This window comes from Collimonas fungivorans Ter331 (genome assembly GCF_000221045.1).
Taxonomy (GTDB): domain Bacteria; phylum Pseudomonadota; class Gammaproteobacteria; order Burkholderiales; family Burkholderiaceae_D; genus Collimonas; species Collimonas fungivorans_A.
The window spans coordinates 4,813,384-4,870,498 of the sequence record NC_015856.1; the positions used below are offsets into that span (position 1 = coordinate 4,813,384).

The 57,115-nt window shown below is 59.5% G+C and carries 54 protein-coding genes (2 of these 54 running past the window's edge); 19 read left to right on the top strand and 35 right to left on the bottom strand.

Annotated elements, in window-relative coordinates:
- From phnE to CFU_RS21440, 9 genes are all read right to left on the bottom strand, one after another.
- A protein-coding gene (phnE, locus tag CFU_RS21395) for a phosphonate ABC transporter, permease protein PhnE (RefSeq protein ID WP_148264909.1) crosses the window boundary here: on the bottom strand, positions 1-77 show its 5' end (the start). It extends 703 nt beyond the left edge of the window; the window shows 77 of its 780 coding nt (coding positions 1-77); its start codon is at positions 75-77; its stop codon lies beyond the left edge, outside the window.
- Positions 78-116: 39 nt separating this feature from the next.
- Positions 117-1,091: a phosphonate ABC transporter substrate-binding protein gene (phnD, locus tag CFU_RS21400; protein ID WP_041742635.1), complete on the bottom strand. Its 975-nt coding sequence runs from the start codon at positions 1,089-1,091 to the stop codon at positions 117-119.
- A gap of 76 nt (positions 1,092-1,167) precedes the next feature.
- Complete coding sequence (gene phnC / locus CFU_RS21405) at positions 1,168-2,013, bottom strand: phosphonate ABC transporter ATP-binding protein (protein ID WP_050808773.1); 846 nt, start codon at positions 2,011-2,013, stop codon at positions 1,168-1,170.
- Positions 2,014-2,208: 195 nt separating this feature from the next.
- Positions 2,209-3,282, bottom strand: a complete 1,074-nt coding sequence (locus CFU_RS21410) for a septal ring lytic transglycosylase RlpA family protein (protein ID WP_014008089.1) — start codon at positions 3,280-3,282, stop codon at positions 2,209-2,211.
- Between the two features lie 82 nt (positions 3,283-3,364).
- Positions 3,365-4,477 (bottom strand): rod shape-determining protein RodA, encoded by a 1,113-nt coding sequence (rodA, locus tag CFU_RS21415; protein ID WP_014008090.1) that lies wholly within the window; start codon positions 4,475-4,477, stop codon positions 3,365-3,367.
- A gap of 8 nt (positions 4,478-4,485) precedes the next feature.
- On the bottom strand, positions 4,486-6,495 hold the full coding sequence (gene mrdA / locus CFU_RS21420) for a penicillin-binding protein 2 (RefSeq protein ID WP_014008091.1): 2,010 nt from the start codon (positions 6,493-6,495) through the stop codon (positions 4,486-4,488).
- Positions 6,496-6,503: 8 nt separating this feature from the next.
- On the bottom strand, positions 6,504-7,016 hold the full coding sequence (gene mreD, locus CFU_RS21425) for a rod shape-determining protein MreD (protein ID WP_014008092.1): 513 nt from the start codon (positions 7,014-7,016) through the stop codon (positions 6,504-6,506).
- Entirely contained in the window at positions 7,013-8,023 is a 1,011-nt protein-coding gene (mreC, locus tag CFU_RS21430) for a rod shape-determining protein MreC (RefSeq protein WP_014008093.1), read from the bottom strand. Before mreC ends, mreD begins: the two co-directional genes overlap by 4 nt.
- 191 nt (positions 8,024-8,214) lie before the next feature.
- Positions 8,215-9,258, bottom strand: coding sequence for a rod shape-determining protein (locus CFU_RS21440; RefSeq protein WP_041742639.1), 1,044 nt, complete (start codon positions 9,256-9,258; stop codon positions 8,215-8,217).
- A 246-nt stretch (positions 9,259-9,504) separates the two neighbouring features.
- Between CFU_RS21440 and gatC the strand changes: the two genes are divergently transcribed.
- The 4 genes from gatC (at position 9,505) to gatB (ending at position 13,368) form a co-directional block, all read left to right on the top strand.
- Complete coding sequence (gatC, locus tag CFU_RS21445; RefSeq protein ID WP_014008095.1) at positions 9,505-9,807, top strand: Asp-tRNA(Asn)/Glu-tRNA(Gln) amidotransferase subunit GatC; 303 nt, start codon at positions 9,505-9,507, stop codon at positions 9,805-9,807.
- Positions 9,808-9,878: 71 nt separating this feature from the next.
- On the top strand, positions 9,879-11,345 hold the full coding sequence (gene gatA, locus CFU_RS21450) for an Asp-tRNA(Asn)/Glu-tRNA(Gln) amidotransferase subunit GatA (protein WP_014008096.1): 1,467 nt from the start codon (positions 9,879-9,881) through the stop codon (positions 11,343-11,345).
- Between the two features lie 18 nt (positions 11,346-11,363).
- The gene (locus CFU_RS21455) at positions 11,364-11,897 is read left to right on the top strand and encodes a hypothetical protein (RefSeq protein WP_014008097.1); all 534 of its coding nucleotides are present in this window, start codon (positions 11,364-11,366) and stop codon (positions 11,895-11,897) included.
- Between the two features lie 10 nt (positions 11,898-11,907).
- Positions 11,908-13,368 (top strand): Asp-tRNA(Asn)/Glu-tRNA(Gln) amidotransferase subunit GatB, encoded by a 1,461-nt coding sequence (gatB, locus tag CFU_RS21460; protein ID WP_014008098.1) that lies wholly within the window; start codon positions 11,908-11,910, stop codon positions 13,366-13,368.
- Positions 13,369-13,421: 53 nt separating this feature from the next.
- Here the strand turns inward: gatB and CFU_RS21465 are convergent, their stop codons facing one another.
- Together CFU_RS21465 and pyrE are read right to left on the bottom strand one after the other, a co-directional pair.
- Positions 13,422-14,033, bottom strand: a complete 612-nt coding sequence (locus CFU_RS21465; RefSeq protein ID WP_050808677.1) for a DUF4124 domain-containing protein — start codon at positions 14,031-14,033, stop codon at positions 13,422-13,424.
- A 96-nt stretch (positions 14,034-14,129) separates the two neighbouring features.
- Positions 14,130-14,795 carry an orotate phosphoribosyltransferase gene (gene pyrE, locus CFU_RS21470; protein ID WP_014008100.1) on the bottom strand — a complete coding sequence of 222 codons (666 nt, stop codon included), beginning with the start codon at positions 14,793-14,795 and terminating at the stop codon, positions 14,130-14,132.
- A gap of 221 nt (positions 14,796-15,016) precedes the next feature.
- On the opposite strand from pyrE, the gene CFU_RS21475 reads away from it, so the two are divergent.
- Positions 15,017-15,784, top strand: coding sequence for an exodeoxyribonuclease III (locus CFU_RS21475; protein ID WP_014008101.1), 768 nt, complete (start codon positions 15,017-15,019; stop codon positions 15,782-15,784).
- Positions 15,785-15,790: 6 nt separating this feature from the next.
- Here CFU_RS21475 and CFU_RS21480 read toward each other — a convergent pair whose 3' ends face one another.
- Complete coding sequence (locus tag CFU_RS21480) at positions 15,791-16,561, bottom strand: class II glutamine amidotransferase (RefSeq protein ID WP_014008102.1); 771 nt, start codon at positions 16,559-16,561, stop codon at positions 15,791-15,793.
- Positions 16,562-16,810: 249 nt separating this feature from the next.
- Between CFU_RS21480 and CFU_RS21485 the strand changes: the two genes are divergently transcribed.
- Entirely contained in the window at positions 16,811-17,884 is a 1,074-nt protein-coding gene (locus CFU_RS21485; protein WP_081466530.1) for a BMP family ABC transporter substrate-binding protein, read from the top strand.
- Between the two features lie 68 nt (positions 17,885-17,952).
- A complete protein-coding gene (locus CFU_RS21490; RefSeq protein WP_041742641.1) occupies positions 17,953-18,855 on the top strand; it encodes a LysR family transcriptional regulator in 903 nt (300 codons plus the stop codon).
- Between the two features lie 15 nt (positions 18,856-18,870).
- Here the strand turns inward: CFU_RS21490 and CFU_RS24110 are convergent, their stop codons facing one another.
- A complete protein-coding gene (locus CFU_RS24110; protein ID WP_081466531.1) occupies positions 18,871-19,029 on the bottom strand; it encodes a DUF3096 domain-containing protein in 159 nt (52 codons plus the stop codon).
- A gap of 44 nt (positions 19,030-19,073) precedes the next feature.
- On the opposite strand from CFU_RS24110, the gene CFU_RS21495 reads away from it, so the two are divergent.
- On the top strand, positions 19,074-19,448 hold the full coding sequence (locus tag CFU_RS21495; RefSeq protein ID WP_425304679.1) for a 2Fe-2S iron-sulfur cluster-binding protein: 375 nt from the start codon (positions 19,074-19,076) through the stop codon (positions 19,446-19,448).
- Here CFU_RS21495 and CFU_RS21500 read toward each other — a convergent pair.
- A complete protein-coding gene (locus CFU_RS21500) occupies positions 19,440-19,841 on the bottom strand; it encodes a tautomerase family protein (RefSeq protein ID WP_014008107.1) in 402 nt (133 codons plus the stop codon). The two genes, CFU_RS21495 and CFU_RS21500, sit on opposite strands and share 9 nt — an antisense overlap.
- Positions 19,842-19,875: 34 nt before the next feature.
- A complete protein-coding gene (locus CFU_RS21505; protein ID WP_041742642.1) occupies positions 19,876-20,508 on the bottom strand; it encodes a cysteine hydrolase family protein in 633 nt (210 codons plus the stop codon).
- A gap of 203 nt (positions 20,509-20,711) precedes the next feature.
- Between CFU_RS21505 and CFU_RS21510 the strand changes: the two genes are divergently transcribed.
- On the top strand, positions 20,712-20,984 hold the full coding sequence (locus CFU_RS21510) for a type II toxin-antitoxin system Phd/YefM family antitoxin (protein ID WP_041742644.1): 273 nt from the start codon (positions 20,712-20,714) through the stop codon (positions 20,982-20,984).
- Positions 20,981-21,307: a type II toxin-antitoxin system RelE/ParE family toxin gene (locus tag CFU_RS21515; RefSeq protein ID WP_014008109.1), complete on the top strand. Its 327-nt coding sequence runs from the start codon at positions 20,981-20,983 to the stop codon at positions 21,305-21,307. The genes CFU_RS21510 and CFU_RS21515 overlap by 4 nt, the downstream gene beginning before the upstream one ends.
- Positions 21,308-21,313: 6 nt before the next feature.
- Here the strand turns inward: CFU_RS21515 and CFU_RS21520 are convergent, their stop codons facing one another.
- A complete protein-coding gene (locus CFU_RS21520) occupies positions 21,314-21,781 on the bottom strand; it encodes an Lrp/AsnC family transcriptional regulator (protein WP_014008110.1) in 468 nt (155 codons plus the stop codon).
- A gap of 236 nt (positions 21,782-22,017) precedes the next feature.
- On the opposite strand from CFU_RS21520, the gene rocD reads away from it, so the two are divergent.
- The 4 genes from rocD to CFU_RS21540 all read left to right on the top strand — a co-directional run bounded on the left by rocD (position 22,018) and on the right by CFU_RS21540 (position 28,890).
- A complete protein-coding gene (rocD, locus tag CFU_RS21525; RefSeq protein WP_014008111.1) occupies positions 22,018-23,256 on the top strand; it encodes an ornithine--oxo-acid transaminase in 1,239 nt (412 codons plus the stop codon).
- Complete coding sequence (locus CFU_RS21530) at positions 23,253-24,131, top strand: dimethylarginine dimethylaminohydrolase family protein (RefSeq protein WP_014008112.1); 879 nt, start codon at positions 23,253-23,255, stop codon at positions 24,129-24,131. The genes rocD and CFU_RS21530 overlap by 4 nt, the downstream gene beginning before the upstream one ends.
- A 119-nt stretch (positions 24,132-24,250) precedes the next feature.
- A complete protein-coding gene (metH, locus tag CFU_RS21535) occupies positions 24,251-28,012 on the top strand; it encodes a methionine synthase (protein ID WP_014008113.1) in 3,762 nt (1,253 codons plus the stop codon).
- An 11-nt stretch (positions 28,013-28,023) separates the two neighbouring features.
- Positions 28,024-28,890 (top strand): SGNH/GDSL hydrolase family protein, encoded by an 867-nt coding sequence (locus CFU_RS21540; RefSeq protein ID WP_014008114.1) that lies wholly within the window; start codon positions 28,024-28,026, stop codon positions 28,888-28,890.
- A gap of 6 nt (positions 28,891-28,896) precedes the next feature.
- Here the strand turns inward: CFU_RS21540 and CFU_RS21545 are convergent.
- Together CFU_RS21545 and CFU_RS21555 are read right to left on the bottom strand one after the other, a co-directional pair.
- Positions 28,897-30,128 (bottom strand): IS3 family transposase gene (locus CFU_RS21545; protein ID WP_085959148.1). Its coding sequence is split into 2 segments (ribosomal slippage): positions 28,897-29,760 and positions 29,763-30,128, totalling 1,230 coding nucleotides; the frame shifts between segments, so codons are not numbered across the junction.
- A 123-nt stretch (positions 30,129-30,251) separates the two neighbouring features.
- Positions 30,252-31,553, bottom strand: a complete 1,302-nt coding sequence (locus CFU_RS21555; protein WP_014008116.1) for an NCS2 family permease — start codon at positions 31,551-31,553, stop codon at positions 30,252-30,254.
- Positions 31,554-32,059: 506 nt separating this feature from the next.
- Between CFU_RS21555 and xdhA the strand changes: the two genes are divergently transcribed.
- Genes xdhA through guaD form a run of 4 tightly spaced genes read left to right on the top strand, consistent with a single transcriptional unit; the run spans position 32,060 to position 38,490 of the window.
- Positions 32,060-33,595: a xanthine dehydrogenase small subunit gene (gene xdhA, locus CFU_RS21560; RefSeq protein WP_238531358.1), complete on the top strand. Its 1,536-nt coding sequence runs from the start codon at positions 32,060-32,062 to the stop codon at positions 33,593-33,595.
- Positions 33,596-33,604: 9 nt separating this feature from the next.
- Positions 33,605-35,980, top strand: a complete 2,376-nt coding sequence (gene xdhB / locus CFU_RS21565; RefSeq protein WP_014008119.1) for a xanthine dehydrogenase molybdopterin binding subunit — start codon at positions 33,605-33,607, stop codon at positions 35,978-35,980.
- Between the two features lie 24 nt (positions 35,981-36,004).
- Positions 36,005-37,093 (top strand): xanthine dehydrogenase accessory protein XdhC, encoded by a 1,089-nt coding sequence (gene xdhC, locus CFU_RS21570; protein ID WP_014008120.1) that lies wholly within the window; start codon positions 36,005-36,007, stop codon positions 37,091-37,093.
- Positions 37,094-37,149: 56 nt separating this feature from the next.
- Positions 37,150-38,490 (top strand): guanine deaminase, encoded by a 1,341-nt coding sequence (guaD, locus tag CFU_RS21575; RefSeq protein WP_041743770.1) that lies wholly within the window; start codon positions 37,150-37,152, stop codon positions 38,488-38,490.
- Positions 38,491-38,540: 50 nt separating this feature from the next.
- On the opposite strand, the gene CFU_RS24975 is transcribed toward guaD, so the two are convergent.
- From CFU_RS24975 to CFU_RS21655, 17 genes are all read right to left on the bottom strand, one after another.
- Positions 38,541-38,717, bottom strand: a complete 177-nt coding sequence (locus CFU_RS24975; RefSeq protein ID WP_085959149.1) for a hypothetical protein — start codon at positions 38,715-38,717, stop codon at positions 38,541-38,543.
- Positions 38,714-39,139 (bottom strand): hypothetical protein, encoded by a 426-nt coding sequence (locus CFU_RS21580; RefSeq protein WP_041742650.1) that lies wholly within the window; start codon positions 39,137-39,139, stop codon positions 38,714-38,716. The genes CFU_RS24975 and CFU_RS21580 overlap by 4 nt, the downstream gene beginning before the upstream one ends.
- Before the next feature lie 105 nt (positions 39,140-39,244).
- Complete coding sequence (locus CFU_RS21585) at positions 39,245-40,774, bottom strand: SpoVR family protein (RefSeq protein WP_014008122.1); 1,530 nt, start codon at positions 40,772-40,774, stop codon at positions 39,245-39,247.
- Positions 40,771-42,036, bottom strand: a complete 1,266-nt coding sequence (locus CFU_RS21590) for a YeaH/YhbH family protein (RefSeq protein WP_014008123.1) — start codon at positions 42,034-42,036, stop codon at positions 40,771-40,773. The genes CFU_RS21585 and CFU_RS21590 overlap by 4 nt, the downstream gene beginning before the upstream one ends.
- A 57-nt stretch (positions 42,037-42,093) precedes the next feature.
- Positions 42,094-44,016, bottom strand: a complete 1,923-nt coding sequence (locus tag CFU_RS21595; protein ID WP_014008124.1) for a PrkA family serine protein kinase — start codon at positions 44,014-44,016, stop codon at positions 42,094-42,096.
- A 154-nt stretch (positions 44,017-44,170) separates the two neighbouring features.
- The gene (locus CFU_RS21600) at positions 44,171-45,427 is read right to left on the bottom strand and encodes an AmpG family muropeptide MFS transporter (protein ID WP_014008125.1); all 1,257 of its coding nucleotides are present in this window, start codon (positions 45,425-45,427) and stop codon (positions 44,171-44,173) included.
- A 64-nt stretch (positions 45,428-45,491) separates the two neighbouring features.
- The gene (gene metW, locus CFU_RS21605) at positions 45,492-46,094 is read right to left on the bottom strand and encodes a methionine biosynthesis protein MetW (RefSeq protein ID WP_014008126.1); all 603 of its coding nucleotides are present in this window, start codon (positions 46,092-46,094) and stop codon (positions 45,492-45,494) included.
- Complete coding sequence (gene metX / locus CFU_RS21610) at positions 46,084-47,262, bottom strand: homoserine O-succinyltransferase MetX (RefSeq protein WP_050808679.1); 1,179 nt, start codon at positions 47,260-47,262, stop codon at positions 46,084-46,086. The genes metW and metX overlap by 11 nt, the downstream gene beginning before the upstream one ends.
- Before the next feature lie 226 nt (positions 47,263-47,488).
- Complete coding sequence (gene ptsP, locus CFU_RS21615; protein ID WP_041743772.1) at positions 47,489-49,246, bottom strand: phosphoenolpyruvate--protein phosphotransferase; 1,758 nt, start codon at positions 49,244-49,246, stop codon at positions 47,489-47,491.
- 157 nt (positions 49,247-49,403) lie between these two features.
- The gene (locus tag CFU_RS21620) at positions 49,404-49,673 is read right to left on the bottom strand and encodes an HPr family phosphocarrier protein (RefSeq protein WP_041742652.1); all 270 of its coding nucleotides are present in this window, start codon (positions 49,671-49,673) and stop codon (positions 49,404-49,406) included.
- 55 nt (positions 49,674-49,728) lie between these two features.
- Positions 49,729-50,133 carry a PTS sugar transporter subunit IIA gene (locus tag CFU_RS21625; RefSeq protein WP_014008130.1) on the bottom strand — a complete coding sequence of 135 codons (405 nt, stop codon included), beginning with the start codon at positions 50,131-50,133 and terminating at the stop codon, positions 49,729-49,731.
- A 112-nt stretch (positions 50,134-50,245) separates the two neighbouring features.
- On the bottom strand, positions 50,246-51,184 hold the full coding sequence (gene gshB / locus CFU_RS21630; RefSeq protein WP_014008131.1) for a glutathione synthase: 939 nt from the start codon (positions 51,182-51,184) through the stop codon (positions 50,246-50,248).
- 31 nt (positions 51,185-51,215) lie between these two features.
- On the bottom strand, positions 51,216-52,514 hold the full coding sequence (gene gshA / locus CFU_RS21635) for a glutamate--cysteine ligase (protein WP_014008132.1): 1,299 nt from the start codon (positions 52,512-52,514) through the stop codon (positions 51,216-51,218).
- Positions 52,515-52,818: 304 nt separating this feature from the next.
- Positions 52,819-53,367, bottom strand: a complete 549-nt coding sequence (locus tag CFU_RS21640) for a GNAT family N-acetyltransferase (RefSeq protein ID WP_238531359.1) — start codon at positions 53,365-53,367, stop codon at positions 52,819-52,821.
- Positions 53,368-53,506: 139 nt separating this feature from the next.
- A complete protein-coding gene (locus tag CFU_RS21645; protein ID WP_041742654.1) occupies positions 53,507-55,060 on the bottom strand; it encodes an ammonium transporter in 1,554 nt (517 codons plus the stop codon).
- A 13-nt stretch (positions 55,061-55,073) separates the two neighbouring features.
- On the bottom strand, positions 55,074-55,412 hold the full coding sequence (locus CFU_RS21650) for a P-II family nitrogen regulator (protein ID WP_014008135.1): 339 nt from the start codon (positions 55,410-55,412) through the stop codon (positions 55,074-55,076).
- A gap of 67 nt (positions 55,413-55,479) precedes the next feature.
- Positions 55,480-56,253 (bottom strand): TorF family putative porin, encoded by a 774-nt coding sequence (locus tag CFU_RS21655; RefSeq protein WP_014008136.1) that lies wholly within the window; start codon positions 56,251-56,253, stop codon positions 55,480-55,482.
- Between the two features lie 401 nt (positions 56,254-56,654).
- On the opposite strand from CFU_RS21655, the gene CFU_RS21660 reads away from it, so the two are divergent.
- On the top strand, positions 56,655-57,115 hold the 5' portion of the coding sequence (locus CFU_RS21660; protein ID WP_014008137.1) for a GNAT family N-acetyltransferase. Its footprint extends 49 nt past the window's final position; 461 of the gene's 510 nt are visible here — the first part of the coding sequence; the start codon lies at positions 56,655-56,657; its stop codon lies beyond the right edge, outside the window.

The following is a 57,115-nucleotide window of genomic DNA, read 5'->3' on the forward strand; positions in this document are numbered from 1 at the left end:
AGGACCGCCAGCAGCACGCCCCAGAACAGGGTGCGGCCTATCGATTGCTTGGGCGGCGCAGGGAACGCGGTTTGCATTTTCAGAGATGTGGGACTAGATGCAGGACTTGTCATTGCTTAGGATTTGGCCAGGTCGGACAATTTGCGGTTGATATCGTCCAGCTTGGCTTTCTTGTCGTCGGCGCTCAGGTTGGCGTCGGCTTCCAGCTTGCCCTTTTGCTTGAACAGTTCCAGCTGGCGGATAGGATTCAGCTGCGCATCGCTGGACTCTTCAAAGCCGCTGTATTCCAGCTTGGCCAGCTGCACTTTTTCCTGTGCCGCGTTAGGGCCTGTCTTGCCGTAGTTGACGAAAAAATCCTTGATCTTGGCTTTGACGTCGGCCGGCAAGTCTTTACGCCACACCAGCGGGTCGGCTGCGATCAGCGGCGATTTCCAGACGATCCGAACTTCCTTGGCGATTGCCGGCTGGCGCTCTTCGATGCGGGCCATGGTGTCTGAAGCAAACACGGCGGCATCGATCTGCTTGTTGGCGACCGCCAGGATATTGGCTTCGTGATTGGAAGTGCGGATCACCTTGAACGCTGTCTTCGAATCGACATTGTTTTTTGCAAAAATGTAATAACTAGGCACTAGGAAACCGGAAGTCGAGTTCGGGTCGCCGATGCCGAAGGTCAGCCCCTTGGCGTTTTTCAGGATGTCTTCGATGCTCTTGTTCGGGCTGTCTTTTTGCACACCCACCAGGCTGTAGTAGCCGGCGCTGCCATCCGGATTGACCACATGCGCGAACACTTCGCCGCTGGCGCGGTCAACCGCTTCCATCGCCGACTTGTTGCCGAACCAGCCCATTTGCACCTTGCCGAAACGCATGCCTTCGATGATGCCGGCGTAATCGGAAGCAAAGAAACCGTTGACCTTGATGCCGGTGCGCTTGCTCAACTCATCCAGCACCGGCTGCCAGTCCTGCTTCAGGTTTTTCGACGATTCGGTCGAGATGATGCCGAAATTCAGCACCTTGACGTCGTCGGCATGGGCGGCCGCGGCTGCCAGCATCGCCATGGTGATTGCGGCGCCGGAAAATAATTTTGCAAACATGATTTGGAACTCCTGAATGGAAGAGGTGATATTCAATTGCGAGACATGTATTACAAGCTATGTTGTAAGCTGAGCTTCAGGCTGCGACCGCCAGCGCCGGTACGCCATCGAAGGGCGTAGGCACAGCGACAGCGGGACGGGTCAAGGTATTGGAACCGCCCAGGATGTCTTCTGCTTCGCTGCCGTACAGTTCGCGCAGCATTGGCTCGGTCAGGGCGCTGGAAGGGCCGTCGTAGACGACGCGTCCTTTGTGCAAGGCCACCGTGCGCGGACAAAAACGCAAGGCGACATCGACCTGGTGCAGCGACACCAGGACCGTGCTGCCATCGCGCTGGTTAACGTCGGCCAGCGTTTGCATCACGCGCCGCGCCGACTCCGGATCGAGCGAGGCAATCGGTTCGTCGGCCAGCACCACGCGCGCCTTTTGCACGATAGTGCGGGCAATCGCAGCGCGTTGCTGCTGGCCGCCGGACAATGCCGAGGCACGTTTATAGGCGTGGTCGGAAATGCCAACGCGCGCCAGCGCTTCCAGGCCCAGCGCTTTTTCTTCCGCGCTAAACAGTTTGAAGCAGCTGCGCCAGAGCGGCATGCGCGACAGGCCGCCGGTCAATACATTGGTCAGCACAGGCAGCCGGCCCACCAGGTTGAATTGCTGGAAAACGAAACCGACGTTGGCGCGCACTGCGCGGATGTTGCGGTCGACCAGGCCATCCTTCTGTACTGACTGGCCATCGATGGAGATCGTGCCGCCGCTGTTATCTGCAGCCATCAATCCTGAAATATGCCGCAAAAGAGTCGATTTCCCGGAGCCCGATGCGCCGATCAAGGCCACCATCTCGCCTTGCGCGAAGCGCAGGCTGACGTTGTCGAGGGCGCGAAAGCCGCCGCGGAACGTCTTTGACAAACCTTTGATTTCAACCATGATATGTACCGCCATTGCTCTTTTGAATGGCGGAAGTATTGCGGTCAAATATGTCAGGCGTATGAAATTCCTGTGACCATTCGGTTACAGGAAACCACGGCCGGCAGCATGGTCAGGGCCTTTCCAGGCTCAAGCAGCCGTACCGTGAGAGATGCGTTGCCATGCAACGACAGGAAGGAAGATGTGGTGGTTCTGCTAACGCTGCACGACAATCGCCGTAGCGCCGGAGCGCTGCCGGATCTGTTGCAGGGCGCTGTCGGCGTCCGCGCGGCTGGTGTACGGTCCGGCATATAAACGATACATGCCGTTCACCGCCACGCTGTCGAGCGAAGTCACGACGCCGGACAACTCCTGCATCAGGCGGGAGCGCGCGCCGTCGGCATTGGCTTGCTGCGTGTAGGCGCCGAACTGCAGGTAGTACCCGGCGGCCAGTGAGCTATTGCTGGGCGCAGGCGCCGGCGACGCCTCGCTGAGCAGCAGCGGTTGCGTCGTCAGCACCGGCATGTCCACCGATTCGGTCGTCACCACAGCAGGCGCCGTATTATCCCTGACGGGCTCGGCCGCAGCCGGCGCCAGCAATGCCGCAGCCTTCGGCGCCGGGTTGCTGCCGCGCTGCTTGTTCAGTGCGACGATGTCGGCCGGCAGCAGGCGCTCGACCTCGAGCTGGCTGCTGCCGCTGTTCAGGTAACCGAGCTTCAGCGCCGCCGTATAGGACAGGTCGATGATGCGGCTGGAGTGGAACGGCCCCCTGTCGTTGACCCGCACGATCACCTGCGCGCCGGTTTTCAGGTTGGTCACCTTGGCATAAGAAGGGATGGGCAAGGTGGGATGGGCGGCTGTCATCTTGTACATGTCGTACAGTTCGCCGGAAGATGTCTTTTGCTTATGGAATTTCTTGCCGTACCAGCTGCCGGTGCCGCGCTGCTTGAACGGCTGGTCGTCAGTCATCGGCGTGTAGGTCTTGCCAAACACGACATAAGGCTTGTTGCCGGTACGCGAATAGGGCTCGACTACCGGAATGGCGTCCGGGGTGTCCAGCAGCCCTTCGGGAACGGCGTCGCCCGGGCCGTCATCCTTGTAATAGCCGCCGCGGCCGGAGCCGGCAGGCGGCAGCGCGGGCTGGTTGCGGCCGGCGATGTTGCCGGCGCCCGATTTGGCCGGCGTGGCCGGGACCGACGACGTTTTCGGCGAAGTGCCGCAGCCGGCCAGGATCAGCGACAGCAGCAAGGCGCTGGAATAGGTAACAACGGTATAGCGGCGCCCTAGCATGCACTCCCCTGAAGATAGAGATTGAAAACAAATAATAATTGCATCAATGGACCCGGTTTCAGCCGCACAAGTTCAACCGCGCTCAAGTCTGGATCAGCTTGCGATGGCGCTGGATGCTCATCAATATGCCGGCGCCCAGCCCCAGGGTGACCAGCGCGGTGCCGCCATAACTCATGAATGGCAAAGGTACGCCAACTACCGGCAAAATGCCACTGACCATGCCCATGTTAACGAATGCATAAGTAAAGAAAATCAAGGTGATGGAGCCGGCCAGCAAGCGTGTGAACATGGTCGGCGCGTTGACCGCGATCATCATGCCGCGCCCGATCAGCAACATGTACAGGAACAGCAGGACGCAGTTGCCGATCAGGCCGAATTCTTCAGAAAATACCGCAAAAATGAAATCGGTGGTGCGTTCCGGAATGAATTCCAGATGCGCTTGCGTGCCTTTCAGCCAGCCCTTGCCAAGCACGCCGCCGGAACCGACTGCAATGGTTGACTGGATGATATGGAAACCTTTGCCGAGCGGATCCGAGGTGGGATCGATCAGCATCATCACCCGCTGCCGCTGGTAATCGTGCAGCACCGACCACAGCACCGGCAAGCTGGCGCCGGCCGCCACCGCGAGGCCGATCAGCACGCGCCACGACAGGCCGGCCAGGAAGATCACGTAGAAGCCTGCGGCCAGCACCAGGGTGCCGGTGCCGAGGTCCGGCTGCCTGATGATCAAGCCGACCGGCAATGCCAGCAGCAATGCCGCCACCACGTAATCGCGCCAGGAGATCATGCCTTCGCGCTTCTGGAAATACCAGGCCAGCATCAATGGCATCGCGATTTTCATGATTTCCGAAGGCTGGATCACCATGCCGATGTTTATCCAGCGCCGCGAACCTTTTTTTACTATCCCGAACACCGCTACCGCAATCAGCAGCGACACGCCCAGTGCATAGGCCGGTATCGCAAACCGCATCAGGGTCTGCGGCGAAACATTGGCGGCAATCCACATGATGACAAACGCTACCAGGATATTACGCAACTGGTCTTCAACTCTTCCCGGAAAATCGATTCCGGCCGAATACAGGGTGATGATACCGACCGACAATATCAAAAACATGATCAGCGACAGGGCGCCGTCAAACACCGCAATATGCGATTTGATGTTTTGCCAGACGGCATGCCTATCGGTCAGGTTCATGGTTCCAGTTACTCGCGATTACCCGGGGTTTCTTCACCCGGCTTATAGGCGTCTTCGGTGCTCTCGGTAGCCCTGGTTTGATTTTCCCGCTGTGCCGGCACGGCATCGTCTTCCTCCGACACCGGCGCTGCTGCGGGTGCCGGCGACGCCGCCTTGCCGCTGTCCCCCGGACGCTTGCCCAGCATGTAGAAATCCAATGCCTTGCGCACGATCGGTGCCGCGGCGGCAGCGCCGAAGCCACCGTTTTCGACAATCACCGCAATCGCGATGCGCGGCTTGTCGGCAGGTGCGAACGCGGTATACCAGGCATTGTCGGCCAGGCGCGTGTTATTGTGCCGCTTGTCGTATTTCTCGCCTTGTTTGATGCCTAAAACCTGGGCGGTCCCGGTCTTGCCGCCCGACTCATAACCGGCGCCGGCAAATATCGCTCGCCCTGTACCTTCGTGCGTTACACCCACCATCGCCTTCTTGATGAAATCGATATTTTCCTGCTTCAGCGGAATCCGGTAACTTTCCTTCGGCACGGTTTGCGTTCGCGTGCGCGTTGCGCCGTCTTCGATGATCTTGACCAAATGCGGTTTCATCACCACCCCGTCATTGACCAAGGTCGCTACCGCATGCGCCATCTGCAGCGGCGTGAAAGCATTAAAGCCCTGGCCGATGCCAAGTGAAATCGTGTCGCCGCCAACCCACTTCTGCGCTGCCACCCGTTTGTAGTATTTACGCTTCCAGTCAGTCGACGGCAAGATTCCGCGCTGCTCGTGCTCCAGGTCGATGCCGGTCAACTGACCGAAACCGAACGGTTTCATGAAATCGTGGATGGTGTCCGGTCCCAGGTCGTTGGCCAGCATGTAGTAATAGGTATCGCAAGATTCAACGATCGACTTGTACATGTCTACCCGTCCGTGGCCGCCTACCTTGTCGTCGCGGAACTGGTGCCCGCCCAGCATGAAATAGCCGATATCGTTGATAGCGAAAGACGTGGTGCGTTTGCCCAGCTCCAGCGCCGCCAGCGCCATGAATGGCTTGTAGGTAGACCCCGGCGCATAAGTGCCGCTCATCGGGCGATTGATCAACGGATGATCGGGCGAATTGTTCAGTTCGTCCCAGCTTTGCTGGTCGATGCCTTCAACAAACAGGTTGGGGTCGAACGACGGCTGCGAGACATACGCCAGCACGTCGCCGGTGGACGGTTCGATCGCCACCAGCGCGCCGCGCCGATCGCCGAACGCTTCCTCCGCCACCTTCTGCAGTTCGATATCGATCGACAGGATCAGGTTGTTGCCCGGCGTCGCCGACACGTGCGACATGCTGCGCACCGCGCGGCCGCTGGCGGCGATCTCGATTTCTTCGTAGCCGGTGTTGCCGTGCAGCTGCTGCTCGTAGCTCTTTTCCAGGCCGTCCTTGCCGATGTAGCTGGTGCCTTTATAGTTGGCGGCATCTTCGCTGTCATCGATGCGGTCGGCGTCCTTCTGGTTGATGCGGCCGATATAGCCGATCACGTGGGCCGCCACTTCGCCCAGCGGATACTGGCGGAACAGGCGCGCCTGCACATCTATGCCGGGGAAGCGATAACGCTGGGCGGTGAAGCGCGCCACTTCTTCGTCGCTCAGGCGGGTGCGGATCGGCAGGCTGGCAAAACTCTTGGAATCTTCCAGCATCTTCTTGAAGCGGCGCCGGTCTTTCGGCGTGATGTTGACTATCTGCGCCAGGTCGTCAATCACGCTTTCGAGATCGCCCTTGATTTTGGAACGGGTGATTTCCAATGTGTAGGCAGAATAATTGCGCGCCAGGATGACGCCGTTGCGGTCCATGATCAGGCCGCGGTTCGGCACCACCGGCACCAGCGAGATCCGGTTGTCCTCGGCCTGCGCTGCGTAGGCATCGTGGCGCACTACCTGCAGCCAGATAAAACGCGCGCCGAGCAGGCCGAAACAGATCAGCACAAAAGCCACGGCCGCCGTAATGCGCAAGCGGAACTTGCGCAATTCGTGTTCGGTGTTTTTGAATTCAGTCATGAACGCGGCTAGATGGGACGATTGTCATCGCGATCGACCGCGCGCCGCTGCGGCGCCAGCAGCAGCCACACCACCACCGGCCACAGCGCCACGCAAACGAAGCTCTCGGCGAAATACAGCCAGCCCGGAAACTTGCCGCTGACCGACATCCGTATCACCAGCTGTATCAGCTGCGTCAGCAGCATCAGAGGCAATACGTGCAGCGCTTGCACGCTGACCGAGAACCACAGCACGCGGCGGTGGATCATGATGGCAAAATAAGAAAGCAGCGTGTACGCCAGCGCATTCTGGCCGAGCAAGGTAGCTTCATGCACATCCATCAGCAGGCCCATGCAGAAAGCGATGCCGATGCCGATCTTGCGCGGCTGGTGGATGCTCCAGAACACCAGCACCAGGGCTACGAAATCGGGCACGCCCGGCCATTGACCCCAGGGCAGCAGGTTGAGCAGGAATGCCAGCAGCAGCGTCATCGCGATGAACAGCGGGTTGGCCGGCAACAGGATGTAATGAGGACGCATCATCGGACGCCGGCTCCTTGCGGATTTTTGCGAGCGGCTTCGGGATTGCTTTCTTTCCCGGCTTCTTTCGCGGCTTCTCGCGTTTTATCGCGGGTGCTTTCGGTCAACCGCCGTTTGCTCAGTATGTCGGCCTTGCTGTTGGGAATGGCGGCTTCATCGTCCGGACGCGCTACGGGATTGGGATCCACCAGCAGGATCAGCAGCTGAGTGTGCCTGTCGATGCCGGCCACCGGTTCGCAGACGATATGCGCAAAGGCGTCGGCCGATTTGCTTTCGACCTGCACTACCTTGGCTACCGACAGGCCGGCGGGATAGACGCCGTCGATGCCGGACGTCACCAGCAGGTCGCCCTTCTGGATATCGGCGTTGGAAGACATGAAACGCAAGTCCAGGTAGCCCGACTGGCCTCGTCCGTAAGCCACGCTGCGCAAGCCGTTGCGCAGCACCTGCACCGGGATCGCCTGGTCCTTGTCGGTCAGCAGCGTGACCTCGGAGGTAAAGGGGAATACGCGCGTCACCTGGCCGACGATGCCGGCGTCGTCGATCACCGGCTGGCCGGTGGCCACGCCTTGCTGCGAACCGCGGTCCATGATCACCTTGCGGGCAAACTGGTCGCGCGCGTCGTACAGGATTTCACTCATCACCGATTTCACCGGCAGCCGTTGCTCAACTCCGAGCAATTTACGCAGCTGGGCATTTTCAGAAGCCAGCTGCTGCGCCTGCTGCAATTGCTGCGCGCGTTCGCCTTGCTGGCTGCGCAGGGCCTGGTTTTCTTTTTCCACCGTCGACAGCGACGAAAAATAATCGACCACCCGGTTGGCGGCGTCGCGCGGCATCAGGGCCACCATCTGCAGGGGATAAAGCGCAGTGCCGACCGCCTGCCGCAGCAGCAGCAAGGCATGGATGCGCGAATCGGCAATCAGCAGCGCCAGCGCCAGCAGCGTGCATATCACCGCCTTGGCGCGGGCCGAAGCGCCTTGCTTGAAGAGGGGTGGTGGGCTGTATTCCATCAGTAATGGACAGATTCGGTTTGGTCAGTGGCTGGCGGTACAAGCACATTCGCGCTCATGTTGGCGCTCAGGTCCGTGTTCACGCCGTAGATACGAAAGCGGGTCGCATGCATCAATGCACCGACCCGGTTGCCGCTGCCCGGCCTCAAGAGCAAGCTTATGAGGTTGGGCAAGCGTCGCATCAGTCTGGATTACTCGTAGGAAAAGATCGAGCCCAGCTTGTCCATCCGCTCCAGCGCCATGCCGGAACCGCGCACCACGCAGGTCAGCGGGTCTTCGGCGACGATCACCGGCAAGCCGGTTTCTTCCATCAGTAGGCGATCGAGGTCGCGCAGCAAGGCGCCGCCGCCGGTCAGCATCATGCCCTTCTCGGCGATGTCCGCGCCCAGTTCCGGCGGGGTCTGTTCCAGCGCGTTCTTGACGGCGGAAACAATGTTGTTGAGCGGATCGGTCAGGGCTTCCAGGATTTCATTGCTGGAGATGGTGAACGAACGCGGGATGCCTTCCGACAAGTTGCGTCCCTTGACTTCCATTTCGCGCACTTCCGAACCCGGGAAGGCGGAACCGATTTCTTTCTTGATTGCCTCGGCGGTCTGTTCGCCGATCAGCATGCCGTAGTTGCGGCGGATGTAGTTGACGATGGCTTCGTCGAACTTGTCGCCACCGACCCGCACCGAACCTTTGTAGACCATGCCGCCGAGCGAGATGATGCCGACTTCGGTAGTGCCGCCGCCGATATCGACCACCATCGAACCGGTAGCGTCCGACACCGGCAGGCCGGCGCCGATTGCCGCCGCCATCGGTTCTTCGATCAGGAACACCTGCGATGCGCCGGCGCCCAGCGCCGATTCGCGGATCGCGCGGCGCTCAACCTGGGTCGAACCGCAAGGCACGCAGATGATGATGCGCGGCGATGGTTTGAACAGCTTGGTGTCGTGCACCATGCGGATGAACTGCTTGAGCATCTGCTCGGTGACGGTAAAGTCGGCGATCACGCCGTCTTTCATAGGCCGGATCGCTTCGATGTTGCCGGGGACCTTGCCCAGCATCTGTTTTGCTTCCCGCCCGACGGCTTGAATGGTCTTCTTGCCGTTAGGGCCGCCTTGCTGGCGAATTGCAACAACCGATGGCTCATCCAGGACAATACCTTGATCGCGTACATAAATCAGCGTATTCGCGGTACCCAGGTCAATCGCCAGGTCATTCGAAAAGTAACTGCGTAAAAATCCAAACATGAATTGTTCCAATGCGCAACAATGGTGCGCTCAAACGTTTTTTAGGGGGGTGTCTAGTATCCGGCGCATGGTAAAGATCGATTACCTGCCGCATGGACGCAACATTCTACCTTATAATTTGACTCAAATTAGGGCGTATAGCGCTCAAAATGCTTGCTTTTTACAAAAATCTGAGAAGTTATCGACAAGCAAGGTGTTTCTATTTTAACCACATGCGCCTAAGTGCGCACTCAAAAATCGAAAATCATGTCATTAGCCCTTTCCGACGTTAAGCGCATTGCCAATCTGGCACGCCTCGAACTCACCGAAGACCAGGCCGCTTCCACGCTCGACAAACTGAACGGCATTTTCTCGCTGGTCGAGCAGATGCGCGCGGTAGACACCACCGGCATCGAGCCGTTGAGCCACCCGATTGCAGCGCTGCAGCAGGATTTGTCGCTGCGCTTGCGCGACGACGTGGTGACCGAATCGAATCATCGCGAGGAGTACCAGAAAGTGGCGCCGGCGACCGAAGACGGCCTGTACCTGGTGCCGAAGGTCATCGAATAATCATCAAATACGCCGGGCTGCGTTCGCTGTAAGCCTTTGTCGTCCCGCAAAGTTAATATTTAAAAGTACTCATGCATACCAAAACACTCAAGCAACTGTCGCTGCTGCTGCACGAAAAGAAGATCTCGGCCGAGGAACTGGCGCAACTGTACCTGGCCAGGATCGGGCAAAGCGACCTGAATGCATTCCTGCATGTCGACCAGGAATTGACGCTGCAACAGGCGCGCGCCGCCGACTTGCGCCTGGCGCAAAACGACAGTACGCCGCTGACCGGCGTGCCTATCGCCCACAAGGACATTTTCGTGACGCGCGGATGGCGCGCCACCGCCGGTTCGAAAATGCTGGAAAACTACACCAGCCCGTTCGACGCCAGCGTGGTGGAACACTTCAACAATGCCGGCATGGTGACTCTGGGCAAACTGAACTGCGATGAATTCGCCATGGGTTCGTCCAATGAAAATTCGCATTTCGGCCCGGTCAAGAATCCGTGGGACAAGACTGCGATTCCGGGCGGTTCCTCCGGCGGCTCAGCCGCCGCCGTCGCCGCGCGCCTGACGCCGGCCGCCACCGCCACCGACACCGGCGGTTCGATCCGCCAGCCAGCCTCATTGTGCGGCGTGACCGGCATCAAGCCGACCTACGGCAGCGTCTCGCGCTTCGGCATGATCGCCTTCGCTTCCTCACTGGACCAGGCCGGCCCGATCGCGCAGACCGCGGAAGATTGCGCCCTTCTGCTGAACGCCATGACCGGTTTCGATCCGCGCGATTCGACCAGCCTGGAACGCAAGAAAGAAGATTTCAGCGCCGGCCTGGAACAGGACCTGAAGGGCCTGCGCATCGGCATTCCGCGCGAATATTTCAGCAGCGGCCTGTCAGCCGATGTCGAACAGGCAGTGCGCGCAGCGCTGCAGGAATATGAAAAACTGGGCGCCACGCTGGTCGACATTTCGCTGCCGAAAACCGAGCTGTCGATCCCGGTCTACTACGTGATCGCGCCGGCCGAAGCATCGTCCAACCTGAGCCGCTTCGACGGCGTCCGCTACGGCCACCGCGCCGCCGACTACAAGGACCTGGCCGACATGTACAAGAAGTCGCGCGCGGAAGGTTTCGGCGAAGAAGTGAAGCGCCGCATCCTGGTCGGCGCCTACGTGCTGTCGCACGGTTATTACGACGCCTACTACCTGCAGGCGCAGAAAATCCGCCGCCTGATCGCCCAGGATTTCCAGAACGCGCTGACCGGCCCCGACCGCAAGTGCGATGTCATCATGGGGCCGGTATCGCCGACCGTGGCCTGGGACCTGGGCGCCAAGGCGGACGATCCGGTCGCCAACTACCTGGCCGACATCTACACGCTGTCGACCAGCCTGGCCGGCCTGCCGGGCATGTCGATACCCTGCGGTTTCGGCCAGGGTGAAAAGAATGCGCGGCGCCCGGTCGGGCTGCAGATCATCGGCAATTATTATGAGGAAGCCAGGCTGCTCAACGTCGCGCACCAGTACCAGCGCGTGACCGACTGGCATTTGCGCAGCCCTGAGTAAAAAGCGATCGCCCAATCCATGTCATCGATCCTGCTTTTTTTTCAGAGTCGCCGCGCCAGGCTGGCGGCATCGGCATTGTTCGTCTTGAGCGCCGCGCTGTCGACGCCGGCAATCCAGGCCCAGCAATTGCAGACCAAATTCGGCTGCAACCTGACGCGCGAAGCGGATGGTGAAAAAGTGATCTACGGCGACACCGGGGAATTCAAGCTGGACGGCGACCGCATCGAAGCATTGCGCTGGGAATCGGCGCTGTACAGGCCGACCCACGGTTTCGAATGCAGCATCGACACTGGCGACGGCCCGCAGGCCGAAGTCCGGCAGGATGGCGGCAAGGACAACTGGCGCATCACCTTGAAAGATCCGGCCGCCGCGCGCCGGCAACGCGGCTACGATTTTTACGATCACGGCATGAATTGCAGCATCCGCCTGCAGCGCGACGGCGACAGGTTGCATGTGATACCGAGCTGCCCGGCGCTGTGCGGTTCAAGAGCGAATTTTACGGAACTATCGGTGGACTTGAAAACCGGTGAATGCAGTTACCAAGATAAATAAGGAAATCATTATGCAGTGGGAAGTCGTGATCGGTCTGGAAACACATACGCAACTCTCGACCAAGTCAAAAATCTTCAGCGGCTCGTCGACCCAGTTCGGCGCCGCCGCCAACACCCAGGCCAGCCCGGTCGACCTGGCGCTGCCTGGCGTGCTGCCGGTGCTCAACCGCGGCGCGGTGGAGCGCGCGATCCAGTTCGGCCTGGCGGTGAACGCGACGATCGCGCCGCAATCGATCTTTGCCCGCAAAAACTATTTCTATCCCGACCTGCCGAAGGGCTACCAGATCAGCCAGTTTGAAATCCCGGTAGTCCAGGGCGGCAAGGTTTCCTTCGTCCTGGAAAAAGACGGCAAGAGCGAACTCAGGACGGTGCAGCTGACGCGCGCCCATCTGGAAGAGGACGCCGGCAAATCGCTGCACGAAGACTACCAAGGCATGAGCGGCATCGACCTCAACCGCGCCGGCACGCCGCTGCTGGAAATCGTCACCGAGCCCGACATGCGCAGCGCCGCCGAAGCGGTAGCCTACGCCAAGGCCTTGCATTCGCTGGTGATGTGGCTGGGGATTTGCGACGGCAACATGCAGGAAGGCTCGTTCCGCTGCGACGCCAACGTTTCGGTGCGGCCGGTCGGCCAGGCCGCTTACGGCACCCGCAGCGAAATCAAGAACCTGAACTCCTTCCGTTTCCTGGAAGAGGCGATCAACTACGAAGTGCGGCGCCAGATCGAAGTGATCGAAGACGGCGGCAAAGTGGTGCAGGAAACCCGCCTCTACGATCCGGACAAGAAAGAAACCCGTTCGATGCGCAGCAAGGAAGATTCCCAGGATTACCGCTATTTCCCGGACCCCGACCTGCCGCCGCTGGTGATCGGCGCCGAATGGGTTGAACGTGTGCGCGCCACCATGCCGGAACTGCCAGGCGCGATGCGCGAGCGTTTCGTGCGCGATTTCGGCCTGTCGGAATACGATGCCGCGGTGCTGACTCAATCGAAAGCGATGGCCGGCTACTTCGAAGCAGTGACGGTGAAAGCCGGCAAGGAGCAAGCCAAACCCGCCGCCAACTGGCTCATGGGCGACCTGTCTTCGGCGCTGAACCGGGAAAACGTCGACGTGGCCGATGCCCCTGTCAGTGCGGTACAGCTGGCGCTGCTGCTGCAACGCATCGCCGACGGCACGATCTCCAACAAGATCGCCAAGGAAGTATTCGGCGCCATGTGGGAAGCCAAATCCGCACAGGAAAACCTGGCTGACGAGATTATCGAAAGCAAGGATCTAAGGCAGATTTCCGATAGCGGCGCGCTGGAAAAAATCATCGATGAAGTGCTGGCGGCGAACGCCAAGTCAGTCGAGGAATTCCGCGCCGGCAAGGAAAAGGCGTTTAACGCCCTGATCGGCCAGGCCATGAAAGCCACCAAGGGCAAAGCCGATCCTGCGCAGCTGACCGAGCTGCTGAAGCAGAAACTGACTGCTTAAAAAAATAGCGGCTGGCGTCAGCGCCAGCCGCTATTGTTTCATCATCTTCCTGCCTAGCGCGAAGCCTGCGCCTCCGGCATCGCACCCACCAATTCCCTGTAGTGTTTCCGCGTCTCGTCGAACTTGCCGTTGATATGGGTCAGCTCGGCCTGGTGGTCCGCCATGTTTTTCTGGTTGTAGGCGATGTCGCGATTGGCGTCGTCGATCTTGTTGCGCAGCGACATCGGCAAGGTTTTCCGGTGTTTGTAGAACTCGGCTTCGGTATTGGCGGTTTTCAGCTGGTTCTGGGCGTCGTCGATTGCCACCTGGTCGCGCTTGATCAGGTCCTGCGACAACGACAGATAATAGCGGCGCGAAGCCTCGATGTCGGCTTCGCTGCGGTAACGCGACAGCAGCGCGCGGTCCTGCTGGCGCCGCTGCTCTTCCGCCGCCAGCTCAAACCGGCGCTTGTCGTCCAGCGCCTGCTGCTGGCGCTTTTGCTCGGCCGTCAGCGGCGCCGGGATTTCGCGCTTGACCACGCCGGCCTTGCTCAGCTCCAGCACCTTGCTGTTGGCACATTCCGGCATCGGATGATCGCCGGTGATGGTACGGCCTGCCGCATCCTTGCAGGTATAAATCTGGCCGTGTGCAAGCAGCGGCAGCAAACCTGCCGTACTGAAAAACACACCCCGTACAAGAGTTAGAGCAATCCGATTCATTCCCGTCATCCACGACAGCTACACGTTAAAATTTGCATTCCGGCGCGAACGACTGGGCTGTCGTCAAGCTACGCCGTAACGCTCCCGGTAAGCCGCCACTGCTGCCTGGTAGCGGTTCAATTCAGCGTCGGCGCCGGCGCCGGAAATATATTCCAGCAAGTCGTTCAGGTTGCCGATCGAAATCACCGGCATGCCGTACGCTTGCGTCACCTCTTCCACCGCGGAGTTGGCCGACAGCGCATCGTCCTTGCCGGATTTCTCCATCCGGTCCAGCGCGATCACCACCGCACAAGGCGTGGCGCCGGCGGCGCGGATCATCTCCACCGATTCGCGCACCGAGGTGCCGGCCGAAATCACATCGTCGATGATCAGCACCCGGCCCTTCAGCGGGCCGCCGACGATGTTGCCGCCCTCGCCGTGATCCTTGGCTTCCTTGCGGTTGTAGGCGAACTGCACATTGCGCCCTTGCGCCGCCAGCGCTACCGCAGTCGCCGAGGCCAGCGTGATGCCCTTGTAGGCCGGCCCGAACAACATGTCAAACTGCAAACCCGAGTCGATCAGGGTGTGTGCATAAAACTGTGCCAGCTGACCCAGCGCTGCGCCCTCGTTGAACATGCCCGCATTGAAGAAATAGGGGGAAGTGCGCCCTGCCTTGGTCACAAACTCGCCGAATTTCAATACCCCAGCCTTGACCGCAAATTCTATAAATTGTTGACGTAAATTGTTCAAAATGCACTCCAGACGGTTGAGGCTGACAAATTTTGTCGCTGTTACAGCACATTAGCGACACCAGACCGCCATTTTAAATGGAGTTCATCCCTTCCACAGCAGTAAGTGCAAACACCATGCCTGCTCGCGGCAGGTTTTAACCATGAAACCTGCCTCGCGCACGATAGCGGACCTTCGGTTATCCTTAGGCATCTTCTTATTACCCTTTTTATCGACAAAACATGCCAAGAATTATTTCCGCCAATCTCAACGGCATCCGCTCAGCGGCCAGAAAAGGCTTTTTTGAATGGATGGCCAAGCAGTCAGCCGATTTCATCTGCGTCCAGGAACTGAAGGCGCAAGCCGCCGACATGACGCCGGAATTCCTGGCGCCGGAAGGCTACACCGGCCATTTCCATTACGCCGAGAAAAAAGGTTATTCGGGCGTCGGCCTGTATAGCAAACGCAAGCCGAATGCGGTGCGGATCGGCTTCGGCAACCCTGAATTCGACGCCGAAGGGCGTTACGTGGAATGCGATTTCGGCGACCTGACGGTGATCTCGCTGTACTGCCCGTCCGGCTCCTCCAGCGAAGAACGGCAGATCGCCAAGTTCCGCTTCATGGAAGCCTTCCTGCCGCACCTGCAGCAGCTCAGGGAAAGCGGCCGCGAAGTCGTGATTTGCGGCGACTGGAATATCGCGCACCAGGAACGCGACCTGAAGAACTGGAAGGGCAACAAGAAAAATTCCGGCTTCCTGCCTGAGGAGCGCGCCTGGCTCACCCACCTGTTTGAACAGGTCGGCCTGGTCGACGTGTTTCGCCAGGTCGACCAGCGCGAAGAACAATACACCTGGTGGAGCAACCGCGGCCAGGCCTGGGCCAAGAATGTGGGATGGCGCATCGATTACCACATCTCGACGCCTGGCATCGCCGCCAATGCGCATGCCGTGGCGATCTACAAGGACGAGCGCTTCTCCGACCACGCGCCGTTGACGATCGACTACACCTGACCCGGCTTACTCCCGGACCGGCTGGCCGTCGACAAAAACGATCAGCTCGCCCTCGCCAAACTTGGTCCACACCTCGTTGGTGGTGAGCGGTTCGGTGACAATCACCGCCACCCGGTCTTGCGGTGTGGTCACCTGCGAGAAATCGACGCTGACGTCTTCGTCCGACAGGTGCGCTTCGGCAAACGGAAACTGGCGCACGATGTAGTACAGCTTGGTGGAACAATGGGTGTACAGGGCCGAGCCGTCCGACAGCATCAGGTTGAAGGTGCCGTGGGCGGCGATCTGCTGCGTCAGTTCGCGCAAGGCCAGCGTCAGCTCGGCCTGCGCCGGCGGCGCATCGCCGAAACGGCGGCGCAGCTGCTGCAGCAGGTAGCAGAAAGCCAGTTCGCTGTCGGTATTGCCGACCGGCCGGTACGGGCCGTCCAGCAGCGGCGCAAATTCCTTGAGGTCGCCGTTATGGGCGAACACCCAGTAGCGGCCCCACAGTTCACGTACAAACGGATGGCAATTCTGCAAGGCAACCTGGCCCTGGGTGGCTTTGCGGATATGGGCGATGACGTTTTTCGACTTGATCGGGCAGCGCCGGATCAATTCCGCCACCGGCGATGCGATGGCCGCCTGGTAATCGACAAAATGGCGCACGCCGCTGCCTTCGAAGAAGGCGATGCCCCAGCCGTCGCTATGGTGATCGGTCTGGCCGCCGCGCGTGGCGAAGCCGGTAAAGCTGAACACAATGTCGGTCGGGACATTGCAATTCATTCCAAGTAACTGACACATATTCCTGAACCAGGTGAGATAAGCCGCTAAATACAGATTCTATCTGTCTCGTTGCAACGGTATCACGCAGCCGCTGTAATCAAAAGTTAAATATGGTGGCGCTTATGGTGATGCTTGTTTTGCCGATATCAGGCCGGCGCTATACCTTGTATAACCTGCCTCACATGGTCCGCGGCCGCTTTGCCAGCAATATATACAGGCAAACGAGCGCCGGCATCAGATCCGGCGCCTTATAAAGAGGAAGAGACAATGCCGCCGATCCGCCGCCCGTCCTGCGCCGACGCAGGTTCCGCCATGCCTGAACAGGAATGCCGCACACCCCGTATTCGCTGGTGGCTGCTATTGCTGCCGCTGGCGCTGCTGCTGGCCAGCGTGAGCGTCATCGGCAGCGCCGCCGAGCTGCCCAAGATCATTTACGTGCGGCCGGTGCCGAACAACGACGACGTCCTGTTGCAGCAAGGCAGCAGCGGCGTCAGCAATGCCGCCAAGCTGTACCGGCTGCAAGCCAGCACTCTGGAAAGCCAGCCGACTCGCGCCGGCCGCCAGCAGCAGCTGGACAATGCGGTCCAGCAAGGCGCAGCGATTGTGGTGGTGATGGGCATCGAATTCAAGGAAATACTGGACAAGGTCGCGCGCCAGGCGCCGCAGATCCGCTTCCTGATCCTGGAGCATTGCATCGATAACGCCGCCAGCAATATCACTTGCATCACTTTCCGGGAAAACGAAGCCAGCTACCTGGCTGGCATGCAGGCGGCGCTGGCCTCGGGCAGCGGCAAGATCGGGCTGATCGGCGCCAGCAATACCGCCCTGCGCCAAAAGAACGGCATCGCCTTCGCCAACGGCGCACGCGCCGCCAAGCCGACGATTACGGTGCATGAACCGCTGTGGGTGGAAGGCCCGCAGCCCTTCAACGACCCGCCGCGCGCCGAAGCGCTGACCAAAACCATGCTGGGCGACGGCGTCGACGTCATCTGGGCCGCCGCTGCCGGCAGCAACTCCGGCGTATTCAAGGCGCTGACGCCGCAATCGCGCGCCAAGGCTATCGGCAGCGGCGTCAACCAGTGCATACAGGCGCCGGGGCGGGTGCTCGACAATGTCGAAGTCCATGCCGACACGGCGATTATCCTGGCGGTCGGCCTGCTGGCCAACGGTTCGACCGCGCCGCGCTTTGACTTCGGCCTGAAAGAAGGCGCGGTGGCGCTGACCGCGCTGGGCCTGGATGCAGCCTATTCGGAATGTGAAATCCTGCGCCAACGGCCTTTGCTGCTGAAGCTGCGCGAGACCAGCAGCGCCATAGTGAGCGGCAAGCTCAAAATCGATTAGGGGCCAGCTGCCCTGGCAGGCGCCGCCCGATTCTGATAGCGTTGTGGTTTTATTCGGGGTGGAGCGGCATGGATCAACTGGCAGCGATGCGCGCATTCCGGCGCGTAGTCGAGACCGGCAGCTTCACCGCTGCCGCCGCGGAACTCAACCAGTCGCACACCATCGTCTCGCGCCAGGTGCGCCAGCTGGAGCTCGAGCTCGGCGCGCAGCTGCTCAACCGCACCACGCGCCGCTTCGCATTGACCGAAGCCGGCCAGGAATATTACGAGCGCAGCCGCCTCATCATCGACCAGCTGGACGACGCCGCCCAGGCCGTATCGGCGCACCAGGCGCGCCCTTCCGGCGTGTTGCGGATCAATGCACCGATGGCGTTCGGCACGCTAGAACTGGCGCAATGGCTGCCGCAATTCATCCTCGCCAACCCGCAGCTCAAGGTCGACCTGGTCTGCAACGACCGCCTGGTCGACATCATTGAAGAAGGTTTCGACGTCGCGCTGCGCCTGACGCGCGCCCTGCCCGACTCGACCCTGGTCGCCAAACGCCTGGCGTCCTGCGGAATCCTGCTGGCGGCGGCGCCGTACTACCTGAAACGGCATGGCGTGCCGCAGCAGCCGGCCGACCTGGCGCAGCACAATTGCCTGACTTATACGCTGGCGCAAAAACCGAATGAATTCCTGTTCCAGGCCGCCGACGGCAGCGAACATGCCGTGAGCGTGCGCGGCAACCTGCAGGCTAATACCGGCATTGCTTTACGCTCCGCAGCCCTGGCCGGGCTGGGCATCGCCGCCACCAGTTCTTTCATCGTGCACGAGGATTTGCGGCGCGGCGACCTGCTGCAGGTCTTGCCCGAGTTCACGCTGAAACCGCGTGACCTGTATGCGATTTACCCGCAAAACCGGCATTTGTCGCCCAAGGTCAGGGCGTTTGTCGATTTTGCGGCAGACTGGTATCGCCGCCCGCGCTGGGAATGAATTCCTGGCGTTTGCTTACAGATGCAGATGGAAGTGGCCGCCGCCGAACAGGCCAATCAGGCCGATCGCGATCAGGTAGAAGGCGACGATATAGTTCAAGAGTTTCGGCATGACCAGGATCAGGACGCCGGCAAGCAGGGAAACCACGGGTACTAGCGACAGATGAATATTCATGAGCAATCTTTTTATGATGGAAAATGGCCGGGACGACCCGCTCCATGGCAGCAGCCGATCTCGCAGCCGGACCGTGGATTTTACAAGATGAGCGCCATCATACGATGATTTTCCAGGCCGAATTCACTGTTCGCATCGAACCGCAGGGATGGACGTTTGCGGCGTCCGATGCCGTGCCCTTGCTGCAAGCCGCGCGCAACGCCGCCATCGGTTTGCCGAGTTCATGCAGGAACGGCACATGCCGCACCTGCATGTGCCGTTTGCTGAGCGGACAAATACGTTACCAGATCGAATGGCCGGGCTTGAGCAGCGATGAAAAGAAGGACGGTTACATCCTGCCTTGCATCGCCTATCCGCAATCGGACCTGGTGATCGAAGAGCCCCGCGCCACTGCCCTGCCGCTGCCAGTTTTAGGCTAAGCGCGCCGCCACCGCCCGGTGCTGCTGCGTCAACCCGCCAAAGCCGTAAGCCGCGGCGCGCACATCGTGGACATGGACATAACTTTCGTGATGCAGTTCGCCCAGCAATGCGCCGATTTCCTTGAAGACGGCGTCGATATACGCCGCCTTTTCGTCGGCGGTATTGGTTTCGTCGGTGATGCGGATATCGAGGAAGAAACTGGTTTTTCGTTGCGCCGCCAGGGACGGGCCGCCGACAAACCAGTGCGCCGGATCGACGTGTGAAATCGCGATCGAAGTCAGCTCCGGTTTCTTGTGCAGGATCGCTGCGGTCAGGCGCGACAATGTGCTGGCGACCTTGGCGGAAACCACGGTGTCGGGCGTGGTGGATAGCAGTACGGTAAGGATAGGCATGATGTCAGCTCCATGTTTAGTTTAGTTAAGCAACTCAGATAGCGAGTCCTAGAATTTCACTGGTGGTACGGATTTCTGCGACTGCGTCGGACAGGCCGGTCAGCACCGCCTTGTGCAGGTCCTTGTGACTGCTCACGCTACCGTCCCAGCTTTCGATGTCGCGGGTGGCGCTGGCGTCGCTGGCGATGATGACCTGATAGCCATGGGCGACGCCGTCGAAAGCGGAAGCCGCCACGCAATTGTTGGTCATCAGGCCGCTGATGATCAGCTTCTTGACGCCGCGCGCCTGCAATTGCTGCTGCAGGTCCGTGCCGGCAAAAGAGCTCGGAAAAGTCTTGCGGATGGTGGAATGATGCGCAGCGCGCCGCACCTCCGGATGGATTTCCGCCATCGCCGTGTTTTGCGTAAACAGCGGCCGCTCGGCGGAACCCCACTGCTGGATATGGAATACCGGCATGCCATGCTTGTCGGCCAGCGCAATCAGGCGATTGGCGTTGCGCACCACCGCCAGGCCGTCAGGGATCGGCAGCTTGCCGGTGAAATATTCGTTCTGGATATCGATCACCAGCAACGCGGTCGATTGCGGCGCCAGGCTGACGCTGGGAGCGGCGCCGACGATGGTGCGGATGGTCGGGTTGCCATCTGGTCTGGCAGTCGAGGTGGTCATGTGAACTCCTGGTGGTGATCTGGAGTACACAGGTTAAGCCAGCGGCTTGGTATGGAACAGCAGGCTGGGAACACATTATTTGTGCTGGAACAGCACAAATGCCTGAAATTCCCCACTTTGCGCGGAAACATGAAGAAGACCAAATTCGGACTATAATCAGTCATTCGGTCGTAACAACAGCTTCCAGCGAAAGGAGATCGATAATGAAATTCTCGACTCAAGTCAAACCAATCAGTTATCTCAAAAGCCATGCGGCCGAGATCGTCAAGGACATCACCGAAAGCCGCGAGCCCATGCTGATCACCCAGAATGGCGAAGCCAAACTTGTCGTGATGGATGTAAGGTCATATGAAGAACACGAAGAAACCCTGTCCTTGCTGAAAATCCTGGCGCTGGGCAACCGCGAAATTGAACAGGGACAGCTTCATGCCGCCGCTGACATATTTGCGGAACTGGACAAAGAAGACGCGCAATGAGCTTTCAAGTCGTTTTCCTGAATTCGGCAAAGCTGGATTTACAGGAGCTGAAAGCTTACATCACAAAGAATTTTGGCCGGGAAACGTGGCAGGCCAGTTACGGTAAACTGCAAGAAGCCGTGCATGGCCTTGAGGATTTCCCTCTCAAAGGCAAAGTTCCTGAAGAAATTCAAAGCCTGAATCTCACGCAATACCGGCAGGTCATCTCTGGCATGAACCGAATCATTTATGAAATCCGCCAGCAGACCGTCTTTATCCACATCGTTTGCGATACCCGCAAGGACATGAGATCGCTGCTGACCAAGCGCTTGCTGAGGATCTAACTCGGCCTAGTCCGCCAGCGGCAACGGACTGGACGGCTTGATCTCCTCCAGGCACACCATGGACCGCACGCCCGCCACCCCCGGCACCTGCATCAGGCGGTCGGTCAGGAACGCCGACAGCGACTTCAGGTCGCTCGCCGCCACCTTCAGCAAATAATCGAAATCGCCCGAAATCGTGTAGCACTCCAGGATTTCGGGAAACAGCCGGATCGCCTTTTCCAGCTTGCGCACCTGCTTGAACTGTTCGCGCGCGATGTTCAGGTTGACGAAGGCCACCACGCCGAGCCCGATGGCGGCCGGCTCCACCTGCGCCGCATAACCGCGGATGATGCCGTCCTTCTCCAGCCGCTGCACGCGCCGGTAGCACTGCGGCGGCGACAGGTTGACCTGTTCGGACAGCTCCACGTTCGAAGCGCGGCCGTTGGCTTGCAGGGTACGCAGCAAAATGCGGTCGTAGCGGTCGAGTTTTTCCATCTAAGTCTCCTTTTATGCATGATTCGTGCACATTATCGTTAATTCATGAGTAATTATGCACAAATATTTCCAGTGCTTGTGATTATCATGTAGCCAGATGCAGTACACCTATAAAACAGCATTTTGCAGCTACCTCTAAGCACCGCAGCCGGCGCCCGCTAACCGACCAGATGTGATTGACGCTTGCGTCGATCCATACGCTAGGTTCTTAGAAGTGGCCTCACCAGGAGCCGATCATGAAGAACCATGCAATAACTCTCGAAGACCGATACTGCGCGCACAACTATGAACCGCTGCCGGTAGTGCTCAGCAGCGGCAAAGGCATTTGGCTGTGGGACCAGGACGGCAAGCGCTACATGGACATGATGTCGGCCTACTCCGCCGTCAGTTTCGGCCACAGCCACCCGGCTCTGGTGGCGGCCTTGAGCAAGCAGGCCAGCCAGTTGGCGGTGGTTTCGCGGGCGTTTTACAGCGACCAGCTGGGACCATTCCTGCAGCTGCTGTGTGAAATGACCGGCATGCCCAAGGCGCTGCCGATGAACAGCGGCGCCGAAGCAGTCGAAACCGCGATCAAGGCAGCCCGCAAATGGGGCCACAAGGTGAAAGGCATCGCCGACCAGACAGCTGAAATCATCGTCTGCCGCGGCAATTTCGCCGGCCGCACCACGACCATCGTCGGTTTTTCGTCGGAAGATCAGTACCGCGACGGTTTCGGGCCGTTTTCCGGCGGTTTCGTGAGCGTGCCGTTCGGCGACGCCGCCGCGCTGGAAGCCGCCATTACACCGCGCACCGCCGCTTTCCTGGTGGAGCCGATCCAGGGCGAAGCCGGCATCATCGTGCCGCCCGAAGGCTACCTGGCGAAATGCCGCGAAATCTGCGACCGCCACAATGTGCTGCTGATCTGCGACGAAGTGCAGACCGGACTGGGCCGCACCGGCCGCCTGCTGGCCAGCGACCACGACGGCATCAAGCCGGACGGCCTGATCCTCGGCAAAGCGCTGGGCGGCGGCTTGCTGCCGGTGTCGGCGTTCCTGGCGCGGGAAGACCTGATGGCGGTATTTACGCCCGGCGACCACGGCAGCACCTTCGGCGGCAACCCGCTGTCGGCTGCCGTCGGCCATGCCGCATTGCGCCTGCTGCGCGAGGAAAAGCTAGCAGACAATGCACAGCGCATGGGTGAGCGCTTACTGACCGGGCTCCGTGCGATACCCCACCCGGCCATTCGCCAGGTCCGCGGCAAGGGCTTGCTGATCGGCATGGATCTCGACCCGAGCTTCATTTCCGCGCGCGAATTCTGCGAACGCCTGATGCAGCAAGGGATCTTGTCGAAAGACACGCATGACACGGTAGTGCGCTTTGCGCCGCCGCTGATCATTACCGCCAACGATATCGACGCTGCCCTGGAAGCGATCAAACACACGTTTTCGTCTTTACTCACACCCCCGGCTCACCTGACCGAAAGGAGCTACGCATGACCAACCACCTGCTGGACCATACCGCGGACGACACATTCCTCATGTGTGCTCCGGACCACTTTGAAGTGTCTTACGTCATTAATCCGTGGATGGCTGGCAATATCGCGCATGGCAACCGGAGTCTCGCCATGCAGCAATGGCTGGCGCTGGTGGAAGCCATCGGACAAGTAGCCAAGATCAAGATGATGCCGGCCATGCCGGGCGTGCCTGACCTGGTGTTTACCGCCAATGCCGGCGTGGTGCTGGGCAACAAGGTGGTGCTGTCGCGCTTCCGCCATGTCGAGCGGCAAGCCGAAGAAGTCTACTTCGAGGCAGCGTTTACCGCCCATGGCTTCGAAGTCCTGACCTTGCCGCCGGAACTGCCTTTCGAAGGCGCCGGCGACGCCTTGATGGACCGCAGCGAAAACCTGCTGTGGTTCGGCCATGGCCACCGTTCCGATATCGCCTGCGCAACCCGGCTGTCGGAACTGCTGGAGATTGAAGTGCAGCCGCTGAAACTGGTCGACGCCCGCTTCTATCACCTGGATACCTGCTTCTGTCCGCTGGCCGGCGGTTATGTCATGTATTTCCCGGAAGCCTTCGACGCTGTCTCGCAAGCGCATATTGCGGCGCGCGTGCCGGCCGACAAGCGAATCATCGTCGACAGTGAAGACGCCCTGCATTTTGCTTGCAACACTGTCAACTCCGGCAGCCATATTTTCCTGAACCAGGCGTCCGACGCCCTGGTCGCACAGCTGCAAGCGCACGGTTTCACCGTGCACCAGACCGCGCTGACCGAGTTCCTGAAAGCAGGCGGCGCAGCGAAGTGCCTCACCCTGAAGCTCAACGAACCGCAGCAAACGGTCGCCACCCGGGTCAGCCAGCAAGCCGCCTGACAAGCGCAAGCCCTTGATTTAACGTATAATTTCTGGCATTGCCATTGCAAAAAACCCGGCGCTATCGGCGACCGGGTTTTTTGCGTCCTTATTGACCAGAGCATGACCAGAGTACGCTAATGACGCCAACCGCTTCAACTTCGACCGTGTCCACCGAAACCCGCTTGCGCGAGTTGCTGGCGCAACGCATCCTGATCCTGGATGGCGCCATGGGCACCATGATCCAGCAATACAAGCTGACGGAAGAAGACTATCGCGGCGGCCCCAAGGGCCGTTTCATCGACTTCACCGGCCCCGGCCGCGAGCTGTTCGTCAAAGGCAACAACGAACTGCTGTCGCTGACCCAGCCGCACATCATCAGCGCCATCCACGAAGAATACCTGGCAGCCGGCGCCGATCTGATCGAAAGCAATACCTTCGGCGCCACCACCGTGGCGCAGGACGATTACCACATGGCGCACCTGGCGTACGAGATGAACGTCGCCTCGGCCCGGCTGGCGCGCGCCGCCTGCGACAAATACTCGACGCCGGACAAGCCGCGCTTCGTCGCCGGCGCACTCGGCCCGACGCCGAAAACCGCATCGATCTCGCCGGACGTCAATGACCCGGCGGCGCGCAACGTCACCTTCGACCAGCTGGTCGCCTCCTACCTGGAGCAAACCCGCGGCCTGGTGGAAGGCGGCGCCGACGTACTGCTGGTGGAAACCATTTTCGATACGCTCAATTGCAAGGCAGCGCTGTTCGCCATCGATACCTTCTTTGAAGAATCGGGCCTGCGCTTGCCGATCATGATTTCCGGCACCGTCACCGATGCTTCCGGTCGCATTCTGTCGGGCCAGACCGTGCCGGCCTTCTGGAATTCGATCCGCCACGCCAAGCCGCTGACTGTCGGCCTCAACTGCGCACTGGGCGCGGCGCTGATGCGTCCCTATGCGGAAGAACTGTCGAAGATCGCCGACACTTTCGTCTGCATCTACCCGAACGCCGGCCTGCCCAATCCAATGAGCGATACCGGTTTCGATGAAACCCCGGATGTGACCTCCTCGCTGCTGAAGGATTTCGCCGAAAGCGGCTTCGTCAACATCGCCGGCGGCTGCTGCGGCACCACGCCGCCGCATATCAAGGCGATTGCCGATACCGTGGCCAGGATCCCGCCGCGCGCCGTGCCGGAAACCACGCATGAAATGCGCCTGTCCGGGCTGGAACCGTTCACCATCGACGACAGCTCGCTGTTCGTCAACGTCGGCGAGCGCACCAACGTCACCGGCTCCAAAGCGTTCGCGCGGCTGATCCTCAACGAACAATACGACGAAGCGCTGGCAGTGGCGCGCCAACAAGTGGAGAACGGCGCACAGGTCATCGATATCAACATGGATGAGGCGATGCTCGATTCCATGGCGGCGATGCAGCGCTTCCTCAACCTGATCGCCTCCGAACCGGACATCGCGCGGGTGCCTATCATGATCGACTCGTCCAAATGGACAGTGATCGAAGCCGGCCTGAAATGCGTGCAGGGCAAGGCGATCGTCAACTCGATTTCGATGAAGGAAGGCGAGCCGGAATTCCTGCGCCAGGCCAAGCTGTGCCGCCGCTACGGCGCCGCCGTGATCGTGATGGCCTTCGATGAAAAGGGCCAAGCCGACACCTTCGAACGCAAGATCGAAATCTGCGAGCGCGCTTACAGATTGCTGGTGGACCAGATCGGCTTTCCGCCGGAAGACATCATTTTCGACCCGAACATTTTCGCGATCGCGACCGGCATCGAAGAGCACAACAACTACGCAGTCGACTTCATCAACGCCACCCGCTGGATACGCGAGAACCTGCCGCATGCCAAGATCAGCGGCGGCGTCTCCAATGTCAGCTTCAGCTTCCGCGGCAACGATCCGGCGCGCGAAGCGATCCACACGGTATTCCTGTACCACGCCATCAAGGCCGGCATGACCATGGGCATCGTCAATGCCGGCATGATGGGCGTCTACGACAACCTGCCGGCCGAATTGCGCGAACGGGTCGAGGACGTGGTGCTGAACCGCCGCGAAGATGCTACCGAACGCATGATCGAAATCGCCTCGACCCTGAAGGCCGGCGACAAGAAGGAAGAAGCGACGCTGGAATGGCGCAGCGGCACCGTGCAGCAGCGGCTGGCGCATGCGCTGGTACAAGGCATCACGCAGTGGATCGTCGAAGACACGGAAGAAGCACGCCAGGAATTGCTGAACAACGGCGGCCGGCCGATCCATGTGATCGAAGGGCCGCTGATGGACGGCATGAACATCGTCGGCGACCTGTTCGGCCAGGGCAAGATGTTCCTGCCGCAGGTAGTCAAGTCGGCGCGCGTGATGAAACAAGCGGTGGCGCACCTGATTCCCTATATCGAGGAAGAAAAGCGGCTGCACGAAGAACTGACCGGCATTGCCGCCAAACCCAAGGGCAAGATCGTCATCGCCACGGTCAAGGGCGATGTGCACGACATCGGCAAGAACATCGTCTCGGTGGTCCTGCAATGCAATAACTTTGAAGTAGTCAACATGGGCGTGATGGTGCCATGCTCGGAAATCCTGGCGATGGCCAAGGCCGAGAACGCCGATATCATCGGCCTCAGCGGCCTGATCACGCCGTCGCTGGAAGAAATGGCGCACGTCGCCAAGGAAATGCAGCGCGATCCGTACTTCCGCAGCGTCAAGATGCCGTTGCTGATCGGCGGCGCCACCACCAGCCGCGCCCATACCGCGGTGAAAATTGCACCGAACTACGAAGGACCGGTGGTCTACGTGCCTGATGCATCGCGCTCGGTTTCGGTGGCGCAGTCGTTGCTCACGCCAGAGCAGCGCGACCAGTACATCGATGAAATCGCGGTGGATTACGAACGCATACGCGAACAGCACGCCAACAAGAAGGCGGTGCCTTTGCTGACCCTGGCGGCGGCGCGCGAGAACCGCACCCGCCTGCAGTTTGCACCGGTCAAGCCGAAGTTCATCGGCCGCCGCGTCTTCAAGAACGTCGACCTCGGCACGCTCGCGCGCTACATCGATTGGGGCCCGTTCTTCCAGACCTGGGACTTGGCAGGCCCGTATCCGGCCATCCTCAAGGATGAAGTGGTGGGCGAAGCAGCCAGCAAGGTATTCGAAGAAGGCCAGGCGCTGCTGAAGAAGCTGATCGACGGCCGCTGGCTGATCGCCAACGGCGTCATCGCGCTGATGCCGGCCAACACGGTGAATGACGACGATATCGAAATCTATACCGACCACACACGCGAAAAAGTCGCATTCACCTATTACGGCTTGCGCCAGCAAACCGTGAAACCGGTAATCGACGGCGTTCCCCGGCCCAACCAGTGCCTGTCCGATTTCATTGCGCCGAAATCGTCCGGCATCGCCGACTATATCGGCCTGTTCGCCGTCACCAGCGGCATCGGCATCGAGAAATACGAAAAGCGCTTCGAGGATGCGCACGACGATTATTCCTCGATCATGCTGAAATCGCTGGCCGACCGCCTGGCGGAAGCCTTCGCCGAATACATGCACGAGCGGGTGCGCAAGGACCTGTGGGGTTATGTGCCCGATGAAAGCTTGTCCAACGAAGCCTTGATCAAGGAAAGCTATAGCGGCATCCGCCCGGCTCCCGGTTATCCGGCCTGCCCGGAACACACGGTCAAGGCCGACATGTTCCAGCTCTTGCAGTGCGAGGAGATCGGCATGCAGCTCACCGAATCGTTCGCCATGTTCCCGGGCGCGGCGGTGTCGGGCTTTTATTTTGCCCATCCAGAATCGAAGTATTTTGTAGTCGGCAAGATCGGCGACGACCAGGTCAGCGACATGGCGGCGCGGCGCGGCGCCGGCAAGGACGACGTCGAACGCTGGCTGGCGCCCAACCTGTAAAGGAAACCGGCATGCGCCACAGCCTGCAGCTGAAGCAGCAATTACAACAGACGATACAGGCTGAAATCTCCGCCCGCACGCAACAGCACCAGGCGCAGATCGCCGCGCTGAAAAGCCCGGCGCCAAACCGGATGACTAGCCTGGCGGCGCGCGGCGCCAGGCCGCTGGTGCTGCTGGCCCATGGCGATTCCTGGTTTGACTATCCGCTGGACGGCAATGCGCTGTCGCTGCACGGCACCGATGTCATCGCGCAGTTGCAAACCACCGGCGCCATGCCTCCTTCGATCCTGAACGTTTCCCACAACGGCGATTCAAGCTCCGACGAAATGGCGCTGCCCAAGCAGCAGCGTTTGATCACCGCACTGCGGGACAGCAATAACTGGATCAACGACAAACCTGACGCCATCCTGTTTTCCGGCGGCGGCAACGACATCGCCGGCGACAAGTTCTGCATCCTGCTTGATTATGCCGACAGCGCCAGCGGCGGTCTCAACCTGGTGCGCTTCGCCAAGCTGCTGGAAATGGTTGAAGCCTCTTACCTCGACCTGTTTGCGTTTCGCGACAGGTATGCGCCGGGCGTGCCGGTTTTCGGCCACTGCTATGACTTTGCCATTCCCAATGGTTCCCATCCGCTATGCGCCGGGCCGTGGCTGCTGCCGTCGCTGGCTTACTGCGGCTGGACTGCAAGCGACGGCATCCCGATCGTGCGCCAGGCGCTGGAGGGCCTGGCGGCAAGGTTGCGCAAACTGGCCGCGGTTCCCGCCAACAATTTCGTCCTGGTTGAAACCCAGGGCACGCTTGCCGCCGCCGACTGGGCCAATGAGTTGCACCCCTACCCGGCCGGATTCCGGAAGATGTCCAGTCCTAAAATAGGTTGACAGGTTTTATTGCAACAGAGACGCCCGATGCACCGCATTGGGCGTTTTGTATTTCAAGGCCGTATGCGGCCGTTCCTGGTTGTAGATGCTAACCGATTGCGCCACCATCTTGGTGGCTTGTTGCAGGTCTGCAGGGCGGTTGAGCAGGAATTCCCCTTTAAGAATACCGTTGATCCGCTCGGCCAAGGCATTTTGGTAACAGTCATATCCATCAGTCATCGAACAAACCAATCCATGCCGGCGATGGATCTCTTGGTAATACGTCGAGCAATACTGGATACCTCGATCAGAGTGATGAATCACCGGCGTGTCGCTGCGGCGTGTGCGCAGGGCCATTTTGAGTGCTTCGCTCACTTCCTCCGTCTGCAAGCTGCCATGCACATGGTAGCCGACGATCTTGCGCGAGTAGGCATCCGTGACCAGACTTAGGTAGACGAACTTCCCTCTCGTGGGCAGGTAGGTGATGTCTGCAACCCACACCTGCTCCGGCCCGGTAGGGACGACCTGATCTGGCCCAGCCTTAAGTAGATTAGGATGGCGTCGGAAGCGGTGATGACTGTTGGTGGTCTTGTGGTAAGCCCGCTCGGGCTGCACCAGCAGACGCGCCTGTCTTAGGATCTGGAACAACTGGTCTCGCCCGACCTTCATTTGGGCCCGAGCAAAGTGGGCACTCAGCAGGCTGTGCAGCTTGCGCGTACCGATGCGCGGCTGGCGAAGCCGGATCGGCTGCACCAACGCCACTACCGCTTGGGCCTGGTGCTCAAGGTCCCGTTCTCGTTGGCTACGTTTGTAATAAGCCTGGCGGCTGATACCCATGTGGCGGCAAGCCCTCTCTATGCTCAGTCCTTCGACTTGACCACTAGAGATAGCTTGCCCGAAGACTTTTTTACAGTTACCCCGTGTTCATCGCGCATGATGTTGATCACCGTCTCGAACAGGGCCGATTTCTGCTTTTCTTGCTTGAGTTGTCGCTCCAGCTCCTTGATGCGTTGTTCTGGCGTTAATGGCTTGGTCGGTTTGTTTGGCATCGTCGCTCTCCGCTTGCTTTGGCCCCTTGGCTCAGTCCAATCCTGCAGGCCATGTTTACGACACCATACCAAAACTGTCGAGCGTCCTTGAATTCCGTACCGATTTTGCGCCTGTTTGTACGTCATCTCGCCTTTTTCCACCTGCTCGACAACGCTCAATTTAAAAGCCAGGCTGTAATCCCGTTGACTACGCCGTATCGCTTGCTCCATCTGACACTCCTTCTCTTCATCGAAAAAGTGTCAACCTAATTCAGGACGGGTCACACCAATGAAAAAAGCCCCGCTGCAAGCGAGGCTTTTCAGTCCGGCGGCAAGCCTCGGCCTGCGTTGCCGTCAGTCGCCGCCCAGGTGGATGAACTTGAACAGGAAGATCGCGGCAATCACCCAGACCATCACCGGCACTTGCTTCGCGCGGCCAGTGAACAGTTTCAGCGCCGCATACGAGATGAAGCCGAAGGCAATCCCGTTGGCTATCGAATAGGTGAACGGGATCATCAGCACGGTGATCACGGCCGGCACGCTTTCGGTGCTGTCTTCCCAGTTCAGGTGCACCAGTTCGCGCAGCATCAGGCCGGCGACATAGAACAGCGCCGGCGCGGTAGCGTAGGCCGGCACGGCGCCGGCCAGCGGTGAAATGAACAGGCAGGCCAGGAACAGGATGCCGACCGCCAGCGAAGTCAGGCCGGTACGGCCGCCAGCCTGGACGCCGGCTGCGCTTTCAACATAGGCGGTGGTGCTGGATGTACCCAGCAGGGTGCCGGCCACAATCGCCGTGCTGTCCGCCAGCAACGCCTTGTTAAGACGCGCCATCTTGCCATTGACCAGCAGGCCGGCGCGGTTCGCCACTCCCATCATGGTGCCGGTGGCGTCGAACATTTCGACCAGGAAAAACACCAGTACGATATTCAGGATGCCCATTGACAGCGCGCCCATGATGTCGAGCTTGAACAGGGTCGGCTCGATCGACGGCGGCATTGCAACCACGCCGGTGAAGGTATTGCCGCCGACCAGGAAGCTCAGCACGGTCACGGTCAGGATGCCGATCAGGATCGCGCCCTTGACCTTCAGGTGGTCCAGCACCACGATCAGCAGGAAACCGATGATCGACAGGATCACCGGGATCTGGTGCAGGTCGCCGATCTGCACGAAGGTAGCCGGATTGGCGACCACCAGGCCCGAACTCTTGAGCGCGATGAAACCGAGGAACAGGCCGATGCCGGAAGTAATCGCAATCCGTATCGTGGGCGGAATGCCGTTGACGATCATGCCGCGTATCCCTACCAGGCTGACGACGATGAACAGGCAACCGGAAATGAAGACTGCCCCCAGTGCTACTTCCCAGGACACGCCCATGCCTTTCACCACCGCATAGGCAAAGTAGGCGTTAAGGCCCATGCCGGGCGCCAGCGCGATCGGATAGTTGGCGTACAGGGCCATGATCAGGGTGCCGATGGCGGCCGCCACGCAGGTTGCAACGAAGACAGCGCCTTTCGGCATGCCAGCGTCGCCCAGGATGGCAGGGTTGACGAAGATGATGTAAGCCATCGTCAGGAAAGTGGTGAGCCCGGCGATCAGTTCGGTGCGGATATCCGTGCCGTTTTCCTTGAGTTTGAAGAAATTCTCGAGCAGTTGCATTGTTGTGTCTCCGTGATTATTGTTGTTTTTGGTTTTCTGGCTGCCGCGTCGCTCCGTTTGGAACGGAGTTCTGGCAAAGTAATGTGTTACAGAATGGGGTCACAAGTATGCTCCAGGCTAAATATCAATTATTCCAGCGAGATGATAACCGCTCCCGCTGCCGCATTGATAGCCCTGCATTTGCCCCAGCCAAAGATTTTCTCATTCTTGAAAACCGGAAAAATCGTCAAATATATTTCCAAAAGGAAATATTCGATTCGTCATGGCTGTATTTGCCAAATGGAATTACATATCCATTCTCTATTCCATTTTCGAGATACCTGACATCAGCCGTTTCGCTATATGGAGCGGCGGCGCAAATGCTAATCTGGGCTCATAATTAATAGGCCGTTGCAAAGCCTAGCCCAGTCCCACCTAGTCTTGCCTAAGCCGCACCCGGCGAAAGCGGCAATACGATCCAGAGGCATGGTTTTTGCAACAGCAGCTAAACCATATTGGAGATTGCCTTGTCTACGCCCGCACCTCATTCCACGGCCGATAGCGTCATCCGTTTCTACTACCGTGGCGAAATCCACGCGGTGGACCAGGCCGCGCCGACCCGCACCATCTTGCAGCACCTGCGGGAAGACCTGCACTGCACCGGCAGCAAGGAAGGCTGCGCCGAAGGCGATTGCGGCGCCTGCACCGTCGTCATCGGCGAACAAGGTCCCGAGGGCGTCACGCTCAAATCGGTCAATTCCTGCATCCAGTTCCTGCCGACGCTGGACGGCAAGGCTTTGTATACCGTCGAAGATCTGAAACAGGACAGCGGCGCCCTGCACCCGGTGCAGCAAGCCATGGTGGAATGCCACGGCTCGCAATGCGGTTTCTGCACGCCTGGTTTCGTGATGTCGCTGTGGGACCTGTACCTGAAACACGACGGCAGCCATGCCTCTTCTTCCGCCGCTGCCTGCAGTTCAGCCGGAGCCTGCCAGCCATTGCAGCGCAAGGATATCGATATCGCGCTGTCGGGCAACCTGTGCCGCTGCACCGGCTACCGGCCTATCATCGACGCCGCACGCCGCATGGGCGAACTGCCGGCAGTCGGCTTCGACCGCCAAGCTTTGCAGCAGGCGCTGCAGCCATTGCAACGCGACGACACTTTCGTCTACAAACACGACGGCCAGACGTTCTACGCGCCGCGCACGCTGGCGCAGCTGGTGGAAGTGCGCGCCGCCAATCCGGGCGCGCGTATCCTGGCCGGGTCGACCGACGTCGGCCTGTGGGTGACCAAGCAGATACGCGACCTGGGCGACATCATCTACCTCGGCCAGGTAAGCGAGCTGAACGCCATGGCGCTGCGCGAAGGACAACTGGAAATCGGCGCCGGCGTCACGCTGAACGACGCTTACGCGGAAATCTGCAAGCACTATCCCGAACTGTCGGAAATGTGGCAGCGCTTTGCCTCGCTGCCGATCCGCAACGCCGGCACCTTGGGCGGCAACGTCGCCAACGGCTCGCCTATCGGCGACTCGCCGCCATGGCTGATCGCACTCGGCGCGCAAGTCGTGCTGCGCGGCCCGGCCGGCCAGCGTGTGATGCCGCTGGAAGCGCTGTACCTGGACTACATGAAGAAAGACATGCAAGCCGATGAATTGGTCGAAGCCGTGCGCATTCCGTTGCCGCATGCCGGCCAACGCTTCCGCACCTACAAACTGGCAAAACGCTTCGACCAGGATATTTCCGCGGTCTGCGCGGCGTTCTCGGTGACGCTCGATGGCGGCAAAATCAGCGATATCCGCATCGCTTTCGGCGGCATGGCGGCAACCCCGAAGCGCGCTGCGCTGACTGAGGCCGCCTTGCGTGGCCAGGTCTGGAGCGAAAGCGTGCTGGAAAATGCGGTAGCACTGATGACGGACGACTACAAACCGTTGTCCGACATGCGCGCCTCCAGCGAATACCGGATGAAGACGTCGCAAAACCTGTTGCGCCGCTTCTGGCTGGAAACCCGCGTCGATGCGCCGTTGCGCAGCGACCAGGTGAATCCTTTTGTGTGTGCCTGAGTTGACATCATGAATAAGCAAACTGAAGTTTTTATGAAACCTGCGCCGCAGGACAGCAATACCGACAACAGCTCGGCCTGGGCTGAAGTCGGCCAGTCGCATCCGCACGAATCGGCGATATTGCATGTGCTGGGCGAAGCCACCTACACCGACGACATCCCGGAAGCGCAAGGCACTTTGCACGCCGCGCTCGGCATGTCGCAAAAAGCCCATGCACGGATTCGCTCGATCAACTTCGATGCCGTCCGCAGCGCTCGTGGCGTGGTGGCCGTTTTCACTGCAGCCGATATTCCCGGCACCAACGATTGCGGCCCTATCATCCACGACGATCCGATCCTGGCCGACGGCCTGGTCGAATATGTCGGCCAGCCGATCTTTGCGGTAATCGCAGACACGCACGACAATGCACGGCGCGCAGTGCGCAAGGTAGTCGTCGACTATGACGAACTGCCGGCGATCCTGACGCCGCAAGCGGCGCACGCCGCAAAATCCTACGTCTTGCCGCCGATGCGCCTGGCGCGCGGCGATGCGCAGCGGGCTTTCGAAACCGCGCCGCACCGTGCCAGCGGCCAACTGTATGTCGGCGGCCAGGAACAGTTTTACCTGGAAGGCCAGATTTCCTACGCCATCCCGAAAGAACAGAACGGCATGCTGGTGCTGTGCTCGACCCAGCATCCGACCGAAATGCAGCACGTGGTAGCGCATGCGCTGGGCGTGCATTCGCATAACATCGTGGTGGAATGCCGGCGCATGGGCGGCGGTTTCGGCGGCAAGGAGTCGCAATCGGCCTTGTGGGCAGCGGTGGCGGCGATTGCCGCGGCCAGGCTGAAGCGCCCGGTCAAGCTGCGCGCCGACCGCGACGACGACATGATGGTGACCGGCAAGCGCCATTGCTTCTATTACGATTACGAAGTCGGTTACGACGATGCTGGCCGGATTGTCGCCGCAAAAGTCGACATGGTGAGCCGCGCCGGTTTCTCGGCCGACCTGTCGGCGCCGGTAGCAACCCGTGCAGTCTGCCATTTCGACAATACCTACTACCTGTCCGATGTCGAGATCAAAGCCAGCTGCGGCAAGACCAATACTCAGTCGAACACCGCCTTCCGCGGTTTCGGCGGCCCGCAGGGTGCGATTGCGATCGAATACATCGTCGACGAAATCGCCCGCAACCTGGGCCGCGACGCGCTCGATATCCGCAAGCTGAATTTCTACGGCCGCAACGATGAAGAGGGCCGCAACGTTACCCAGTACGGCCAGAAAATCGTCGATAACGTGATCCATGAGCTGGTGGCCGAACTCGAATCCACCAGCGAATACCGGCAACGGCGCGCCGCTGTCGAAGCTTTCAACGCCGGCAGCCCGGTATTGAAAAAGGGCCTGGCGCTGACGCCGGTCAAATTCGGCATCGCTTTCAACGTCACCCATTTCAACCAGGCCGGCGCGCTGGTGCACGTGTACACCGACGGCTCGGTGCTGGTCAATCATGGCGGCACCGAAATGGGCCAGGGCATCAACACCAAGGTGGCGCAGGTGGTGGCGCATGAACTCGGCATTCCGCTGGAACTGGTGCGCGTCAGCGCTACCGACACCAGCAAGGTCGCCAATACCTCAGCCACAGCGGCATCCACCGGCGCCGACCTGAACGGCAAGGCGGCGCAAGATGCGGCCCATACGATCCGCCAGCGCCTGGCGGAATTCTTCGCGAAATTGCACGGCGGCGATGCCAAGGCGGTGGTTTTCGCGGCCGGCGCGGTCTATCTCGGCGAGCACAGCATGGCATTTGGCGACTTGGCGCAGAAGGCTTATCTGTCGCGGGTGCAGCTGTGGTCCGACGGTTTCTACGCGACCCCGGGCTTGCACTGGGATCCGAAAACCATGACCGGCCGCCCGTTCTCTTATTTTGCCTATGGCGCCTCGGTGTCGGAAGTGGTTGTAGATACTTTTACCGGCGAATGGCGGCTGCTACGCGCCGACGCCTTGTACGACGCCGGCCAGTCGCTCAACCCGGCCTTGGACATCGGCCAGGTGGAAGGCGCATTCATCCAGGGCATGGGTTGGCTCACCACGGAAGAACTGTGGTGGAACAAGGACGGCAAGCTGATGACGCATGCGCCGTCGACCTACAAGATCCCCGGCATTTCCGATTGCCCCCAGGATTTCCGCGTCAAGCTGTTCAAGAACCGCAACGTCGAGGACAGCATCCATCGCTCCAAGGCGGTCGGTGAACCGCCTCTGCTGCTGCCGTTCTCGGTCTTTTTCGCGATCCGCGACGCCGTCGCCAGCGTCGGCGGCAAGCGTTTCAATCCGCCGCTGAATGCGCCGGCGACCAGCGAGGCCATCCTGAAGTCGGTCGAAGCCGTGCGTGCGATGTCACGCGCGGCCTGATTCAGGCATATTCGGAGACTCATCATGAGCAACTGGCTGGACGCACTCACCACGCTGATCACGCAACCCTCGCAAACCACCACGGCGATCCTGGTCACCGTGGCCCAGGTCGAAGGTTCGGGTCCACGCGAGCCCGGCGCCAAGATGGTGGTGACCGCGGTTGGGCAGTTCGACACCATAGGCGGCGGCCACCTGGAATTGCAGGCGGTCAGGATCGCCCGCGAAATGCTGGACGAAGGCCTGTCGCTGAGCCGCGAGCGCCGCTTGCAGCGGTTTTCTTTAGGACCGTCGCTGGGCCAATGCTGCGGCGGCGTCGTCCATCTGGCGTTTGAACGGGTAACGCCCGCCTCGGCCGATTATTTCAGTTTCCTGCAACGCCGCTTGCGCGAAGCAGAAGACAGCTGGCGCCTGGTGGCCCTGGACGATGCCGCGCCGCCGGCCTTGTGCGACGGCGACGGCGAACGCCTGCACGGGCCGGGACGCTTGCCAACCCTGCCGTCCTTGTCGACGCCTTCGGTCAATGCTCTCGGCGCCTGCCTGGTCTTGCGCGACGATAACGGCAAGCGCTGGCTGCTCGATGCCTGCCTGGCGCCTCGCCCGCAATTGTTCCTGTTCGGCGCCGGCCATGTTGGCGCGGCCATCGTCAAGGCGCTTGGCGACTTGCCGTGCCGGGTAGTGTGGATCGACGAGCGCGAAGAAATGTTTCCCGACGAGTTGCCGGCCAACGTCCGGGTGGAAGCAACCGATACGCCGGAAGCCGTGGTGGACAGCGCCCCGGCCGGCTCCAGCTTCCTGGTCATGACGCATAATCACGCGCTCGACCAGCGGTTGTCGGCGCAGATCCTGCAGCGCGACGACGTAGCCTGGTTCGGCCTGATCGGTTCGAAAAGCAAACGCATGCAGTTCGAGCATCGCTTGCACGAGCGCGGCATCTCTCTGGAGCGGCTGGCCGACATGGTCTGCCCGATCGGCATTGCGGGCATCGTCGGCAAGGAGCCGGCGGTCATCGCCGCCTCGGTCACCGCGCAGCTGCTGCAGGTCTGGGAACAGATCGCCAGGCAGCAGCAGACAGCGGCGCCGCATCTGCGGCCGCAGCTGCTCAGCACAATCTAATTTGCATCAGTCATTCATTGCAGCGCTTGCACGCGCTTTCATTCAAGGATAGTTTCATGGCAGCCATCAGTTTCAGTAACCTCGACCAGTCCGCATTGCAGGCATACCGCGCCAGCGTTCTCCATTTCCACGCTGACCCGGCGCATCATGCCGACGCTTATGCATGGCACGAAGACGGTTTGCTGCTGGTCGCCGACGGCAAGGTAGTGGCGGCCGGCGATTATCAGAAGTTGTCGGTGCAATTACGCGCCGAGCTGAAAAGCGAACTGAAGATCCAGGACTACCGCGGCAAGATCATCATGCCCGGTTTCATCGATACCCATCTGCACTATCCGCAAACCGACATGATCGCCTCGCCGGCGCCAGGGCTGTTGCCATGGCTGGAAAAATATACTTTTCCGACCGAACGCAAGTTCGGCAATCCGGCCCACGCCAAGGATGTCGCCACCTTCTTCATCGACGAGCTGCTGCGTTGCGGCACCACTACGGCGATGGTGTATTGCACTGTCAATCCAGTCTCGGTGGACGCTTTCTTCAGCGCCAGCGAAGCGCGCAACCTGCGCATGGTGACCGGCAAGGTGCTGATGGACAGGAATTGCCCTGAGTTCTTGCAAGACACGGCCGAAGGCGGCATCCGCGACAGCGAAGAACTGCTGAAGAAATGGCACAAGCGCGGCCGCCAGCTGTATGCGATCACACCGCGTTTTGCACCGACCTCCAGCAACGCCCAGCTGCAGCTCGCCGGCGAACTGGCGCAAGCTTATCCGGATGCCTACCTGCAAACCCACGCGGCGGAAAATATCGATGAGGTGGCCTGGGTCAAATCGCTGTTCCCGGAATCGCGCAGCTACATGGATGTCTACGACAAGTACGGCATGCTGCGGCCGCGCTCCATGTACGGCCATTGCGTCTGGCTCGACAACCACGATCGCCAGCGCATGGCCGAGACGCAATCGGCCATCGCGATTTGCCCGACATCGAACCTGTTCCTCGGCAGCGGCCTGTTCGATTTCAAAGGCGCCGACGCGGCGGCAGTGCCCTTGTCGCTGGCGACCGACGTCGGCGGCGGCACCAGTTTCTCCATGCTGCAAACCATGAACGAAGCCTACAAGGTCGCGCGCATGGCGACCACCTACCTGCCGGCGATGCGGATGTTCTACCTGGCGACATTGGGCGGCGCGCGCAGCATGCAGCTGGAAGGCACGATCGGCAATTTCGTCGCCGGCGCCGAAGCTGATTTCATCGTGCTCGATCCGCAAGCCACGCCGCTGCTGGCGCGCCGCAGCGAACGCACCGAGAGCCTGGAAGAACTGTTGTTTGCCTTGGCCTTGCTGGGCGATGACCGGGCAATTGCGGCTACTTATGCGGCCGGCAAGCTGGTGCATAGCCGGGCCTAATTTCTAGAGAGGGTACATTGTGCCCACTCTATAGCTGACAAACGGCGAGTCTAGCGCCGTTGCTCCATTTTCAGTTTGCGGCGCAAACGGATATTGTCCGCAACGAGAATGAGTAGCCCTACAGCCGAAATTAGGCCAGCGCCGCCACCGCCAAGGTAATGCCAGATGACCCAGGCGATAATCGCGAAAGCAGCCGCAGCCGCGAGTAGTTGAAAACCGTCTTTCATGTGTAGATCGTCTGGAATCGATAGGTTTTTCTTGCCGCCGTTTTGTGGTCGCAAATGCCCGGCCAGCGGCGCAGACTTTGAATCAGCCATGGGCGATTGAGATTGTAGCGATTGGCTGTATGAAGTATATCAGCCATCGATGTGCCGCTCGCCAGAGATCTCCCGGTTGCCACAGCAATGCTGCCAATGACGGCGCCTACATAGAAGGACGCGGAACATGCGGCGATAATGCCCAAGCCTTCCAGTCGCGTTCCAGCGCCAATCAATTCCCCGATGGTGACGGCTTTTCCAAATTTATCAATCTGGCTCAGGATGATGCTGGCATTGGCAACAGCCATCTGTACAGAGCCGAACAAGGACCTTGGTGCGGGAAGGCCGAGACCTTCCATATTTTCCTTGAAGTAATCATAAAAATCAGACATTCGACCAAACTCCTAAAATTGCATTTATTGCAACTCAAAGAGTACCCTTCAACAAAATCAATGTCTATTATCTGAGTTCAGAAAAAGATAAGGATAGGATTAAAACTAGGGCCGCAACACGTACTTGTTTTCGCTGACACACTCATAGCGCTGCAAGACATTGCCGCTGTCGTCGACGCTCTCCAGGTACACATCGAACTGCCACAGGCGCGCCATGTGCCGCAGGATTTCATCGGTGCCGTCTGCCAGCGGCCGGCTGTCGCTGCGGAAATGGCGCAGGGTCAGGCTGCGGTCGCCGCGGGTATTGACCGACCACACCTGGATGTTCGGTTCGCGGTGGTTGATGTCATATTGCCGCGACAAGGCCTGCCGCACGTACTGGTAGCCGGCATCGTTATGGATCGCGGAGACTTCCAGTTCGCTGCGGTTCTCGTCGTCCAGCACCGCGAACAGGCGCATGTCGCGTATCAGTTTCGGCGACAGGTACTGGGCGACAAAACTTTCATCCTTGAAATTGCGCATCGCGTAATGCAGGGTTTCCAGCCATGGCGTTCCGGCCAGCTCGGGAAACCATTGCCTATCTTCGTCGGTGGGCTTTTCGCAGATGCGGCGGATGTCGCTCATCATGCCGAAACCCAGCGCATACGGATTCATGCCGCTGTAATACGATTTGGTCACCGGCGGCTGGTACACCACGTTGCTGTGCGAGTGCAGGAACTCCATCATGAAACCGTCGGTCAGCTTGCCCTCGTCGTACAGCGTGTTGAGGATGGTGTAGTGCCAGAACGTGGCCCAGCCTTCGTTCATGACCTGGGTCTGGCGCTGCGGGTAGAAATACTGCGCGACCTTGCGCACGATGCGGATCACTTCGCGTTCCCACGATTCCAGCAGCGGCGAATTTTTCTCGGCGAAGTACAGCAGGTTTTCCTGCGTCTCGGGCGGGAAGCGCCCTTCCACCTGTTCGGCCGTTTCCGCCTTTTTCTCCGGCAAGGTGCGCCATAACTCGTTGACCTGCGACTGCATGTATTCGGCCCGCTCGCGCCGCTGCGCCTGTTCTTTCTCCAGCGACAGTTTCTGCGGCCGCTTGTAGCGGTCGACGCCGTAATGCATCAAGGCATGGCAGGAATCCAGCAGTTCCTCGACCTTGGAAAAGCCGTAGCGCTCCTCGCATTCGGCGATGTAGGCCTTGGCGTAGACCAGGTAATCGATGATGGCGTGGGCATCGGTCCACAACTGGAACAGGTAGTTGCCCTTGAAAAAAGAATTATGCCCATACGCCGCATGCGCCACCACCAGCGCCTGCATGGTCATGGTGTTTTCTTCCATCAGGTAGGCGATGCAGGGATTCGAATTGATGACGATTTCGTAGGCCAGCCCCATCTGCCCGCGCTTGTAGTCGCGTTCGGTCATCAGGAAATGCTTGCCGAACGACCAGTGCCGGTAATTCACCGGCATGCCGGCCGAGGCATAGGCGTCCATCATCTGTTCGGCGGTGATGATTTCCAGCTGGATCGGATAGATATCCAGCTTGTAATTGGCGGCGACGCGGGCAATCTCATCGTTGTACAGCTCGATCAGATCGAAAGTCCAGTCGGACGGGCACGGCAAAGGCTGGTGGATCAGGCGGTCGTTCATGAGTGCACCTGCTTTTCAAACAGTTCGCGGAACACCGGATAGATCTCGCTGGCAGCCTGCACTTTTTTCATCGCAAACTGGGGATTGACCGCAGCGATCTGCTGATATTCGGTCCATAGGTTCTGCTCTTCGACGGTAACCTGGATGTAGGCGAAATAACGCGAGCGCGGCAGTATTTCCAGCTCCAGCAGCTGCCGGCATTTCGGTGAATCGTCATTCCAGTTGTCGCCGTCGGAGGCTTGCGCGCCGTAGATATTCCAGTCGCCCGGCGGATAACGCTCGTCGATGATCTGCTTCATCAGTTCCAGCGCGCTGGACACTACCGTGCCGCCGCTTTCCTGGGAATGGAAGAAGGTTTCTTCATCGACCTCGTCGGCGCGCGTGTGATGGCGGATGAAGACGACTTCGATATGTTCGTAGTTACGGGTCAGGAACAGGTAAAGCAGGATGAAAAAACGCTTCGACAGGTCTTTGCGCTGCTCATCCATCGAACCCGATACGTCCATCACGCAAAACATCACGGCCCGGCTCGACGGTTGCGGCACCTTGACCCGGTTGACGTAGCGCAGGTCGAACGGATCGATGAACGGGATGCGCCAGATGCGGCCTTTGAGGTGATGGATATCGTCTTCCAGGCGCTTGATTTCCTCGCGCCTGTCTTGCGGATCGGCCTTGAGCGTCTCCATCAGCAGTTCCAGCTCGCGCAGCCTGACCACCAGCGGCGAACCGAGCGCGATCCGCCGTCCCAGCGAGCTCCGCAGGGAACGCACGATATCGATATTGTTGGGTGAGCCGTCGGTCGAATAACCGGCGCGCATGTTTTTCCAGCTCGGCACCGCCAGCAGGTTGGTCTTGATCAGGCGCGGCAATTCCAGGTCTTCGAAGAAATACTGCATGAATTCTTCACGCGACAACTGGAATACAAATTCATCTTCGCCTTCGCCCTGGTCGCTGGCCGAACTGCCGCCGCCGCCCTGGCCGCCGTCCGGACGGGCAATGCGGTCGCCTTGCAGGTAATCCTGGTTGCCGGGATGGACCATTTCGCGCTTGCCGCCGGGACCGTGGCCGAATATCGGTTCGCTGATGCCCTTGCGCGGAATGCTGATGCTCTTGGCGTTCTCGATTTCCTTGATGCCGCGGTCGCGCACTGCTTCCGTGACCGAGCGATGGATGGCCGCCCGGAAGCGCCGCAGGAAGCGCTCCCGGTTGGCAATGCTTTTGTTCTTGCCAGACAGTCTACGGTCGATTATCTGATGCAACACGGTCGGCTCTCCTAGGGTGAGTCGCTGTACTTATCCGATGCGTACCCAATGCCCACCTTACGACGATTTGCGCACACGCAGATACCATTCGCACAGCAAGCGCACCTGTTTCGGCGTGTAACCCTTGCTGACCATGCGATTGACGAAATCTTCATGCTTGCGCAATTCTTCGTTCGAACCTTTGGCGTTGAATGAAATAACCGGTAACAAGTCTTCGGTATTCGAGAACATCTTCTTCTCGATCACCACGCGCAGCTTTTCATAGCTGGTCCAGAGCGGATTCTTGCCGGCGTTCGAGACCCGTGCGCGCAGCACGAAATTGACGATTTCGTTACGGAAATCCTTGGGATTGCTGATGCCGGCAGGTTTTTCGATTTTTTCCAGCTCGCCGTTCAAGGCGGCGCGGTCAAAGCTTTCACCGGTGTCATGGTCGCGGAATTCCTGGTCCTGTATCCAGAAGTCGGCGTAGGTAACGTAACGATCGAAGACGTTCTGGCCGTATTCCGAATACGATTCGAGATAGGCGGTCTGGATTTCCTTGCCGATGAATTCGGCATATCGGGTGGCCAGCGTATCCTTCACGTAAGACAGGTATTTCTGCTCGATCTCTTGCGGAAACTGTTCACGCTCGATCTGCTGTTCCAGCACATACATCAGGTGCACCGGATTGGCCGCGACTTCGGTCGAATCGAAATTGAATACGCGCGACAGTATCTTGAAGGCGAAGCGGGTCGAGACCCCCGTCATGCCTTCATCGACGCCGGCGTAATCGCGATATTCCTGGAACGATTTGGCTTTCGGATCGCTGTCTTTCAGGTTCTCGCCGTCATATACCTGCATCTTGGAGAAGATGCTGGAATTCTCCGGCTCGCCCAGGCGCGTCAGGATGGAAAACTGCGCCATCATCTTCAGCGTGCCCGGCGCACAGATTGCCTTGCCCAGCGACGAAGTGCGGATCAGCTTTTCGTAGATCTTGATTTCTTCCGACACCCGCAGGCAATACGGCACCTTGACGATGTAGATACGATCGAGCAAGGCTTCGTTGTTTTTATTGTTGCGGAACGCTTTCCATTCCGATTCGTTGGAGTGGGCCAGGATGATGCCGTCGAACGGGATCGCGCCAAAACCTTCGGTGCCCTTGAAATTGCCTTCCTGGGTGGCGGTCAGCAACGGATGCAGCACCTTGATCGGCGCCTTGAACATTTCGACGAATTCCAGCAAACCCTGGTTCGACAGGCACAGGCCGCCGGAATAGCTGTAGGCGTCGGCGTCGTCCTGCGAATATTGTTCCAGCTTGCGGATATCGACCTTGCCGACCAGGGTGGAGATGTCCTGGTTGTTTTCATCGCCCGGCTCGGTCTTGGAAATCGCGATCTGCCGCAGGATCGAGGGATAACGCTTGACCACGCGGAACTTGCGGATGTCGCCGTTGAATTCATGCAGGCGCTTGACGGCCCACGGACTCAGTATCGATTTCAGGTAACGGCGCGGAATGCCGTACTGTTCTTCCAGGATGGCGCCGTCTTCTTCGTAGTCGAACAAGCCCAGCGGCGACTCGTTGACCGGCGATCCCTTGAGGGAATAGAACGGCACATGCTCCATCAACTGTTTGAGGCGCTCGGCGATCGACGATTTGCCGCCGCCCACCGGACCGAGCAGATACAGGATCTGCTTGCGTTCTTCCAGGCCTTGCGCGGCGTGCCGGAAATAAGCGACCACCTGTTCGATCACTTCTTCGGCGCCGTAGAATTCCTTGAACGCCGGATAGACCTTGAGCACCTTGTTGGCAAAGATGCGCGACAAGGAAGGATCGTGCCTTGTATCAACCTGCTGCGGTTCGCCTATCGCCATCAGCATGCGTTCCCCAGCTGTTGCATAACAGCTGGGATCAGTCTTACAAAGCGCAAGATATTCTTCTAAGGAAAATTCTTCTTCTCTGGTTTTGTCGAACCGACTCGCAAAGCTGCTGTAGATATCCATATCACCCCCGCATCAACGATGTTGCGAAAACAAATTGAAGATTATTTCTACCGATTTCGACCTCTTCAGATACGCACAGTTCCTTGATCAGCCGGCTTCGTTTTTCGATGCGGCCCAGAAGAGGATTTACACGATTTTGATTCTAAACCTTTTTCTAAGATGCAACAGGGTTTTCTGATTTTTCATTCCAAGGCGCGACCTTGAATAAAATCAACATCCCCGGCAGCGCCAGTACAAAACACAATATGAAAAAATGGAACCAGCCGGTTTCAGCAACAATGTAACCGACCGAGGAATTGATAAAGGTGCGTGGCACCGCAGCAAGGCTGGTAAACAAGGCATATTGCGTCGCCGTGTAGCGCGGATCGGTGGTGCGCGCGATATACGCCACGAAAGCGGCGGTGCCGAGGCCGACGCCGAACGCCTCGCCGCCGATCACGATAGCCAGCACCAGCGGATCGGGGCCGGTCTGGGCCAGCCAGGCAAAACCGAGGATGGTCACCGCCTGCACCACGCCGAAAATCCACAAGGCGCGGTTAATGCCGATCTGCATCATCCAGATGCCGCCGACCAGGCCGCCGACCAGGCTGGCCCACAAGCTGGTGGTCTTGGAAATGACGCCGATTTGGGTCAACGAAAAACCGAGATCGATATAAAACCGGGTAGCAAGCGCGGTCGCCATGCTATCGCCCAGCTTGTACAGGAAGATGAAAGCCAGCACCCACAACGCGCTGCGCCAGCCGTCGCGGGCAATGAATTCCTGGAACGGCAGCACCACCGCTTGCCGCAGGTTCTTCGGCGGCGCGCCGTATACCGCCGGTTCCTTGATCATCAGGGTGCAGACCAGGCCCGGCAGCATGAATCCTGCCGTAATCCAGAATACTGCCTGCCAGCTCATATGGTCGGCCAGGAACAGCGACAGCGCGCCCGGCACCATGCCGGCTACCTTGTAGGCGTTGACGTTGATCGCCGCACCCAGGCCCTGTTCGTTGTCAGGCAGGATTTCGCGCCGGTAGGCGTCGATCACGATGTCCTGGCTGGCCGAGAGGAAGGCCACCAGCGAGGCCATGAAGGCAATCGTCGCCACCTGGGTGTGCGGATTTAGCATGCCCATGCCGCCGATAGCGACAAACAGGCTGGCCTGGGTCAGCATCATCCAGCTGCGCCTGCGGCCCAGCTTGCCGAAATGAAAGCGGTCCATCAGCGGCGACCACAGGAATTTCCAGGTGTAAGGAAACATCACCAGCGCAAACAGGCCGAGCGCTTTGACATCCAGGCCGGATTTGCTCAGCCATGCTTGCAGCAGGCTGAGCAGGATAAACAGCGGCAGGCCGGAACTGAAGCCGAGGAAGGCGCAGATCAGCATGCGCCGGTTGAGGTAGTGGTGCCAGGGATTTGAATCTGATGTCATGGATGCGCCTGCGGCGGCGGGAGTTTAGGATCCGGCGCCGGGCCGCAGCCTGGCGCCGGTTTCCTTATTTTTTTCGGAAACGGAATACCGCAAGACTACCACGCCAGTTTGGCAGCACCGATATCGGCTGGCCATCATGCAAGGCGACGCATTCGAGTACCTCCAGGCCGACTTCATTGGCCAGCTCTTCAAAATCCTTGATGGTGGCGCAGCGCAGGTTGGGCGTGTCGTACCATTCGTACGGCAGCGACTTGGACACCGGCATACGGCCGCGCAGCAGCGCTACCCGGTGCGGCCAGTAAGCAAAATTGGGGAAGGAAACGATCGCTTCGCGCCCGACCCGGGCGATGTCACGTAATACTCCTTCAACATTTTTCATCATTTGCAGCGCCGACAGGCACAGCACGGTGTCGAAGGCGTTGTCGGCAAACAGCGTCAGCCCGGCTTCCATGTCCTGCTGGATCACCGAAACGCCGCGCGCCACGCAGACCGGGATCTTGCTATCGTCGATTTCCACGCCGTAGCCGGCGCATTGCTTGTCGGACTGCAGGTAATCGAGCATGACGCCATCGCCGCACCCCAGGTCGAGCACCTGCGACTCGCCGCGCACCCAGTGCGCGATAAAGGCCAAATCGGGCCGCAAGCTGCTTAATTGATCAAAATTCATGCACTGCTCCTGCCGCTTCAGTCACTGCTGTCGATGCCGCCGGCTGTTCCAGCTCCTGCCAGATGCGGTTGTAATATTCGCCCACCACGCTCATGTAACGCGGGTCGTCCAGCAAAAAGGCGTCGTGGCCGTGCGGCGCATCGATCTCTGCATAACTGACGCGGCGCTTGTTGTTGACCAGCGCCTGCACCATTTCACGGCTGCGTTCCGGCGAAAAGCGCCAGTCGGTCATGAACGAGACCAGCAGGAACTGCGCCTCGGTCTTGCTCAGGGCGCGGGTCAGGTCGCCGTCGTATTCCTTGGCCGGGTCGAAATAATCGAGGGCCTTGGTGATCAGCAGGTAGGTGTTGGCGTCAAAGTATTCGGAAAATTTGTCGCCCTGGTAGCGCAGGTAGGATTCGATTTCGAAATCGATGCCGAAACCGAACTGGTAGGCGCCGGAACGCAGGTCGCGGCCGAATTTCTCGGCCATGTCGTCGTCCGACAGATAAGTGATATGGCCCACCATGCGCGCTACCCGCAAGCCGTTCTTCGGCACCACGCCATGGGCGTAATAGTCGCCGCCATGGAAACCGGGGTCGGTCAGGATGGCCTGGCGCGCGACGTCGTTGAACGCGATGTTTTGCGCCGACAGTTTGGGCGTCGAGGCGATCACCACGCAATGGCGCAGGCGGGTCGGATACAACAGGCTCCAGGCCAGCGCCTGCATGCCGCCCAGCGAACCGCCCATGACGGCGGCGAACTGGACGATGCCGAGCGCATCGGCCAGGCGTGCCTGCGCTTGCACCCAGTCTTCCACGGTCACGACCGGGAAGTCGGCGCCATACGGTTTGCCGGTGGCGGCGTTGAGGTGCATGGGGCCGGTCGAGCCGAAACAGGAACCGAGGTTGTTGACGCCGATGACGAAGAACTTGTTGGTGTCGAGCGCCTTGCCCGGCCCCACCATGTTGTCCCACCAGCCGACATTCTTTTCGTCGTCCTGGTACACGCCGGCGACGTGGTGCGAGGCGTTCAGGGCGTGGCACACCAGCACCGCATTCGACTTGTCGGCGTTGAGGCTACCGTAGGTTTCGTACACCAGTGTGTAATCCGCCAGCAGCGCGCCGCTTTGCAGCTGCAGCGGCGTCGCGAAATGCATGGACTGCGGGGCAACTATTCCGAGGGACATGGTAAGGACCTAATAACAATAAAAAAAGCCCGAGAGCTTTCGCTAATCGGGCTAAATTCTGGGCTTGTACTTCAAGCTCGCTTTAGCCGTATTTATTTGGCAGCGCCTGGTCCAGTGACCGGATGCTGCCGCGCGCCCGCAAGCTGAGGTGGTAAGACCATTCAAATCGGCGCGATAGCCAAGAATAACCAAGTCGGGGCCTGGCGTCAAACCGGAACTGTATATATCAGGCGACGGTCATGCGCATCTGGCTGACTGCGGCAGCAATTGCGCTCGGCTCGGTATTGCGCAGGATTTTCCTGGTTTGCAGCGTCAGTTCGTCCAGGTCGCTGTTCAGCACTTCCTGCTTCACCGCCAGCAGTTGCGCCGGATGCATGGAAAACTCCAGCAGCCCCATGCCCAGCAGCAAACGCGTGAATTTGACGTCGCCCGCCATTTCGCCGCATACCGAGACCGGAATGCCGGCCTTGCGCCCCAGGGCAATCACGGTCGACAGCAAGAACAGCACCGCCGGGTGCAGCGGATTGTACAAATGCGCCACTTCGTGGTCGACGCGGTCGATCGCCAGCGTGTACTGGATCAGGTCGTTGGTGCCGATCGACAGGAAATCCATGCGCTTGATGAACATCGGCAAGGCCAGCGCCGCTGCCGGAATTTCTATCATGGCGCCGGTCTGGATCGATTCGTCGAAGGCCACGCCTTCATCGCGCAGCTGCTGCTTGGCTTGGCCGATCATGGCCAGGGTCTGGTCGATTTCGAAAGCGTGCGCCAGCATCGGGATCAGCAGCTTGACCTTGCCGAAGGCTGAAGCGCGCAGGATCGCCCGCAACTGCGTCAGGAACAGCTGCGGCTCGGCCAGGCAGTAACGGATCGCGCGCAAGCCCAGCGCCGGGTTGAGCGCGGTCTGCTCCTCGGTATTGATCGGCTTGTCGGCGCCGACATCGAGCGTGCGGATGGTCACCGGCCGGCCCTTCATCGCCGTCACCGCCTGGCGGTAGGATTCGAACTGCTCATCCTCGGTCGGCAGCTCGTGCTGGGGGCCGATACGGCCCATGAACAGGAATTCCGAACGGAACAGACCGACGCCGCTGGCGCCGGCATCCATCGCCGCTGCACAATCGCTGGGCAGTTCGATGTTGGCCAGCAGGCTGATTTCAGTGCCGTCCAGGGTCACCGCGCGGGTCTTCTTGATCTTGCCGAGTTTTCTGCGCGAACGCAGCAGGTGCGCCTGCCGTTCTCGATATTGTTTGAGTATCACTGTTGCCGGGTCGACAATCACGACGCCGGCATCGCCGTCGATGATGATCCAGTCATCCTGCTTGATCAGGCGCGAAGCGTTGTTCATGCCGACTGCGGCCGGGATATCCAGGCTGCGCGCCACGATCGCGGTATGCGAATTCTGGCCGCCGAGGTCGGTGACGAAACCGGCGAAGGCGCGGTCGCGAAATTGCAGCATGTCGGCCGGGGAAATGTCGTACGCCACCACCACGATATTGGCGAACGAAGCGCCGTCGCTGTCGACTTCCGGCAGCCGGGTGGAAGTGCCGGTCAGCACTTTCAGCAGGCGCTCGCCCACCTGCAGCACGTCCATCTTGCGCTCACGCAGGTAGGTGTCTTCGATTTCGTCGAATTGCGCCGACAGCTCGTCGATCTGGGTCACCAGCGCCCACTCGGCGTTATATTGGCGATTGCGGATGATATCGAGCGACATTTCGGCCAGCATCGGGTCCGACAGGATCAGCAGGTGGACGTCGACAAAGGCGCCCAGCTCGGGCGGCGATTCTTTCGGCAGGTCGGCGCGTATGGTCTGCAGTTCGGTGCGCACCCTGGTGACGGCGCTCTGCAGGCGCTGGACTTCGGCTTCGACCTCGGTTTCGCCGATCAGGTAGTGCTTGACGTCCATCGCCGCCGGCGCCAGCAGATGGGCGCGGCCGATCGCGATGCCGCGTGAAACCGGAATGCCATGTAAGGTGAAAGATGCCATCTGGTCGCCCAATTTTATACATTGCGGGACAGAGTCCGACAGCCACTCCGCTCCCAACTGACTAGATAGATAAAACGCGCAGGTTGCAATTAAATTGCAAAAAATAATTGGGCAGTGTCCGGACACGCGTCTCGGCGTGTACGGTCACAAATCAGGATCATTCCCCTTCGCCGAACTTGTCTTGAATCAACTGATATAAGGCATCAAAGCAGGTCTTCTCATCTTCGCCCTCGGCTTCCAGCAATATCGTGCTGCCCTTGCCGGCCGCCAGCATCATCACGCCCATGATCGACTTGGCGTTGACGCGGCGCTTGTTGCGGGTCATCCAGACTTCACTTTTGAATTTGCTTGCCAGTTGCGTAAATTTGGCTGACGCGCGAGCGTGCAGGCCGAGTTTATTGATGATTTCGATTTCTTGTTGAATCATTTGTCTTTTATCTAATATTGGATTTATTGAAAGACCCGGCCCGGCAGACAATCATCTAATGCGCCACGCGCACCCGGCTATCGACCCTGACCGCTCCGCCCTGGCCGCCCGCCAGCGCCATTTCAGTCACCACGTCGAGCGTATCGTTGCGATAGGTCAAGGCGCGCAGCAGCATCGGCAGGCTGATGCCGGCAATCACCTGGGTCTGGTTGCCGGTGCAAAACGGCAGCGTGCAATTGGATGGCGTACCGCCCATGACGTCGGTAATCACCAGCACCCCCGAACCATCGTCCAGGCGCGCCGCGGCCTGCTTGGCCAGTTTCTGTACTTCGACGGGATTCTGGTCGGCGACCACATCGATTGCTTCAAGCCGCTCCGGCATCTGACGAAACACGTGAGAGGCAGCTGCGATGAATGCCTGGCCCAGAGGGGCGTGGGTTAAAAGGAGAATGCCGATCATAGTTTCAATTTCAAATCCGGCTTGCGGATTCGTCCCGGTTTACAACGGTTTTACAGCAACGACCGTCCTGGTCCGCAGCTTCGGCTGCCAGTGACCAGAACAACAAAATAAGTTACAGCGCCGCTTCCAGCGCATCGATGAACATCTCGGCAACATCAAAACCGGCCTGTTGCTTAATTTCCTGAAAGCAAGTCGGGCTAGTGACATTGACTTCGGTCAGATAATCGCCAATCACATCTAATCCTACCAGCAACAGGCCACGCTGTGATAACACCGGCCCAAGTGCTTCGCCGATTTCGCGGTCGCGCGCCGTCAGCGGCTGGGCGACGCCGATGCCGCCGGCCGCCAGGTTGCCGCGCACTTCGCTGCCCTGGGGGATCCGCGCCAGCGAATAGGGCACGACTTTACCGCCAATTACCAATACGCGCTTGTCGCCGGCGACTATTTCCGGGATGAAACGCTGGATCATGATGGTGCGGTGGCCGTTGTCGGTCAGGGTTTCGATGATAGAGCCCAGGTTCAGGCCGTCTTGCCGCACCCTGAAAATGCCGGCGCCGCCCATGCCGTCGAGCGGCTTCAGGATCACGTCCTGGTGTTCCGCGTGGAAGGCGCGCAGGCGCGCCGCATCGCGCGTCACCAGGGTCGGCGAGGTGTATTTGGAGAATTGGGCAATCGCCAGCTTTTCATTGTGGTCGCGGATTGCCTGCGGTTTGTTGAATACCCGCGCACCTTGTGTTTCCGCCAATTCCAGCAGATAGGTGGTGTAGATGTATTCCATGTCGAAAGGCGGGTCCTTGCGTAGCAGGATCGCATCGAACTCCGACAGGAACATGGCCGACGGCGCGCTGGCCCTATACCAGTCCTTGTCGTCCCCGGTCAGGCTGACGCGGATCACGTTGGCGGTGACGATCCCGCTTTCCAGCGCCATGTCCTTTTGCTCGAACGCATAGATGGTATGGCCGCGCTTGACGGCTTCCACCATCATGGCGTAAGTCGAATCCTTATACGTCTTGAAGGTATCGAGCGGATCGGCAAGGAAAGCAATTTTCATTTTCAGGCCCTATGGTTGTCAGGACAGCGTATTAATATTCTTCCGGATTCGGATCAGTCTTTTCCATTTCCAGCGAGGCCGCCAGCAACCCGAGGCGCGCTACCACGCCATACATATAGAAGCGGTTCGGCGCAGTAGTACCGGGTTTGGCCAGCATGTCCGGCAGCGCATGCTGCTGGGCAAACGCCAGTGGCACAAAGTGGGCGCCCGGCGCGTTCAGGTTTTCGTTGATGCCGCGCTCGGCGTGCACCCGGTAGAAACCGCCGACCACATAACGGTCGATCATGTACACCACCGGTTCCGCCACCGCGTCGTTGATATGCTCGAAAGTATGCACGCCTTCCTGGATGATCAGGTCGTGGATTTCGCCGCCGGCCTTGCCCAGCGACAGCTTCTCGCGCTGCTTGCGGCTCAGGTCCTTGATCTGGCTGACGTCGGTCACGCTCATCACGCCCATGCCGTCGGTGCCGGCGTCGGCCTTGACGATCACGAACGGCTTTTCGGTGATGCCGTATTCCTTGTATTTCTTGCGTATCTTGGCCAGCAGCGAGCTGACGCTGGCGGCCAGCTTGTCGTCACCGTCCACCGCCTGGAAGTCGACCTGGTCGACCTTGGCGAAAAACGGATTCAGCATCCACGGATCGACATCCACCAGCTTCGAGAATTTCTTGACCACCTCGTCGTAAGCCGTGAAATGGTTGCTCTTGCGGCGCACGGTCCAGCCGGCGTGCAGCGGCGGCAACACATTCTGCTCGTTCAGGTGCTCCAGTATCGACGGCGTGCCGGAAGACAGATCGTTATTCAGCAAGATGGTGCAGGGGTCGAAATTCTTCAAACCCAGGCGGCGGCCGTTGGCGGAGCGCTCCAGCGGCTCCAGCGTGATGGTGCTGCCGTCCGGCAATTCGATCGTCTGCGATTCTTTCACGCTTTCATCGAGCGTACCCAGCCGCACATGCAAACCGGTCTGGCGGAAAATCTGCATCAGGCGCGCTACGTTCTGCAAATAGAAAGTATTGCGTGTGTTCAGCTCCGGCAGCAGCAGCAGGTTTTTGGCGTCCGGACAATACTTTTCGATGGCCGCCATGGCCGCCTGTATCGCCAGCGGCAGCATCTCGGGCGACAGATTGCTGAATCCGCCCGGAAACAGGTTGGTGTCCACCGGAGCCAGCTTGTAGCCTGAATTGCGCAGGTCGACCGAACAATAGAACGGCGGCGTGTGTTCTTGCCATTCCATCCGGAACCAGCGCTCGATAGCCGGCGTGGCTGCGAGGATTTTCTTTTCCAGATCGAGCAAAGGGCCGTTCAGGGCGGTGACAAGGTGGGGAACCATATAAAACTTTCTTTTGGGAACTATGCAGCAAACTTACGCGTGCCTGTGGCAGGAATGTCTTTCAGGACTCCCATGACAGGCAAGAGACGCAGATTCTAACGGGAAATGCATTATTTCGCCGCTTAACCGGTGAGAAACCGCCGGGGTGCCCTCCATGGCGATGCTCCGGCAAGCGCGTCCATGAGCCAAGTTTACATCGGGCCGGTCACGGATTTTTAAAGTCCCGGAAAAACAAAAAAAGCGCCTTCAGGCGCTTCCAAAACATATCATATTAGCATCATATCCGGCCCTGCTCCCGCAAGTATCAGATCCGTTTGTACATGAAGCTGCTGTCGCTCAGCTTGCCCGTGGTCGAACGGGCATAGGCGGGAACGATGCCTGCCAGTTCAAATCCCAGCGTGTTGCACAAGGATTCCGCCGCATCGCCGGTGCGCGTCTCCAGGAACAGCAGGGAGCGGCCGTCGGCGCGCGCAATCGCTTCGCTCTGTTGCATCAGTACGCGGGCGACGCCTTTGCGCCGCACGTCGGGATGCACCAGCAGCTTGGAAATCTCGGCCCGGTGACGGCCGTTGGCCGGCGCCGCCAGCACCAGCTGTACGGTGCCGACGATCTGGCCGCCAAAACGCGCCACCAGCAAGCGCCGGCCGCCGCTCACCAGCGAGCCGCTGACGCCGTACCAGAATGAGAAGGCATCTTCGGCATTCGGCGTTTCCAGGAATCCGATGCTGGCGCCCTGCTCCACGCAAGCCATCAGGATATCGGTGAGCGGGCCCACCACCTGGTCGAACTGGTTCGCCTTGACGTCTTCAACCGTGCATGCGGTCAGGCGTTGCGGGGTGATGGTCGGGTCCAAGCTGAAATCTCCTGAAACGGCAGCGGCAAAAAAACAAAATCCCAGGGCATGCCTGGGATTACATCGAACATCGCGCCGGACAGCCAATGCAGCAGCTATCCGGCACGCTCAGGCAAGACTTAGTCGTGCTTAATTATGCTTAGTCGTGATACGCAGATTCGCCATGGCTGGAGATATCCAGGCCTTCGCGTTCTTCTTCTTCGGTCACGCGCAAGCCCATGACGATGTCGACCAGCTTGAATGCGATCAGCGAAACCACGCCTGACCAGACCAGCGTGGTCAGCACGCCTTCGAACTGGATCCACAGCTGGCCCGGGATCGAATAGTCTGGCAGGACTGCATTGGTGACGTAGTCATAAATGCCAGTACCGCCGAGGCTAGGCGCAGCGAACACGCCAGTGAGCAGCGCACCCATGATGCCGCCGACGCCATGCACGCCAAACACGTCCAGCGCATCGTCCGCACCCAGCAAGCGTTTCAGGCCGGTGACGCCCCACAGGCAGACGAAACCTGCCAGCAAGCCCATGATCAGCGCGCCCATCGGGCCGACAAAACCGGCGGCAGGCGTAATCGCCACCAGGCCTGCGACAGCACCCGAAGCGCCGCCCAGCATGGAAGGCTTGCCCTTGCCGATCCATTCACCGGCGCTCCAGCTCAATACCGCAGCGGCAGTCGCCAGCAAGGTATTGATGAAAGCCAGTGCGGCGCTGCCGTTGGCTTCCAGTGCGGAGCCGGCGTTGAAACCGAACCAGCCGAACCACAGCAGCGAGGCGCCGACCATGGTCAGGGTCAGGCTATGCGGCTTGAACGCTTCCTTGCCGAAACCGACGCGCTTGCCGATCACGTACGAACCGACCAGGCCGGCGATAGCGGCATTGATATGCACGACGGTGCCGCCGGCGAAATCGAGCGCGCCCTTCTGGAACAGCCAGCCGCCGGTAGCGGTCAGTTTTTCTGCAGCGGCAGCGTCGGTGAAGCCATCCGGACCAGGCCAGAACCAGACCATATGCGCCATCGGCAGATAGGCGAAAGTGAACCACAAGACGGTGAACACTAGGATCGCGGAGAACTTGGCGCGCTCGGCGAAAGCACCGATGATCAAGGCGCAGGTAATTGCGGCAAACGCGCCCTGGAACACCACATAGGCAAACTCAGGCACCACAACGCCTTTGCTGAACGTGGCGGCGGCGGAATCCGGCGTCATGCCATGCAAGAACAGGCGGCTGAAACCCCCGAAGAACGCATTGCCTTCGGTGAACGCGATGCTGTAGCCGTAGAGTATCCACAGCACAATGATCAGCGAGAACACGGTGAAACACTGCATCAGCACCGACAGCATGTTCTTGCTGCGCACCAGGCCGCCGTAGAACAGGCCCAGGCCCGGCAATGTCATCAGGATCACGAACGCGGTACATACCAGCAACCAGGCGGTATCGCCCTTGTTCGGCACCGGCGCGGCCGGCGCGGCGGCGGCAGGAGCGCTGGCAGCCGGTGCGGCTGCGGCCGGCGCTGAAGCGGCTGGCGCCGCGGCAACTGCTGCAGACGCAGCAGCTGGGGCGTCGGCGCTGGCTGCTGCTACGCTGGCGCTAGCACTTGCTGATGGCTCGTCGGCGGCTGACGCCGGCAACATGGAAGTAGCCGCGATCAGCGTGCAAGCCGCCAAAATCGTAGCAAACGTACTTTTGATGTTCATATTTTTTATCCCCTTAGATTGCATCTTTGCCGGTTTCACCGGTACGAATACGAATAACTTCCTGCAGATCAAATACAAAAATCTTGCCGTCGCCGATCTTGCCGGTGCGGGCTGCGTTTTCAATCGCTTCTACCGCCTGCTCCAGGATGCTGTCGTCCACCGCCGCTTCGATTTTTGTCTTTGGCAAGAAGTCGACCACGTACTCGGCGCCGCGGTACAGCTCAGTATGCCCTTTCTGGCGCCCGAAACCCTTGACCTCGGTCACGGTAATGCCTTGTACGCCAATCGCCGAAAGCGCTTCGCGCACCTCGTCGAGCTTGAATGGTTTGATGATTGCTGTAATCAGTTTCATGTCGGCCTCGTGTTGTTTGGTGGAGCGGCGCCCGGCGCCGCGTTGCTGCTGTCCAGTTGCGGGTTGATCAGAAAGTCTTCGCTACCGAAAACACTACCCCGTCGCGGCCCAGGTTCTTGCCGCCCGGGCTGACATACGCGTTGTCCTTGGCGTTGGTGCCGACATAAGCCAGCCCCAAAGTCACGCCTGCCAACTGCTCGAAGGTCTTGGTCGCGCCGATTTTCCAGTCGGTGTAACTGTAAAAGCTGGCGTGTTCCACAGTCTGGTGGCCAACGTGCAGTCCCAGCGTGACGCCCGCGCCGACGTCGATATTGGCGCCTGCATCGTAGTAAGCGCTGCCCTTGCTGTCGACCGTGCCGAACAGGTTGGTCAGTGCATGTGAGTACTTGAAATAGGCCGGACCATAGCCGAGCTGCCCGTACAGTTCGAAGGTATTGGCGTTGCGGCCGATCTGGCTATAGTTGTTGGTCGGGTAGTAGTAATACAGGCCGCCGACGTCATACGTGAACCCGCCCGGCAGTTCGCCGCGCTTGCCGGCGTAGATGTCCCATTCAATCGAACCCTTGCCGCCGGTGCCGGTGTTGGCGGTGTCGACCGCATCCTTGATCCACTTGATGTTGGATAGCCAGGTCCCCGCATACAGCCCGGTCGGGTTATTGGTGTAGTCCGCGCCGCCCTGTATCGCCGGGTCCAGGCGCGTTTGCGAGATGCCGCGGAAGCGGTAGTCGTTGACCGCGCCTATGTTGTAGCTGATCTCGTTATCCGGCTTGGCGTCTTCGGCATGGGCGAGACCTGCGGAGAAACTTGCTGCTATTGTTGCGGCTAAAATCAGCTTTTTCATGGATGTCCCTGTTGGTATGTTGAATGAAAAACCGCTAAATCAGTACTCCTCGGACTTTCCATAGCAGAACCCATGCCAACTGTGCCAATTGCCGTTTTTTCGATAGCCGGCGCCCCTTGTGGGGCGTTTTACCCACTGCTTTTGCTGATTGTTAATCAAGGGATGTACGTGCACAAAAATATCGGCAAGAAAATGCACCACAATGGGACTTGGCTTTAAGGAAGCCTCGTTTTGGTGCGAAAACCCAAATAAGAAACTACATGACAGCCTGTAGTCAGCTACAGATCCGGTTGAGACTTGTTGCAAGGACATGCCGGGTAAGCGCTTGGTCGCTTCGCAGTGGACCTATGAATATAGCCAATCTTGGACCTTTCGTAACACCAGCTTGTAGCGCAAGATAGATGCCGCTTTGCATCCATCGCCACGCCGTTCCACAGGAGGTTATCTTGGCATCTACACAATACACATCAATTCAGATCAAGCCGCTCAGCGAGCAGGATTTCGCCGCCTGGCAGGGGCAATGGCAGGGTTACCAGGATTTTTATGAAGTCGATATCCCGCAAGCTACGCGCCTGGTGACCTGGCAGCGCCTGCTCGATCCCAAGGAGCCAACATTCGGCGCGCTGGCGATGGCGGATGGCAAGGCAGTCGGCCTGGTCCACTGGATTTTTCACCGCTCCTGCTGGACAGTGGAAGATTCCTGCTACCTGCAAGACCTGTACGTTTCACCGCAACAGCGCGGCGCCGGCGTCGGCCGCCTGCTGATCGAGCATGTGTATGCGCAAGCCAAGGCGGCTGGCGGCACCCGCGTGCACTGGCTGACGCACGAAACCAACAGCACCGCCATGCAGCTGTACGACCG

Bases quoted from the DNA above. Each gene is read 5' to 3' on its own strand.
- CFU_RS21530 (WP_014008112.1), top strand. From the start codon at position 23,253: ATGACCAACCACCTGCTGGACCATACCGCGGACGACACATTCCTCATG.
- CFU_RS21485 (WP_081466530.1), top strand. From the start codon at position 16,811: ATGCCGCCGATCCGCCGCCCGTCCTGCGCCGACGCAGGTTCCGCCATG.
- CFU_RS21505 (WP_041742642.1), bottom strand. From the start codon at position 20,508: ATGACCACCTCGACTGCCAGACCAGATGGCAACCCGACCATCCGCACC.
- CFU_RS21495 (WP_425304679.1), top strand. From the start codon at position 19,074: ATGGCAGCAGCCGATCTCGCAGCCGGACCGTGGATTTTACAAGATGAG.
- CFU_RS21475 (WP_014008101.1), top strand. From the start codon at position 15,017: ATGCCAAGAATTATTTCCGCCAATCTCAACGGCATCCGCTCAGCGGCC.
- gatA (WP_014008096.1), top strand. From the start codon at position 9,879: ATGCATACCAAAACACTCAAGCAACTGTCGCTGCTGCTGCACGAAAAG.
- phnC (WP_050808773.1), bottom strand. From the start codon at position 2,013: ATGGTTGAAATCAAAGGTTTGTCAAAGACGTTCCGCGGCGGCTTTCGC.
- CFU_RS21410 (WP_014008089.1), bottom strand. From the start codon at position 3,282: ATGCTAGGGCGCCGCTATACCGTTGTTACCTATTCCAGCGCCTTGCTG.
- CFU_RS21625 (WP_014008130.1), bottom strand. From the start codon at position 50,133: ATGATCGGCATTCTCCTTTTAACCCACGCCCCTCTGGGCCAGGCATTC.
- CFU_RS21650 (WP_014008135.1), bottom strand. From the start codon at position 55,412: ATGAAACTGATTACAGCAATCATCAAACCATTCAAGCTCGACGAGGTG.
- guaD (WP_041743770.1), top strand. From the start codon at position 37,150: ATGGCAGCCATCAGTTTCAGTAACCTCGACCAGTCCGCATTGCAGGCA.
- CFU_RS21515 (WP_014008109.1), top strand. From the start codon at position 20,981: ATGAGCTTTCAAGTCGTTTTCCTGAATTCGGCAAAGCTGGATTTACAG.
- metH (WP_014008113.1), top strand. From the start codon at position 24,251: ATGACGCCAACCGCTTCAACTTCGACCGTGTCCACCGAAACCCGCTTG.
- gshA (WP_014008132.1), bottom strand. From the start codon at position 52,514: ATGGTTCCCCACCTTGTCACCGCCCTGAACGGCCCTTTGCTCGATCTG.
- rodA (WP_014008090.1), bottom strand. From the start codon at position 4,477: ATGAACCTGACCGATAGGCATGCCGTCTGGCAAAACATCAAATCGCAT.
- mrdA (WP_014008091.1), bottom strand. From the start codon at position 6,495: ATGACTGAATTCAAAAACACCGAACACGAATTGCGCAAGTTCCGCTTG.
- ptsP (WP_041743772.1), bottom strand. From the start codon at position 49,246: ATGGCATCTTTCACCTTACATGGCATTCCGGTTTCACGCGGCATCGCG.
- gshB (WP_014008131.1), bottom strand. From the start codon at position 51,184: ATGAAAATTGCTTTCCTTGCCGATCCGCTCGATACCTTCAAGACGTAT.
- metX (WP_050808679.1), bottom strand. From the start codon at position 47,262: ATGTCCCTCGGAATAGTTGCCCCGCAGTCCATGCATTTCGCGACGCCG.
- CFU_RS21600 (WP_014008125.1), bottom strand. From the start codon at position 45,427: ATGACATCAGATTCAAATCCCTGGCACCACTACCTCAACCGGCGCATG.
- xdhC (WP_014008120.1), top strand. From the start codon at position 36,005: ATGAGCAACTGGCTGGACGCACTCACCACGCTGATCACGCAACCCTCG.
- xdhB (WP_014008119.1), top strand. From the start codon at position 33,605: ATGAATAAGCAAACTGAAGTTTTTATGAAACCTGCGCCGCAGGACAGC.
- CFU_RS21510 (WP_041742644.1), top strand. From the start codon at position 20,712: ATGAAATTCTCGACTCAAGTCAAACCAATCAGTTATCTCAAAAGCCAT.
- CFU_RS21585 (WP_014008122.1), bottom strand. From the start codon at position 40,774: ATGAACGACCGCCTGATCCACCAGCCTTTGCCGTGCCCGTCCGACTGG.
- CFU_RS21645 (WP_041742654.1), bottom strand. From the start codon at position 55,060: ATGAACATCAAAAGTACGTTTGCTACGATTTTGGCGGCTTGCACGCTG.
- CFU_RS24110 (WP_081466531.1), bottom strand. From the start codon at position 19,029: ATGAATATTCATCTGTCGCTAGTACCCGTGGTTTCCCTGCTTGCCGGC.
- mreC (WP_014008093.1), bottom strand. From the start codon at position 8,023: ATGGAATACAGCCCACCACCCCTCTTCAAGCAAGGCGCTTCGGCCCGC.
- CFU_RS21440 (WP_041742639.1), bottom strand. From the start codon at position 9,258: ATGTTTGGATTTTTACGCAGTTACTTTTCGAATGACCTGGCGATTGAC.
- CFU_RS21620 (WP_041742652.1), bottom strand. From the start codon at position 49,673: ATGATTCAACAAGAAATCGAAATCATCAATAAACTCGGCCTGCACGCT.
- CFU_RS21655 (WP_014008136.1), bottom strand. From the start codon at position 56,253: ATGAAAAAGCTGATTTTAGCCGCAACAATAGCAGCAAGTTTCTCCGCA.
- CFU_RS24975 (WP_085959149.1), bottom strand. From the start codon at position 38,717: ATGAAAGACGGTTTTCAACTACTCGCGGCTGCGGCTGCTTTCGCGATT.
- CFU_RS21480 (WP_014008102.1), bottom strand. From the start codon at position 16,561: ATGTGTCAGTTACTTGGAATGAATTGCAATGTCCCGACCGACATTGTG.
- CFU_RS21520 (WP_014008110.1), bottom strand. From the start codon at position 21,781: ATGGAAAAACTCGACCGCTACGACCGCATTTTGCTGCGTACCCTGCAA.
- gatC (WP_014008095.1), top strand. From the start codon at position 9,505: ATGTCATTAGCCCTTTCCGACGTTAAGCGCATTGCCAATCTGGCACGC.
- phnD (WP_041742635.1), bottom strand. From the start codon at position 1,091: ATGTTTGCAAAATTATTTTCCGGCGCCGCAATCACCATGGCGATGCTG.
- mreD (WP_014008092.1), bottom strand. From the start codon at position 7,016: ATGATGCGTCCTCATTACATCCTGTTGCCGGCCAACCCGCTGTTCATC.
- CFU_RS21540 (WP_014008114.1), top strand. From the start codon at position 28,024: ATGCGCCACAGCCTGCAGCTGAAGCAGCAATTACAACAGACGATACAG.
- CFU_RS21490 (WP_041742641.1), top strand. From the start codon at position 17,953: ATGGATCAACTGGCAGCGATGCGCGCATTCCGGCGCGTAGTCGAGACC.
- CFU_RS21595 (WP_014008124.1), bottom strand. From the start codon at position 44,016: ATGGATATCTACAGCAGCTTTGCGAGTCGGTTCGACAAAACCAGAGAA.
- CFU_RS21555 (WP_014008116.1), bottom strand. From the start codon at position 31,553: ATGCAACTGCTCGAGAATTTCTTCAAACTCAAGGAAAACGGCACGGAT.
- CFU_RS21580 (WP_041742650.1), bottom strand. From the start codon at position 39,139: ATGTCTGATTTTTATGATTACTTCAAGGAAAATATGGAAGGTCTCGGC.
- metW (WP_014008126.1), bottom strand. From the start codon at position 46,094: ATGAATTTTGATCAATTAAGCAGCTTGCGGCCCGATTTGGCCTTTATC.
- gatB (WP_014008098.1), top strand. From the start codon at position 11,908: ATGCAGTGGGAAGTCGTGATCGGTCTGGAAACACATACGCAACTCTCG.
- CFU_RS21455 (WP_014008097.1), top strand. From the start codon at position 11,364: ATGTCATCGATCCTGCTTTTTTTTCAGAGTCGCCGCGCCAGGCTGGCG.
- CFU_RS21500 (WP_014008107.1), bottom strand. From the start codon at position 19,841: ATGCCTATCCTTACCGTACTGCTATCCACCACGCCCGACACCGTGGTT.
- rocD (WP_014008111.1), top strand. From the start codon at position 22,018: ATGAAGAACCATGCAATAACTCTCGAAGACCGATACTGCGCGCACAAC.